At 71.5% G+C, this 54,431-nt stretch carries 59 protein-coding genes and 1 tRNA gene (2 of these 60 running past the window's edge); 22 read left to right on the forward strand and 38 right to left on the reverse strand.

The features are described 5' to 3' along the window. From AA23TX_RS27820 to AA23TX_RS27830, 3 genes are all read left to right on the forward strand, one after another. Window positions 1-200: the final stretch of a deoxyguanosinetriphosphate triphosphohydrolase gene (locus tag AA23TX_RS27820; protein ID WP_155545766.1), read on the forward strand. 1,075 nt of this gene lie to the left of the window's left edge; only the last 200 of its 1,275 coding nucleotides appear in the window; its start codon lies beyond the left edge, outside the window; the stop codon is at window positions 198-200. A gap of 284 nt (window positions 201-484) precedes the next feature. After that, window positions 485-1,576, forward strand: a complete 1,092-nt coding sequence (locus AA23TX_RS27825; protein ID WP_155545767.1) for a serpin family protein — start codon at window positions 485-487, stop codon at window positions 1,574-1,576. Continuing rightward, window positions 1,573-3,384 carry a glycosyl transferase gene (locus AA23TX_RS27830; RefSeq protein WP_230862729.1) on the forward strand — a complete coding sequence of 604 codons (1,812 nt, stop codon included), beginning with the start codon at window positions 1,573-1,575 and terminating at the stop codon, window positions 3,382-3,384. The genes AA23TX_RS27825 and AA23TX_RS27830 overlap by 4 nt, the downstream gene beginning before the upstream one ends. Before the next feature lie 27 nt (window positions 3,385-3,411). On the opposite strand, the gene AA23TX_RS27835 is transcribed toward AA23TX_RS27830, so the two are convergent. Next, window positions 3,412-4,098, reverse strand: coding sequence for an alpha/beta fold hydrolase (locus AA23TX_RS27835; RefSeq protein ID WP_155545768.1), 687 nt, complete (start codon window positions 4,096-4,098; stop codon window positions 3,412-3,414). Window positions 4,099-4,147: 49 nt separating this feature from the next. Between AA23TX_RS27835 and AA23TX_RS27840 the strand changes: the two genes are divergently transcribed. Further along, complete coding sequence (locus tag AA23TX_RS27840; protein ID WP_155545769.1) at window positions 4,148-4,687, forward strand: DinB family protein; 540 nt, start codon at window positions 4,148-4,150, stop codon at window positions 4,685-4,687. A gap of 2 nt (window positions 4,688-4,689) precedes the next feature. Here the strand turns inward: AA23TX_RS27840 and AA23TX_RS27845 are convergent, their stop codons facing one another. From AA23TX_RS27845 to AA23TX_RS27855, 3 genes are read right to left on the reverse strand one after another with little or no spacing between them, the layout of a single operon-like run. Then, the gene (locus AA23TX_RS27845) at window positions 4,690-5,088 is read right to left on the reverse strand and encodes a VOC family protein (RefSeq protein WP_155545770.1); all 399 of its coding nucleotides are present in this window, start codon (window positions 5,086-5,088) and stop codon (window positions 4,690-4,692) included. Continuing rightward, window positions 5,081-5,425 (reverse strand): VOC family protein, encoded by a 345-nt coding sequence (locus AA23TX_RS27850; protein ID WP_155545771.1) that lies wholly within the window; start codon window positions 5,423-5,425, stop codon window positions 5,081-5,083. The genes AA23TX_RS27845 and AA23TX_RS27850 overlap by 8 nt, the downstream gene beginning before the upstream one ends. Before the next feature lie 38 nt (window positions 5,426-5,463). Continuing rightward, window positions 5,464-6,063 carry a TetR/AcrR family transcriptional regulator gene (locus tag AA23TX_RS27855; protein WP_155545772.1) on the reverse strand — a complete coding sequence of 200 codons (600 nt, stop codon included), beginning with the start codon at window positions 6,061-6,063 and terminating at the stop codon, window positions 5,464-5,466. A gap of 103 nt (window positions 6,064-6,166) precedes the next feature. On the opposite strand from AA23TX_RS27855, the gene AA23TX_RS27860 reads away from it, so the two are divergent. After that, on the forward strand, window positions 6,167-6,850 hold the full coding sequence (locus tag AA23TX_RS27860) for a carboxymuconolactone decarboxylase family protein (protein WP_155545773.1): 684 nt from the start codon (window positions 6,167-6,169) through the stop codon (window positions 6,848-6,850). Here the strand turns inward: AA23TX_RS27860 and AA23TX_RS27865 are convergent. Further along, complete coding sequence (locus AA23TX_RS27865) at window positions 6,847-7,299, reverse strand: MarR family winged helix-turn-helix transcriptional regulator (RefSeq protein WP_155545774.1); 453 nt, start codon at window positions 7,297-7,299, stop codon at window positions 6,847-6,849. The two genes, AA23TX_RS27860 and AA23TX_RS27865, sit on opposite strands and share 4 nt — an antisense overlap. A gap of 24 nt (window positions 7,300-7,323) precedes the next feature. Here AA23TX_RS27865 and AA23TX_RS27870 point away from each other — a divergent pair, with 24 nt between their 5' ends. The 3 genes from AA23TX_RS27870 (at window position 7,324) to AA23TX_RS27880 (ending at window position 10,105) form a co-directional block, all read left to right on the forward strand. Next, window positions 7,324-8,682 (forward strand): MFS transporter, encoded by a 1,359-nt coding sequence (locus tag AA23TX_RS27870; RefSeq protein WP_155545775.1) that lies wholly within the window; start codon window positions 7,324-7,326, stop codon window positions 8,680-8,682. A 23-nt stretch (window positions 8,683-8,705) separates the two neighbouring features. After that, the gene (locus AA23TX_RS27875) at window positions 8,706-9,272 is read left to right on the forward strand and encodes a carboxymuconolactone decarboxylase family protein (protein ID WP_155545776.1); all 567 of its coding nucleotides are present in this window, start codon (window positions 8,706-8,708) and stop codon (window positions 9,270-9,272) included. A gap of 62 nt (window positions 9,273-9,334) precedes the next feature. Continuing rightward, a complete protein-coding gene (locus AA23TX_RS27880) occupies window positions 9,335-10,105 on the forward strand; it encodes a hypothetical protein (RefSeq protein WP_155545777.1) in 771 nt (256 codons plus the stop codon). Here the strand turns inward: AA23TX_RS27880 and AA23TX_RS27885 are convergent. Beyond that, entirely contained in the window at window positions 10,077-11,030 is a 954-nt protein-coding gene (locus tag AA23TX_RS27885) for a sigma-70 family RNA polymerase sigma factor (protein ID WP_155545778.1), read from the reverse strand. The genes AA23TX_RS27880 and AA23TX_RS27885 overlap by 29 nt on opposite strands. Window positions 11,031-11,071: 41 nt before the next feature. On the opposite strand from AA23TX_RS27885, the gene dnaG reads away from it, so the two are divergent. The 3 genes from dnaG to AA23TX_RS27900 are packed head-to-tail and all read left to right on the forward strand — an operon-like array spanning window position 11,072 to window position 14,313. Beyond that, window positions 11,072-12,979, forward strand: coding sequence for a DNA primase (dnaG, locus tag AA23TX_RS27890; RefSeq protein WP_500676495.1), 1,908 nt, complete (start codon window positions 11,072-11,074; stop codon window positions 12,977-12,979). A 2-nt stretch (window positions 12,980-12,981) separates the two neighbouring features. After that, window positions 12,982-13,503: a hypothetical protein gene (locus AA23TX_RS27895; RefSeq protein ID WP_196425555.1), complete on the forward strand. Its 522-nt coding sequence runs from the start codon at window positions 12,982-12,984 to the stop codon at window positions 13,501-13,503. Window positions 13,504-13,551: 48 nt separating this feature from the next. Beyond that, entirely contained in the window at window positions 13,552-14,313 is a 762-nt protein-coding gene (locus AA23TX_RS27900; RefSeq protein ID WP_155545780.1) for a trans-aconitate 2-methyltransferase, read from the forward strand. Here the strand turns inward: AA23TX_RS27900 and AA23TX_RS49680 are convergent. Beyond that, window positions 14,310-14,480 (reverse strand): hypothetical protein, encoded by a 171-nt coding sequence (locus AA23TX_RS49680; RefSeq protein ID WP_196425556.1) that lies wholly within the window; start codon window positions 14,478-14,480, stop codon window positions 14,310-14,312. The genes AA23TX_RS27900 and AA23TX_RS49680 overlap by 4 nt on opposite strands. Window positions 14,481-14,646: 166 nt before the next feature. On the opposite strand from AA23TX_RS49680, the gene AA23TX_RS27905 reads away from it, so the two are divergent. Then, a tRNA-Asn gene (locus tag AA23TX_RS27905) sits at window positions 14,647-14,719 on the forward strand. Between the two features lie 354 nt (window positions 14,720-15,073). Here the strand turns inward: AA23TX_RS27905 and AA23TX_RS27910 are convergent. From AA23TX_RS27910 to AA23TX_RS28005, 20 genes are all read right to left on the reverse strand, one after another. Continuing rightward, the gene (locus AA23TX_RS27910; RefSeq protein ID WP_155545781.1) at window positions 15,074-15,346 is read right to left on the reverse strand and encodes a Gfo/Idh/MocA family protein; all 273 of its coding nucleotides are present in this window, start codon (window positions 15,344-15,346) and stop codon (window positions 15,074-15,076) included. An 82-nt stretch (window positions 15,347-15,428) separates the two neighbouring features. Further along, window positions 15,429-15,845, reverse strand: a complete 417-nt coding sequence (locus AA23TX_RS27915) for an enediyne antibiotic chromoprotein (protein ID WP_155545782.1) — start codon at window positions 15,843-15,845, stop codon at window positions 15,429-15,431. 208 nt (window positions 15,846-16,053) lie between these two features. After that, complete coding sequence (locus AA23TX_RS27920; protein WP_155545783.1) at window positions 16,054-16,941, reverse strand: NmrA/HSCARG family protein; 888 nt, start codon at window positions 16,939-16,941, stop codon at window positions 16,054-16,056. Further along, window positions 16,938-18,104, reverse strand: a complete 1,167-nt coding sequence (locus AA23TX_RS27925; protein WP_155545784.1) for an LLM class flavin-dependent oxidoreductase — start codon at window positions 18,102-18,104, stop codon at window positions 16,938-16,940. Before AA23TX_RS27925 ends, AA23TX_RS27920 begins: the two co-directional genes overlap by 4 nt. Further along, complete coding sequence (locus AA23TX_RS27930) at window positions 18,101-19,165, reverse strand: methyltransferase (protein ID WP_155545785.1); 1,065 nt, start codon at window positions 19,163-19,165, stop codon at window positions 18,101-18,103. The genes AA23TX_RS27925 and AA23TX_RS27930 overlap by 4 nt, the downstream gene beginning before the upstream one ends. Before the next feature lie 33 nt (window positions 19,166-19,198). Further along, window positions 19,199-20,473, reverse strand: a complete 1,275-nt coding sequence (locus AA23TX_RS27935; protein WP_155545786.1) for a beta-ketoacyl-[acyl-carrier-protein] synthase family protein — start codon at window positions 20,471-20,473, stop codon at window positions 19,199-19,201. Window positions 20,474-20,499: 26 nt separating this feature from the next. Further along, window positions 20,500-20,823: an antibiotic biosynthesis monooxygenase family protein gene (locus AA23TX_RS27940; RefSeq protein WP_155545787.1), complete on the reverse strand. Its 324-nt coding sequence runs from the start codon at window positions 20,821-20,823 to the stop codon at window positions 20,500-20,502. Beyond that, entirely contained in the window at window positions 20,820-21,149 is a 330-nt protein-coding gene (locus tag AA23TX_RS27945) for an antibiotic biosynthesis monooxygenase family protein (protein ID WP_155545788.1), read from the reverse strand. The genes AA23TX_RS27940 and AA23TX_RS27945 overlap by 4 nt, the downstream gene beginning before the upstream one ends. Continuing rightward, window positions 21,149-21,907, reverse strand: a complete 759-nt coding sequence (locus tag AA23TX_RS27950) for an SDR family NAD(P)-dependent oxidoreductase (protein ID WP_155545789.1) — start codon at window positions 21,905-21,907, stop codon at window positions 21,149-21,151. The genes AA23TX_RS27945 and AA23TX_RS27950 overlap by 1 nt, the downstream gene beginning before the upstream one ends. Window positions 21,908-21,941: 34 nt before the next feature. Beyond that, window positions 21,942-22,391, reverse strand: a complete 450-nt coding sequence (locus tag AA23TX_RS27955) for an SRPBCC family protein (protein WP_155545790.1) — start codon at window positions 22,389-22,391, stop codon at window positions 21,942-21,944. Window positions 22,392-22,393: 2 nt separating this feature from the next. Beyond that, the gene (locus AA23TX_RS27960) at window positions 22,394-22,615 is read right to left on the reverse strand and encodes an acyl carrier protein (RefSeq protein WP_155545791.1); all 222 of its coding nucleotides are present in this window, start codon (window positions 22,613-22,615) and stop codon (window positions 22,394-22,396) included. Window positions 22,616-22,664: 49 nt separating this feature from the next. Beyond that, a complete protein-coding gene (locus AA23TX_RS27965; RefSeq protein ID WP_155545792.1) occupies window positions 22,665-23,888 on the reverse strand; it encodes a ketosynthase chain-length factor in 1,224 nt (407 codons plus the stop codon). Beyond that, on the reverse strand, window positions 23,885-24,319 hold the full coding sequence (locus tag AA23TX_RS27970; protein WP_230862730.1) for a cupin domain-containing protein: 435 nt from the start codon (window positions 24,317-24,319) through the stop codon (window positions 23,885-23,887). The genes AA23TX_RS27965 and AA23TX_RS27970 overlap by 4 nt, the downstream gene beginning before the upstream one ends. Next, complete coding sequence (locus tag AA23TX_RS27975; protein ID WP_155545793.1) at window positions 24,316-24,636, reverse strand: TcmI family type II polyketide cyclase; 321 nt, start codon at window positions 24,634-24,636, stop codon at window positions 24,316-24,318. Before AA23TX_RS27975 ends, AA23TX_RS27970 begins: the two co-directional genes overlap by 4 nt. Window positions 24,637-24,675: 39 nt before the next feature. Then, the gene (locus AA23TX_RS27980) at window positions 24,676-25,431 is read right to left on the reverse strand and encodes a SchA/CurD-like domain-containing protein (RefSeq protein WP_155545794.1); all 756 of its coding nucleotides are present in this window, start codon (window positions 25,429-25,431) and stop codon (window positions 24,676-24,678) included. Between the two features lie 30 nt (window positions 25,432-25,461). Next, complete coding sequence (locus AA23TX_RS27985; RefSeq protein ID WP_155545795.1) at window positions 25,462-25,692, reverse strand: hypothetical protein; 231 nt, start codon at window positions 25,690-25,692, stop codon at window positions 25,462-25,464. Between the two features lie 107 nt (window positions 25,693-25,799). Continuing rightward, complete coding sequence (locus AA23TX_RS27990) at window positions 25,800-26,666, reverse strand: NAD(P)-dependent oxidoreductase (protein WP_155545796.1); 867 nt, start codon at window positions 26,664-26,666, stop codon at window positions 25,800-25,802. After that, complete coding sequence (locus tag AA23TX_RS27995) at window positions 26,663-27,526, reverse strand: diaminopimelate epimerase (RefSeq protein ID WP_196425557.1); 864 nt, start codon at window positions 27,524-27,526, stop codon at window positions 26,663-26,665. Before AA23TX_RS27995 ends, AA23TX_RS27990 begins: the two co-directional genes overlap by 4 nt. After that, window positions 27,507-28,565: an amidohydrolase family protein gene (locus tag AA23TX_RS28000; RefSeq protein WP_155545798.1), complete on the reverse strand. Its 1,059-nt coding sequence runs from the start codon at window positions 28,563-28,565 to the stop codon at window positions 27,507-27,509. The genes AA23TX_RS27995 and AA23TX_RS28000 overlap by 20 nt, the downstream gene beginning before the upstream one ends. Next, entirely contained in the window at window positions 28,562-28,954 is a 393-nt protein-coding gene (locus AA23TX_RS28005; RefSeq protein WP_155545799.1) for a SchA/CurD-like domain-containing protein, read from the reverse strand. Before AA23TX_RS28005 ends, AA23TX_RS28000 begins: the two co-directional genes overlap by 4 nt. Before the next feature lie 254 nt (window positions 28,955-29,208). Between AA23TX_RS28005 and AA23TX_RS28010 the strand changes: the two genes are divergently transcribed. Genes AA23TX_RS28010 through AA23TX_RS28020 form a run of 3 tightly spaced genes read left to right on the forward strand, consistent with a single transcriptional unit; the run spans window position 29,209 to window position 32,950 of the window. Continuing rightward, window positions 29,209-30,969 (forward strand): non-ribosomal peptide synthetase, encoded by a 1,761-nt coding sequence (locus AA23TX_RS28010; protein WP_155545800.1) that lies wholly within the window; start codon window positions 29,209-29,211, stop codon window positions 30,967-30,969. After that, window positions 30,966-32,189: a cytochrome P450 gene (locus AA23TX_RS28015; RefSeq protein ID WP_155545801.1), complete on the forward strand. Its 1,224-nt coding sequence runs from the start codon at window positions 30,966-30,968 to the stop codon at window positions 32,187-32,189. The genes AA23TX_RS28010 and AA23TX_RS28015 overlap by 4 nt, the downstream gene beginning before the upstream one ends. Next, entirely contained in the window at window positions 32,186-32,950 is a 765-nt protein-coding gene (locus AA23TX_RS28020; protein ID WP_155545802.1) for an SDR family oxidoreductase, read from the forward strand. Before AA23TX_RS28015 ends, AA23TX_RS28020 begins: the two co-directional genes overlap by 4 nt. On the opposite strand, the gene AA23TX_RS28025 is transcribed toward AA23TX_RS28020, so the two are convergent. Next, window positions 32,926-33,417: a MarR family winged helix-turn-helix transcriptional regulator gene (locus AA23TX_RS28025; RefSeq protein WP_230862731.1), complete on the reverse strand. Its 492-nt coding sequence runs from the start codon at window positions 33,415-33,417 to the stop codon at window positions 32,926-32,928. The genes AA23TX_RS28020 and AA23TX_RS28025 overlap by 25 nt on opposite strands. 75 nt (window positions 33,418-33,492) lie before the next feature. Here AA23TX_RS28025 and AA23TX_RS28030 point away from each other — a divergent pair, with 75 nt between their 5' ends. The 3 genes from AA23TX_RS28030 to AA23TX_RS28040 all read left to right on the forward strand — a co-directional run bounded on the left by AA23TX_RS28030 (window position 33,493) and on the right by AA23TX_RS28040 (window position 36,811). Further along, window positions 33,493-34,866, forward strand: coding sequence for an MFS transporter (locus tag AA23TX_RS28030; RefSeq protein ID WP_155545803.1), 1,374 nt, complete (start codon window positions 33,493-33,495; stop codon window positions 34,864-34,866). Window positions 34,867-35,006: 140 nt separating this feature from the next. After that, window positions 35,007-35,492: a MarR family winged helix-turn-helix transcriptional regulator gene (locus tag AA23TX_RS28035; RefSeq protein WP_230862732.1), complete on the forward strand. Its 486-nt coding sequence runs from the start codon at window positions 35,007-35,009 to the stop codon at window positions 35,490-35,492. An 89-nt stretch (window positions 35,493-35,581) separates the two neighbouring features. Beyond that, window positions 35,582-36,811 (forward strand): cytochrome P450, encoded by a 1,230-nt coding sequence (locus AA23TX_RS28040; protein WP_196425558.1) that lies wholly within the window; start codon window positions 35,582-35,584, stop codon window positions 36,809-36,811. Between the two features lie 5 nt (window positions 36,812-36,816). Here AA23TX_RS28040 and AA23TX_RS28050 read toward each other — a convergent pair whose 3' ends face one another. Further along, window positions 36,817-38,643: an AMP-binding protein gene (locus AA23TX_RS28050; protein WP_230862733.1), complete on the reverse strand. Its 1,827-nt coding sequence runs from the start codon at window positions 38,641-38,643 to the stop codon at window positions 36,817-36,819. Further along, window positions 38,630-39,394 carry an SDR family NAD(P)-dependent oxidoreductase gene (locus AA23TX_RS49685; RefSeq protein WP_196425559.1) on the reverse strand — a complete coding sequence of 255 codons (765 nt, stop codon included), beginning with the start codon at window positions 39,392-39,394 and terminating at the stop codon, window positions 38,630-38,632. Before AA23TX_RS49685 ends, AA23TX_RS28050 begins: the two co-directional genes overlap by 14 nt. Window positions 39,395-39,647: 253 nt before the next feature. Here AA23TX_RS49685 and AA23TX_RS28060 point away from each other — a divergent pair, with 253 nt between their 5' ends. Next, a complete protein-coding gene (locus AA23TX_RS28060; RefSeq protein ID WP_196425560.1) occupies window positions 39,648-40,784 on the forward strand; it encodes a nucleotide disphospho-sugar-binding domain-containing protein in 1,137 nt (378 codons plus the stop codon). 49 nt (window positions 40,785-40,833) lie between these two features. Here AA23TX_RS28060 and AA23TX_RS28065 read toward each other — a convergent pair whose 3' ends face one another. The 5 genes from AA23TX_RS28065 to AA23TX_RS28085 are packed head-to-tail and all read right to left on the reverse strand — an operon-like array spanning window position 40,834 to window position 46,673. Then, complete coding sequence (locus AA23TX_RS28065) at window positions 40,834-41,592, reverse strand: NAD-dependent epimerase/dehydratase family protein (protein ID WP_155545807.1); 759 nt, start codon at window positions 41,590-41,592, stop codon at window positions 40,834-40,836. A 13-nt stretch (window positions 41,593-41,605) separates the two neighbouring features. Then, entirely contained in the window at window positions 41,606-42,964 is a 1,359-nt protein-coding gene (locus AA23TX_RS28070) for an NDP-hexose 2,3-dehydratase family protein (RefSeq protein ID WP_155545808.1), read from the reverse strand. A 12-nt stretch (window positions 42,965-42,976) separates the two neighbouring features. Next, complete coding sequence (locus AA23TX_RS28075; protein WP_155545809.1) at window positions 42,977-44,197, reverse strand: cytochrome P450 family protein; 1,221 nt, start codon at window positions 44,195-44,197, stop codon at window positions 42,977-42,979. After that, window positions 44,194-45,435, reverse strand: coding sequence for a cytochrome P450 (locus AA23TX_RS28080; RefSeq protein WP_155545810.1), 1,242 nt, complete (start codon window positions 45,433-45,435; stop codon window positions 44,194-44,196). The genes AA23TX_RS28075 and AA23TX_RS28080 overlap by 4 nt, the downstream gene beginning before the upstream one ends. Then, window positions 45,432-46,673, reverse strand: a complete 1,242-nt coding sequence (locus AA23TX_RS28085; RefSeq protein WP_196425561.1) for a cytochrome P450 — start codon at window positions 46,671-46,673, stop codon at window positions 45,432-45,434. The genes AA23TX_RS28080 and AA23TX_RS28085 overlap by 4 nt, the downstream gene beginning before the upstream one ends. A 774-nt stretch (window positions 46,674-47,447) precedes the next feature. Here AA23TX_RS28085 and AA23TX_RS28090 point away from each other — a divergent pair. Continuing rightward, entirely contained in the window at window positions 47,448-48,842 is a 1,395-nt protein-coding gene (locus AA23TX_RS28090; RefSeq protein ID WP_277875419.1) for a helix-turn-helix domain-containing protein, read from the forward strand. 128 nt (window positions 48,843-48,970) lie between these two features. Here AA23TX_RS28090 and AA23TX_RS28095 read toward each other — a convergent pair whose 3' ends face one another. Next, window positions 48,971-49,558 (reverse strand): DinB family protein, encoded by a 588-nt coding sequence (locus AA23TX_RS28095; RefSeq protein ID WP_230862734.1) that lies wholly within the window; start codon window positions 49,556-49,558, stop codon window positions 48,971-48,973. Between AA23TX_RS28095 and AA23TX_RS28100 the strand changes: the two genes are divergently transcribed. Further along, on the forward strand, window positions 49,544-49,873 hold the full coding sequence (locus AA23TX_RS28100) for an FAD-dependent monooxygenase (RefSeq protein WP_230862735.1): 330 nt from the start codon (window positions 49,544-49,546) through the stop codon (window positions 49,871-49,873). The two genes, AA23TX_RS28095 and AA23TX_RS28100, sit on opposite strands and share 15 nt — an antisense overlap. Window positions 49,874-49,996: 123 nt before the next feature. Here the strand turns inward: AA23TX_RS28100 and AA23TX_RS28105 are convergent, their stop codons facing one another. Further along, window positions 49,997-50,218, reverse strand: coding sequence for a hypothetical protein (locus AA23TX_RS28105; RefSeq protein WP_230862736.1), 222 nt, complete (start codon window positions 50,216-50,218; stop codon window positions 49,997-49,999). A 441-nt stretch (window positions 50,219-50,659) separates the two neighbouring features. Here AA23TX_RS28105 and AA23TX_RS28110 point away from each other — a divergent pair, with 441 nt between their 5' ends. Beyond that, window positions 50,660-52,216 (forward strand): alpha-L-arabinofuranosidase B, encoded by a 1,557-nt coding sequence (locus AA23TX_RS28110; RefSeq protein ID WP_155545813.1) that lies wholly within the window; start codon window positions 50,660-50,662, stop codon window positions 52,214-52,216. 162 nt (window positions 52,217-52,378) lie between these two features. On the opposite strand, the gene AA23TX_RS28115 is transcribed toward AA23TX_RS28110, so the two are convergent. Then, window positions 52,379-54,431, reverse strand: the 3' portion of a protein-coding gene (locus AA23TX_RS28115; RefSeq protein ID WP_155545814.1) for a DUF4132 domain-containing protein. Its footprint extends 974 nt past the window's final position; 2,053 of the gene's 3,027 nt are visible here — the last part of the coding sequence; its start codon lies beyond the right edge, outside the window — the gene reads right to left on this strand; its stop codon occupies window positions 52,379-52,381.

A 54,431-nucleotide genomic window follows, 5' to 3' on the forward strand; every position in this document is an offset into this window, starting at 1 on the left:
AGCGCGAGCTGCTGGTGGAGCTGGTCCACGCGCTGGCCCGCCGGGCACCGGAGTCCCTGGACCCGCTGTTCGTCCCGGCCTGGAACGCGGCCCGCGACGACGCGGGGCTGCTCCGGGTGGTGGTCGACCAGGTCGCCTCCCTCACGGACGCGCAGGCCCACACGTGGTACTCCTGGCACGTAACCCGCCACCACCGCTGACGGTCCCGCACGGGCATCACCCGTGTCTGCCGGGGCATCACGCGTGATCAGAGGGGCATCACCCGTGTCTGGAGTGGCATCACACGTGATGCCCGCCCAATCACACGTGATGCCCGCCCAATCACGGGTGATGCCCCTTCGGTCACGCGAGTCGACGGTGCGGACCTGGTCGGCCGGTGGTTCTGGCATGCCGCTGTGTGGGTTCGTGTGGGGGATTTGTCACCCTTGGGCGGAGTTCCGCGTGGCCGCCCGGCGGCCTCAACCGTTCCGGTACTCTCGCCCGCATGGCCACGGACAGCCACCTCCGGTTCGCCCTCGCCGTCCACGCGGCCCTCGGTGCCGAGGGCGGGAACTCCTGTTTCTCGCCGTATTCGGTGGCCAGCGCGCTGACCCTGGCCGCCTTGGCCGCGCGGGGGGAGACCCGCGAGGAGCTCGTCGCGCTGCTCGGGGATCCCGGTGAGCAGGCGACCCTGCTGAGAGAGGCCGCGGAGCTCGTCGAAGAGGGCCGGGGCGAGCAGGCCGAGGTCGCCGTCTCCAACACTCTGTGGGCCGATGATCGGCTCCCGCTCGAAGACTCCTTCAAGGCCGAGCTGGCCGGCTGGCCCGGCGCCGCCGTCGCGAGCGCTCCCTTCGAGAAGGAGCCCGAAGCCGCGCGCGCCCTGATCAACGACGACGTCGGGCGCACTACGCGAGGCCTCATCCCCCAGCTGCTTCCTCCCGGCTCGATCGACCGGGACGTCGCGGCCGTGCTGGTCAACGCCCTCTACCTGAAAGCCGCGTGGAAGCTGCCGTTCCGCGAGGCGAACACCTCCGACGCGCCGTTCCACGCGCCCTCCGGTACCCGGGACGTCCCGACCATGTGGCTCAGCGAGCGCGTCGGCTACGCCCGCGCCGCCGGCTGGCAGGCCGTGCAGCTGGTCGCGGCGGGCGGCCTGCAGGCCGTGGTGCTGCTGCCCGATGGTGCTCTCGCCGACGCCGAAGCGGCTCTCGACCAGGTAGCGCTGACGAGCCTGCTCGGCGAGGTGAAGTTCAAGCCCGTCGAGCTCGCGCTGCCGAAGATTTCGCTGGACATCCCCAGCTCGCTCACCGGCGTGCTGCGCGGCCTCGGCGTCCGCACGATGTTCACCGACGGCGCCGACCTGAGCGGGCTCTCCCCGGACCCGCGGCTGACCGTGTCCGAAGTGCTGCACCAGGCCGTGCTGCGGGTGGACGAACAGGGCTTCGAGGGGGCCGCGGCGACCGCGCTGACCATGCGCCTCACCTCGATGATCATCGACGACCCGGTCACCGTCACGGTCGACCGGCCGTTCCTGCTGCTGGTCCGGCACGCCGGCACCGGGGCCCTCCACTTCCTCGCCAGGGTGGTCGAACCGTGAGCTTGAAGTCCGAAGCCGTCCCCGATCTCGTTCCGCCCACCCCCGAACCACCCGAAGGCCCGAAGCGCTGGGCGTGGCAGGACTCCGCCATCACCGGCGGGTTCCTGCTGTTCACGATCCTGCTCTACAACGGGCTCTGGTTCGACCTCAAGCGCGGCTACCTCTGGAACGGCGCCGCCGACCAGAGCCAGTGGGAGTGGTACTCGACGGTCGTCGCGAAGGCCGTCCTGCACTTCCAGAACCCGTTCACGACGGACCTCCAGAACTACCCGTACGGCGTCAACATGGCGGCCAACGCGGCGATGTTCGGCCTGAACGTGCCCCTGGCCCCGATCACGCTGACCTTCGGCGCGACGCTGACGTGGGCGATCGTGCTCACCGCCGGGCTCGCCGGCACCGCGACCGGTTGGTACTGGGTGTTCTCCCGGCACCTGGTGCCGAACCGCACCGCGGCCGCGATCGGCGGCGCGTTCTGCGGTTTCGCCCCGCCGATGATCTCGCACGGCAACGCGCACCCGAACTTCGTCGTGCTGTTCGTGCTGCCGTTCATCGCGCTCAAGACGATCCAGATCGCCCACGGCGAACGCCCGGTGCGCAACGGGATCGTGCTCGGGCTGCTCGTCGCGTGGCAGATCCTGCTGGGCGAAGAGCCGCTGATGATCTTCGCGCTGACCTTCATCGTCTTCGCCGTCGCGTACCTGATTCCGCACCGCGCGGAGATCCGCGGCATGCTGGCGCCGCTGAGCAAGGGGATCGGCGTCGGCGCGGTCGTCGCGCTGCTGATCGCCGGTTTCCCGTTGTACTGGCAGTTCTTCGGCCCGCAGAGCTTCCACTCGCTGCTGCACGGTTCGGCGGGCAACGACACGGCCGCGTTCACGCGCTTCGCGACGCAGTCGATCGCCGGCGCGCCCGAGGCGGCGGCGGACGTGTCGATGAACCGCACCGAGGAGAACGCCTTCTTCGGCTGGCCGCTGATCGTGCTCATGGTCGTGCTCACGATCTGGCTGTGGCGTGACGTCGTTTCGCGCGCGCTCGCGATCACGATGTACGTGATGGCCCTCCTTTCGCTGGGTATCGAAATCACGGTGGCGCACGACGACACCGGCATCCCCGGCCCGTGGAAGTGGCTGGGCCAGCTGCCGCTGCTGGACTCGCTGCTCGAATCCCGGCTCGCGATGGGCTGCATCCCCGTGGTCGGCGCGCTCCTGGCGATCGCGACGCACCGCGTCTGGACGGCGGCGGCCGAGCAACCGGAGCCCCTCGACGGCAAACCCCCCTTCCCGCTGCGCATGATCTGGATCGGCGCGGTGGTGGCGGTGCTGCTGCCGATCGCGCCGACGGAGCTGGTGACCCACGAGCGCCCGCTCTCCCCTCCTTTCTTCGCCGACGGGATCTGGCGCCAGTACATCGCCCCGGGCGGCTCGCTCGTGCCGGTTCCGTTGCCGAGCACCGGTGAGGCCGAACCGCTGCACTGGCAGGTCGACGCGGGCCTCGGCTACCCGATGCCCGAGGGCTACTTCGTCGGCCCGACCTCCCCGGACGACCGCCGCGGCCGCTACGGCGCGGTGCCCTTGCCGACGTCGGACCTGTTCGCGGAGGTCGAGAAGACGGGGCAGGCCGCGGACGTCACGGAAGCCGACCGCACCCAGGCCCTGGCCGACCTGCGCGCCTGGAACGCGGACGTGCTCGTGGTCGGGCCGCGCCAGAACCAGGAAGCGCTGAAGTCCACTGTGGAGCTTCTGCTGCGCAAGCCGGCCGAGTTCGTCGGCGGGGTGTGGATCTGGGACGTGCGCCCGCTGACGCCGTGACCGGCGCCCGGGCGCACCCGGCGACGGTCAGGCCTTCGCGGCGTCCAGGAGGATCGCGATCAGCTCCTTCGGTTGCGAGAACATCGGCCAGTGGCCGGTGCTCATCTCCACCAGCTCCCAGCGGTCGCTCTCGAGCAGCTCCACGACATCCGGCGACGGCGTTTCCCCGTCGAGCAGGCACTTGACGTAGGTCGCCGGGAGCTCGCCCAGCGGACGGGCCAGCTCGGCCGGTTCGGTCAGCGACGCGGCCGGGTGCGGGGTCGAGCCCTCGACGATCCGGGCGACCTCGGCGTCCGAAAGTCCTTGCCCCGCATAGTCTTCCGCGGCCAGCGGTGGCCAGAAGCCGCGTTCGGTCAGGGCCGCGGCCTGCGCCTCGGACCAGGCCGAGGTGAACGACTCGCCGTCGGCCGGCACGTTCGAGTCCACGAACACCACGCGCTCGAGCCGGTCGCCGATCCGCTCGGCCGCCTGCCCGGCCGGGATGCCGGAGTAGCTGTGCCCGACCACCACGACGTCCCGCAAGTCGCCCCGCGAAACGACGTCGACGATGTCTTGCACGTGCCGTTGCTGTCCGGCGGGTACGTCGCGTTTTTCGGCGACCCCGGACAACGTCACCGCGTGCGCGCCGTGGCCCGCTTCGCGCAACCCCGGGACGACGTCGTCCCACGCCCACGAACCGAGCCAAGCGCCTGCCACCAGTACGAATTCAGCCATGCCGGAAACCTAGTGGAGGGGTCCGACAATTTCGGTAGAGTCGGCGCCCGTGACCTCAGTGGACGACCAGGGGCGGACCGAGCCGCCCGTCGACGGCGACGAAGCCGCGATCCTGCTCGGCTTCCTCGACTTCCACCGCGAAACCCTGGCCTGGAAATGCGCGGGGCTGGACGAAGCGGGCCTGCGCGCGACGCACCCGCCGGCCACACTGACCCTGGGCGGGCTGCTCAAGCACCTGGCGTACGTCGAGGACTACTGGTTTTCGTGCGTGCTGTTCGACCGCGAGCCGGCCGAGCCGTGGAACGCCGTCGACTGGCGCGAAAACCCGGACTGGGACTGGGATTCCGCGGCGCGGGACTCGCCCGGGCAGCTCCGCGGACTCTGGGAGGGAGCGGTCGCGAGGTCCCGTGAGCTGTACGCGGAGGCGCTCGCGAACGGCGACCTCTCGCAGCCGTCGAAGCACACGCGGCGGGACGGTACTTCGCCGAGCCTGCGCTGGATCCTGGTCCACATGATCGAGGAGTACTGCCGCCACAACGGCCACGCCGACCTCATCCGCGAGGCGATCGACGGCAGCACGGGCGAGTAGCCTCAGTTCGCCGGCCCGACGAAGAGGCAGAACGGGTGGCCCGCGGGGTCGGCGTAGACGCGCAGCGGCTCTTCCGGGTCGCCCGAGCGGTCCTCCAGCAACCGCGCGCCCAGGGCCAACGCGCGTTCGTGCTGCTCGTCCAGCTCGGCGACCGTCTCCACGGTCAGGTCCAGGTGCAGCATCTGCGGCCGCGGACCGGCGGGCCACGTCGGCGGCGGCAGCGAGGGGACCCGCTGGAACGCCAGCCGCGGGACGCCCGACGAGTCGAGCAGGACCGCCCAGTCGTCCGGATCGCCCGGGCGGAACGAAAAACCCAGCAGCCGCCGGTAGAAGTCCGCCAGCTCGCGGGCGTCGGTCGCGTCGAGGACGACCTGACGCAGCCGCGGGACGCGGTCAGCCACGGCGGTGGGCGATCTGGAAGACGTTGCCGAACGGGTCGCGGACCATCGCGCGCCGGTCGCCGTAGGGCGTGTTCGCCGGCCCCTCGAGGCTCGTCGCGCCGCAGTCCAGGGCCCGGCGGTAGGTCGCGTCCGCGTCCGCGACGTACACGTAGAGGAACGCCGGGAACAGCTCGCGCTCGCCTTCGGCGGACACCATGACCAGCGAGTCGCCGATGCGGATCTCGGCGGGGCGCCCGCCGTCGATCTCACCGGTGGCGCCGAACACCGAACGCAGGAACGCGACGGCGGCGACGAGGTCGCGCACCACCATCCGCGGGACCACCGTCTGGAGGCTCATACCCGCCCACCCAAGCCGGTTCCGGGCGTGATCACAAGTCAGAGCCGCAGGCCGACCAGCTTCACGAGGAACCGGTCGACCTGCTCGACGGCGGGCGGCCACGGCAGGTCGGGCTCGTTGATCCGCTGCGCCAGCATGCCGTTGACGGCGGTCCGCAGGTCGATCGCGACGATCGCCGCGTCGCCGTCCGGGGCCAGGCCCGCGTCCATGCACGCCCGGACCGCGTCGACGGTGCGCGCGACCATGACCTCCTTGAACGGCATGCCGAGCCGCCGGTGGACCTTGCTCTCGTGCAGCACCTTGTAGAGCCCGGGGTGCTCGCGCGCCCACGCCGCCTGCGTCAGGATCCGGGCGCGCAACGCGGCCGCCGGGTCCGGGGCTTCCGCGGCCGCGGCGTCCCCGGTGCCGACCAGCTCCTCGTGGCACCGCCGCATCGCGGCCAGCACGAGCGCGTCGCGGTCCGGGAAGTGCAGGTAGACCGACGTCGCCGCGATCGACACCTCCCGCGCGACGGCCCGCAGGGACAGCGCTTCGTCGTCCGCCAGCTCGTCGAGCATCCGCGCGGCGGCCGTGACGATCTCTTCGCGCAGCAGTTCGCCCTGGCCGCGGGCGTTGGGACGGCGGCGGTTCTCGGTCATGGTCCGCCCAGTGTAGCTGGACACCCATTGCGCTACAGGTGTAGCGTCACTCGCACTACAGCTGTAGCGCTACGAATGTTCACCACATTGAGGGAGCACGACCTTGACCACCACCGCACCACCGACGAGCCTCGAGCGGCTGGCCACACTGGACCCGGCGTTCGCCCAGCTGGTCGGCGCCACCGCGAAGTACGTCCGGGCGATCCCGGAGCTGACCGACCGGGAAAAGACGTTCCTGTGTGTCACGGCAGACGTCTGCCAAGCGAGCCTGGGCCTGGCGTTCGCCGCCCACGTGCGAGCGGGGCTCGCCGCCGGAGTGTCCACATCGGACATCCGGGAGTTGCTGCGGTTCGTCTCCTACGACTGCGGCTACCACGCGGCGACCGCGGGCATCGAGCGGATCGCCGAGCTGGAGCGCGAGCTGGGCATCGACCCGGAGCGGACGGTCCCGGACCCGGTTCCGGACGGGCCCAGCCCGCTGCCGGAGGAGGTGCGGGCGCGGCTGAACGAGCTGGACGAGCACTTCGCCGGTTACTTCGACCTGCAGTCGCGGATGCGTGCCGGGCACGGGCCCGGCACGCTGAGCGAACGCGAGCGCGGCCTGGTCAGCCTCAGTGTCGACGTGCACTACCAGACGCTGGCCGAGACATTTCGCATCCACGTCGGGCGCGCGCTCCGCGGCGGCGCGTCGCCGGAAGACGTGCGCGCGGCCCTGAGGTTCAACGCCCAGTTCGGCGTCACGCGGGCGTGGCACGCATGGGAGGCGCTGAACGAGATCCTGAACTAGCCGAGGACTTCGCCCGCGAGCCGCGTCAGATATCCCGCGAAGCGTTCGCGGTCCTCGCGCGGCCAGTGGCCCACCAGTGCCTCGAACGCCTGACGCTGGTGGGCCTGCGAAGCCGCGAGGAACTCCATCGCCGCCTCGGTGAGCGTCAGCACCGCGCGGCGGGCGTCGCGGGCCGACGTCGAGCGCACCACGAAGCCGTCTCGGCCCGCTTCGGCGACCATCCGGCTGGCCACCGAGCGGTCGATGCCCAGCTGGTGGGCCACGTCGGCGACCGTCACCTCCTCCGCCGCGGCGCCGTCGACGGCCTGGATGACCAGGAGGTTCGGCACCGTCCACGCCGCCGGGGCGCCGTCGGCGAACCGCTCGACGACGTCCGGGGCCCACTGGCGCGCCCAGTGCCGGACCAGCCGGAAGAGCGCGGGACCGCCGTCCGAGGTTGATGCGTGCATAAGGCACGTTATAACGTGTGCTTTATGCACGCATCTCGGAACCTCGCCTTCGCCGGCCTGCTGCTCGGCATGGCCATGGCTCAGCTCGACGGCCTGATCGTCACGGCGGCGCTGCCCTCGATCGGCGCCGAGCTGCACGCCCGCACCGGCCTCGTCGCGGTGACCGCCGCCGGCCTGCTCACGCTCACCGTCGCGACGCCGCTGCACGGCCGGCTCGGCGACCTTCACGGCCGCCGGATCTCGTTCGCCGCCTCGGTTCTCGTGTTCGCCGCGGCCTCGGCGTGGTGCGCCGCCGCGCCCGACCTCGGCTCGCTGATCGCCGCCCGTGCCCTGCAGGGGCTCGGCGGGAGCGGCCTGGTCGTCACGGCGATGAGCGCGCTCGGCGAGCTGTTCGAGCGCGACGAGCTGCTGCGCCGCCAAGGCTGGCAGACGGCGGTGTTCGCGGCCGCCACCCTGGGCGGGCCGCCGCTGGGCGGGCTGCTCGCCGCGGGCCCGGGCTGGCGCTGGATCTTCCTGGTCAACCTCCCGCTGTGCGTCCCCGCGCTGGTGCTCGGCCTGCGCGGGCTGCCCGCGAAACCGAGTCGCACCAAGGAAAAGTTCGACGTCGGAAGCAGCGCACTGCTCGTGGCCGCGGGGTCGGCGGTCGTCGCGCTCGGCACGGTCGACGACCTCGCCCGAAGTCCACTGTGGACGCCGATCCTGGCCGGAGTCGCCGGGGGAGCCGGGTTCCTGTTCGTGCGACGGCAGCGTCGCACCCAGAGCCCGCTGATCTCGCCGAAGGTCTTCGCGGACGCCGTCCTGGCGCGCGCGGTGGTGGTCAACGGCCTCGCCGGCGCCGCGCTCTACGGCACCTTCACCTACGTCGCGCTGGTCGCCGCGCTCGACGCGGGCGCGGCCGGGACCGGCCTGCTGCTCGTCGCGATGACCGCCGGGCAGCTCGCACTGTCCGCGTCCTTCGCCGCGCTGGCCCGCCGGCGCCCGGACATGACGGCGTGGGGCCGGTCCGGCTGCCTGCTCGGCACGGCCGGGCTCGCCGCGATCGCCGTCGCGGCCGCCCTGGACGGCCCGCCGTGGCTGCTCGCACCGGGGCTGTTCGCGATCGGCGCGGCCTTCGCCGTCTGCACGTCGGCTTACACCGTCCTGGGCCAGACGCGGGCGAAGCGCGACCTGATGGGCGTCACGCTGGGCTCGCTGACCTTCGCCCGGCAGGCCGGCGGGCTCGCCGGCGCCGCCGTGTTCGGCTGGCTCGCGCTGGCCACGACCGGCGGGCTCGGCGCCCCCGGCCTCACCGTCGTCTTCGCGTCCGCGGCCGCGATCATGCTCGTGGCCTGGTTCACGGCCCCCGCTGTCACGTCTTCGGAAGCCGTCTCGTCCTCCTCGTGACCGCGAAACGAAGGAGTACACCGATGCCCCGCATCCCAGCCAAGAAGACGTCCGAAGCCGGCCCGTTCCTCAAGCTGGTCTACCGGATCGCCGGGCGGCGCTACGGCGCGGTGCCCGAGCCGATGGCCGTCGCCGCGCACCACCCCGGCCTGCTGCGGGCCAACGCCGTGCACGAGCTGATGGTCGAGCGAGCCTCGAAGAAGGTGCCGGCGAACGTGCGCGAACTCGCCGTCTACCGCGTCGCGACCCGGATCGGCTGCTCGTGGTGCGTCGACTTCGGCACGATGCTGCAGAAGCACGACGGCCTCGACATCGAGCGCCTCAAGAAGATCGACGACTACGCGACCTCGCCCGCGTTCAGCCACCAGGAGCGCCTCGCGATCGCCTACGCCGACGCGATGTCCGGCGAGCGGGTCACCGTCACCGACGAGCAGGTCGCCGAGCTCGAGCGCGAGTTCGGCCGCGAGGGCGTCGTCGAGCTGACCTACCAGGTCGCGCTCGAGAACTCGCGCGCCCGGATGAACAGCGCACTCGGCATCGTCGACCAGGGCTTCACCTCGGGCGACGCCTGCCGCGTCCCGCTCCCGTAGGACCTCGGGAATCGGACCCCGGTCGGACGCGGAACCGGGGCCCGCCGCGGGACCGTTCCGGCATGCACCTCGTCGCCAGTGAACGGATCAAGCTCTTCAGCATCGCCACGCCCTGGGTGTGCGGTGTCTTCGCGCTCGTCGCGCTGGCCGGCCCGGCCGCGATCACCGCGCTGACCGCGTCCGAGTCGCGATTGCCGCCGACGGTCGCGAGCACGCAGTTCGGCTACCAGCTCGGGCTGGTCGCCGTCCTGGTGGCGGCCGCGCTCGCCGTGACCAGCGAGTACCACTCCGGCACGATCCACGGCACCTTCCAGGGCGTGCCGAGCCGGACGCCGGTGCTGGTCGCGAAGGCCGTGGTCGCCGCCGGGTACGCGTTCTTGCTCGGCGAAGCCGCCGCGTTCACGGCTTGGCTGCTCGCGCGGGTCCTCGCCCCGGACGCCGACCTGGCGCTGGACAGCGTCGCGGACTGGAGGATCGTCGCCGGCACAGGGCCGGTGTTCGCGCTGGGCGCTGTCTGCGGGGTCGGCGTAGGCCTGCTCGTGCGGCACACCGCCGGTGCGGTCGCGCTGCTCGTCGCCTACCCGCTGATGGCGGAGAACGTCGTCCAGCTGATCCCGCGCGCGGGGCAGGCGATCCACCGGTGGCTGCCGCTGAACGCCGTCACGAAGTTCCTCAGCGGCCGCGGGGAGGCCAACGCCGGCCGCGACGGCGGGAACGCGGCTGTCCTGTCGGACACGCCGCTGAGCCCGGGCTGGGCCTTGGCCTACTTCGGCGCCTTCGCGGTCCTCCTGCTGGCGGCCGGGATCATTCTGGCGCGGCGGCGGGACGCGTGATCCGGGTGAGCTTGTCCGGGTTGACGATGTCGTAGATGGCGACGATCTTCCCGTCGCGGACGCTGACCGACTGCACGTGCTCGTCGAGCGCGAGGAAGCCCTCGCGGCCCGGCATCGGCGCCAGGTACATCCCGAGGTCGCCGTTGACCAGTACCGGCGCGCCGCGCTCGACCATCCCGGGCGCGTACTTGCGCGTGAGGCCGAGGAGGAACCGGGCGATCTTGTCCGGGCCCAGGATGAGCTGGCGGGTGGTGCGGCCCTTGCCGTTCGAGTCGCCGACGAGCACGACGTCGGGGGCGAGCAGCTCGGTCATCGCCCGGATGTCGCCCTGCTGCAGCGCGGTGACGAACTTCTCGAGGATCCGCGCCTGGTCGTCGAGCGGCACGCGCGGTGCCGGGTCGGCGTCGGCCAGCGCCTTGCGGCCCCGGGACGCGTGCTGGCGCGCGGCCTCGACCGTGACGCCGAGCGCGTCGGCGATCTCCGAGAACGGCACCGAGAAGGCGTCGTGCAGCACGAACGCGACGCGCTGCTCCGGCGTCAGCTTGTCGAGCACGACGAGCGCGGCCATCCGGAGGCCGTCGTCGCGAACCGCGACGTCCAGGGGGTCCTCGCTCACCGGCTGCCCGAACGGCGTGACGACGGGCTCCGGCAGCCACTGCCCGACGTACCGCTCGCGCTGCGCGGCGGCCGACTTGAGCCGGTCGAGGCAGATCCGGCCGACCACCGTGGTGAGCCAGCCCCGCAGCTCGCGGATGGCCGCGCGGCCGGCGTCGTCCAGCCCGGCCAGGCGCAGCCAGGACTCCTGGACCGCGTCCTCGGCGTCGGCGCGCGTGCCGGTCAGCCGGTAGGCGACGCCGATCAGGTGACCGCGGTGCGCGGCGAACTCCGCGGCGAGGGTGTCCTGGGCGGTGGGCGTGGAGGCCATGCCCCGAGTGTGCCGCAAACGGCGAGACTAGAGTGGGTGGCGTGGCAGGACGGATTCGGGAGAGCGACATCGCGGAAGTGCGCGATCGGAACCGGATCGACGAGGTCGTCGGGGAGTACGTGGCGCTTCGCCGCGCCGGCGGGGGCAGCCTGAAGGGCCTCTGCCCGTTCCACAACGAGAAGACCCCGTCGTTCAACGTCCGCCCGACGCACGGCACTTTCCACTGCTTCGGCTGTGGCGAGGGCGGCGACGTGATCAAGTTCATCCAGAAGATCGACCTGATCACCTTCGTGGAGGCCGTCGAGCGGCTGGCCGACCGGGTCGGCATCCGGCTCACCTACGAGGGTGGCGGCGCGACGATCCAGCGTGACCGCGGCAGCCGCAGCCGGCTGATCGAGGCGCACCGCGCGGCCCAGGAGTTCTACGCCGAGCAGCTGGTCACCGACGAGGCGCGCGCCGCGCGGGACTTCCTGTCCGAGCGCGGGTTCGACGCCGCCGCGGCGAAGACGTTCGGCTGCGGCTACGCCCCGGGCGGCTGGGACAAGCTGACGAAGCACCTGCTCACGCGCGGTTTCGAGGTCAAGGAGCTGCTGACCGCGGGGCTGTCCAAGGAGGGCCAGCGCGGCCCGATGGACCGCTTCCACCGGCGCCTGGTCTGGCCGATCCGCGACGTCGGCAACGAGGTCGTCGGCTTCGGCGCGCGACGCCTGTTCGACGACGACCGGATCTCGGCGAAGTACCTCAACACCGCCGAGTCGCCGATCTACAAGAAGTCCCAGGTCATGTTCGGCCTGGACCTGGCCAAGCGCGAGATCGCGAAGCGGCACCAGGTCGTCGTGGTCGAGGGCTACACCGACGTGATGGCGATGCACGCGGCGGGCGTGCCGACCGCGGTCGCGTCGTCGGGCACGGCGTTCGGCGAAGACCACATGAAGGTGCTTCGCCGGCTGATGATGGACGACGACGCCTTCCGCGGCGAAGTCATCTTCACCTTCGACGGCGACGAAGCGGGTCAGAAGGCCGCGCTGAAAGCGTTCGAAGGTGACCAGACGTTCGCCGGCCAGACCTACATCGCGGTCGCGCCGGACGGCATGGACCCCTGCGAGCTGCGCCTGGCCAAGGGCGACAGCGCGGTGAAGGACCTGGTCGCGCGGCGGACCCCGCTGTTCGAGTTCGTCATCCGGAGCACGCTCAAGAACTACGACCTCGACTCGGTCGACGGCCAGGTCTCGGCCCTGCAGAAGACCGTGCCGATGGTGGCGGCGATCAAGGACCGCGCGGCCCGCGACGGCTACGCGTCGAAGCTGGCCTGGTGGGTCGGCTGGCAGGACGTCGCCCAGGTGGTCAACCGGGTCCGCGGCAGCGCGGGCGCCACCGACAAGCGCGGGGGCGCGCCCCTGAAGCAGCCGGCCCGCGTCGGCGCCCCGGCGGAGGCACCGCCGGCACAGGACGTCGCCCGCCCGGCGCCGAAAGACCCGCGGTTCGCCGTCCAGCGCGAGGCTTTGAAGGCCGCGCTGCAGCAGCCCGCGATCGCCGGGCCGGAGTACGACGCGCTGCCGCTGGAGGCGTTCACGCACCCGGTGTACGTCGCGGTGCACGAGGCCGTGCTCAAGGCGGGCGGCGCGGGTTCGGGCCTGACCGGACCGGCGCTGCTGGACGCGGCCGCCCCGCACTGTCCGGAAGGGACGGTCCGGCGCGTGCTGTCCGAGCTGGCCGTGGAACCGTTGCAGGCCAAGGACGAAGTCGACTCGCGGTACATCTCGTCGATCCTCGCCCGGCTGCAGGAGGGGCTCGTCGGGCGGCAGATCGCGGAGATCAAGGGGAAGCTGCAGCGGCTCTCGCCGGTCGAAGCGCCGGACGACTACCGCGCGCTGTTCGGCGACCTCGTCGCGCTGGAGCAGTACAAGAAGTCGCTGGGCGAGCAGGCGGCCGCCGGCGCGTGGGGCTGAGCATGGGTTTCCTGCGCCGGCTGCTGGGTGACCGCACGCCAGACGGGTTCGCCGGTGTTCTGGAGCCGGGCGAGGACGTCGTCGACAGCGCCCCGGTCGAGGGCGGCGGTCACCTGGTCGTGACGCAGCTCGGGCTGTGGGTCCCGGCCGAAGGCGCGGCGCGGCGCGTCGGCTGGCACCTCGTGGGCAAGGCGGCCTGGGCGGACGGCGTGTTCACGCTGACGGAGTCGTCCGAGGTGGGCGCGGCGGGATCGGCGGTCCTGCTGGCCGACCTGCCGCCGGTGCGCTTCCGGCTGCCGGCGCCGGGCAAGGTGCCGCGCGAGACCTACCAGCGCGTCGAGGGTTCGATCCGCTCGCGGCACCGGCAGGAGATCGGGTCCGGCGGAGCGTGGTTCGTGCAGCGCAAGGTGCCCGGCCGCGACGGCAGCGTCCTGCAGGTCCGGCCCGACCCGGGCACCGACGCCGAGCTGGTGGCGGCCATCGCCGAGCAGGCCGCCGCGAAGCTGGTCAACCCCATCGACTAGCAGTACGCTCGTACTCAGTACAAGCGTACTGTTTGTTGGGAGGCGGCTGTGTGGGATCCCGAGAAGTACCTCGACTACGCCGACCTGCGGGCCCGGCCGTTCTACGACCTGGTCTCGCGCATCGGCGCGGCCGCCCCGCGCCGGGTGGTCGACCTGGGGTGCGGCCCCGGAAACCTGACGGTGTCCTTGCGCTCGCGGTGGCCGTCGGCGGTGCTGGAGTGCAGCGATAGTTCACCCGAAATGGTGACCGCGGCCCGCGCCCGCGGCCTCGACGCTTCCCTGCTCGACGTCCGCGACTGGAAGCCGGCCCCGGACACCGACGTCGTCGTGTCGAACGCCGTCCTGCAGTGGGTGCCGGACCACTCCGCGTTGCTTCGCCGCTGGGCTTCTTCGCTGCCCTCGGGGGCGTTCCTGGCGATCCAGGTGCCGGGCAACTTCACCGCGCCCTCGCACGCGCTGACGCGGGAGCTGGCGGCGTCCCCGGCCTGGTCGTCCCGGCTGGCCGAGGTGGTGCTCCGCGAAGACGACGCGGTCTCGAGCCCCCTGGAGTACGCGAACCTCCTGGCCGACGAGGGCTGCGGCGTCGACGCCTGGGAGACGACGTACGTGCAGCCGCTGCGGGGGCCGTCCCCGGTGCTGGAGTGGATAGCCGGGACGGCCCTGCGCCCGATCCGCGCGGCCCTGTCCGACGCGGAGTGGGAGCAGTTCCGCGCGGAACTGGCCCCCCGCCTGGCTTCGGCGTACCCGACCAGGGCCGACGGAACCACGTGGTTCGAGTTCCGCAGGGTGTTCGTCGTGGCCCAGGTCTAGCGGCGCACCTTCTCACTGATCTTGGCCCGCGCAACCCCGGCGGCACCTTGGACCATGGGGTGGTCGACGACCCGGCGGTAGGTGCGCACGAGCTGCTCGTACCGCCCCCGGCCTGCCTTGGCGCCCAGCACGTACCCCAGGCTTGCCCCCAGCAGGAACTTCTTCATCCGCGTCCACGCCTTCCGTCAGTAGGTCGTCCGACTGTCCATTGTCCAGGAAAACGGCCCGCAGGGGGCGGTTGCGCCAAGTGGGGGGTGGGTGCGGAGGGTGTGCGGGCATGGGCTAAAGTTCTTCTTGTCGGTCGGAGAGACCGGCACCGGAAGTGAGCAACATTCCCCTGTAGCTCAACTGGCAGAGCATTCGGCTGTTAACCGGAGGGTTCTTGGTTCGAGTCCAAGCGGGGGAGCAAAGCCCAGGTCGCAGACCTGGGCTTTTTTGCGTCCGCGGTCGGGCGATTCGGTGTCGATTTCGGCAGCCGTCCGACCGGCGGACTGCCCGGCTGCCGACGCTGTTCCGGTGACGCTGTCGGCTGGCTCGCTATGCCGGCCTCGCGTCCGCGAGTGTTATCGACTTCGGAAAGTCCGGGTCTTGGTGCAGGCTGCTGATCGCGGACTGACTTCCGGTTCCGGATCCGGCAGCAGTACCGCCCGCTCGCGGATCCGGTCCACCAGAGCCGCCTGCGCGACGATCGCTCGGCCTTCCAGTCTGACGGCACGCCGTCCCGTACGCGGGACACGAAGCGTCCTACCATTGCCGCAAACTACCCGTGGCGCAGCGTCGCTCCGGCGACTCTGCTGTCCTCGCCGAGGAAGTCCAGTGCCGTGCGGACCGGGTGCACGCCGATGTCGAGTAGCGCGCCTCCAGCGACCTCCGGGTCGTAGCGCGTGTCGCCCGGTGCGGGCGCGGGGATCGTGAACTCCGCCGTCAGTGAGCGGACTGTGCCGATGGTTCCCGCGGCGACTGCTTCGCTCACCGCCGTGTGCTGGGAGTGGCAGCTCGCGCAGCCCAGGACGGCGAAGCGGAGCCGGCTCATGCTCGATCCGTTCCGGCGAAGGGAAGCGGCCGGTCGGCCGCTGGGGGTGGTGCCGACCGGCCGCGAGACGGGGTTGGCCGGCTCAGCCGAAGGAGATCACTGCCGAGGCGACTTCGCTGTAGGACTCGTTCGCTGCGCCCACGAAGCAGCCGTTGGCGACCGTCGTGCAGTCCACCGGGCCCGACGCCGTCGTCAGGACCTTGTGCACCACGAACGACGTCGACACCGCTCCCGTGGCGTCGGTGGTCGTCGTCTGGCTGCCGGTGTCGCACACCGGGCCCGTGGCGCCGCCGGCGCACTCCCAGATCGTCACCGTCTCGTTCGCCGTGTAGCCGGTGGCCGACACCGCCACCGACGCTCCGTCGGCCAGGCCCTCGGCCGGTGACACCGTCACGTTCGGTGCTTCCGGTGCCGCGTCGGCCGCCGTGCTGCCCGCGATGACGACGGCGAACGCCGCCGCAGTTGCCGCGAAGAACCGCACCGTGGTGATTTTGGACATGCAGGAACACTCCGAATCATCAAGGGGAAAGTGCAGGTCAGGAACCACACGGCCGGGGTGGCCGTGATCGTTTGACCGTGTTCCCGATACTAGGAGAGAAGTTCACAACATGGCAAGAAAGAAGTATCAACTGCTTGTTTTCTGCCGGTGCCGAGCACGGACCAGGCCGGGGGCGGAGGCGTCCCGGCCTGGTCCGTGGTCCTGGCGATCACGCCGTCGGCACGGCCTTGATCGGCTTGGCGCCGATGTGCCGCCAGTCCTGCGGCCTCGCCCACTCCTCGAACGTGTGCCAGCCGACGTCGGGGAAGTCGGCGCGGAGGGCGGCGATGTCGGCGGCGAACCCGACGCGGTCGATGTACCGGAACATCGCGCTGAGGTCCGGGCCGAGGAACGGCGCGTCCGGCGAAATCGCCGCGTAGCGAACGGGTTCGCCGATGACCTGTTCCAGGATCGCGGCGGCGGACGCGCCGGTCAGGTCGTCGCCGGCGATGTCGAACCGCTCGCCGAGCACGTCGTCCCGGTGTTCCACCGCGTGGCGCACGAAGCCCGCGATGTCGGCCACGGCGATCTGCTGCAGCGCCCGCGCGGCGGGCATCGGCGTCGGCAGGAGCCAGCCGTCGTCGGTCCGCCGCAGTCCGAAGAAACGGTTCTCCATGAAGAACGCCGGCGCGACGATCGTGTGCGGCACGCGGTTCTCCCGCAGGTACCGCTCGATCGCCGCCTTGCTGTCGAAGTGCGGGACGCCGGTGTCGCGGTCGGCGCTCGCCGCCGACGTGTAGACGATGTGCCCGACCCCCGCGCGCCGCACCCCGTCGATCGCGCCGATCCCCGCGGTGACTTCGAAGTCCGTTCCCGCGTCGAAGGAATCCGAGAGCAGGAACGCCGCGTCGGCGCCGTGCGCGGCCTCTTCGATCGACGCGGCGACGGCGAGGTCGCCGGGCACCACTTGGGCGCCGAGACCGGCCAGTTCGACCGCGGCGGCCGAATCGGGCTTGCGGGTCAGCGCGCGGACGACGTGCCCGCGCCCGAGCAGTTCCCGGGCGACCGCGCCACCCTGCTGGCCGGTCGCGCCCACCACGAGGACGTCGAGACTCATACCGGAACCTCCTGGGTCACGGGCGACACCCGGCCGGCTCGCCGGGTGCGCAGGCTTCGGCTGAGCCACACCAGGCCCGCCATGCTGTAGACCGCGTCGGCGGGCGCCACCAATGCGGACGCCGCGACCAGCACCGGGTGCCGCAGCCCCGCGTCCACCAGCCCGCCGATCCGGTCCCGGACCTGCTTCGGCGTACCGGCGACCACCCGGCTCGCGACGAGCTCGTCGGGCGCCGCGCGGATCGCGGCCTCCACCTGGGCCCGGCCGTAGCGGTGCGGCAACAGGTCCATCGCCCCGCGGAAGTCCGGGCCGAGCGGGTGCTCGGCCCCGAACGCGCGCCACGCGCCCGCGTCGGCGAGCAGTGCGAGGTACCGCACGGACTTGGCGCGCAGCAGCCGCCGCACGTGCCGCTCGTCCCGGCCGAGCACCACGGTCAGCACCTGCGCCGCCTGGATCGCTTCGGGGTCGCGTCCGGCCCGCTTCGCCGCGCCCTGGACCTCGCGCAGCCGCCGCCCGTACTCGTCCGGGTCGACCGGCTCCCACGGGTACCAGCCGTCGGCGTACCGGCCGGTCAGCTCGAGCATTCGCGGGCCGTGCGCGGCCAGCCAGATCTCGGGCCGGCGCCCCTTCGGCGCCCGCAGGTCAAGCACCGCCTGGTCCAGCCGGAAGAACTCGCCCTCGAAGTCGAACGGCTCGGTGGCGTCGAAGCACTTCCGGATGATCTGCACGGCCTCGGCCAGCCGGGCCACCGGCCGGTCGTAGGCGACGCCGTAGGGGTCGAGGTTCTCCCGTTCGCCGGCGCCGAGGCCGAGGATCGGCGGCTTGCGCGTGAAGTGGGACAAGGTCAGGAACGTCTGCGCGAGGCTCACCGGGTGGCGGCGGTGCGGATCGGTCACGCCGACCGCGAGCCGGACATTGCCCGCCTTGGCCGCCAGGTGCCCGAGGGCCGTGGCGAAGTCGAACGCCTCGTCCGGGGTGGGTGAACCCTTGGCCAGGAACGTGAAGCCGGTGTCCCAGACCGAGCGGGGGAACGGGCTCACCAGGTGGTCGACCGTCCACAGTGAACCCATGCCCGCCAGCTTCGCCAGGTTGAGGTGGCCGACCCCCGCCGCGACCGGTGCGCTGGTGGCCCAGACGATCCCGGGCGACACGGAGCGGCTCATCGCGGCTTCGCCTCCAGGACCCAGTTGGGCGGCGTGGCGCGGGTCGTGGTGGCCAGCTCGAACCCGCTGCGGTGGAACAGCGCCCGCCACTCGGCCTCGGTCCGCTCCCGGCCACCGAGGTTGACGAGCATCTCGATGTCCATCAGCTTGCTGAAGTCGAACGTGTTGAGCTCGGGCACGGTGGCCTCGAACAGGATCACGCGCGCGTCCGCGTTGTCGCCGATGCGCCGCCGGATGTTGCCGAGGATGGTGACGCACTCGTCGTCGGTCCAGTCGTGCAGGACGCTCTTCAGGACGTAGGCGTCCGCCACCGGGACGTCGGCGAAGAAGTCGCCGGGGGTGCGCGTGACCCGGTCCTGGACGCCGTTGCGCTCGAGCACCGGGTCCGCGCCGGCGAGCACCTCGGGCCGGTCGAAGAGGATGCCCTTGACGCCGGAGTGAGCGCGCAGCACCGCGGACAGCATGTGCCCGTGCCCGCCGCCGATGTCGGCGATGACGCCGAACCGGCCGAAGTCGCCGAGCCCGCTCAGCTCGTCGGCGGCCGCTTCGCTGAAGGCCGTCATCGCGCCGTTGAAGACCTCCGCCAGGTGCGGGTGCGCGGCGTAGAAGTCGAACGACTGCATGCCGTGCACCTTCCGGAACGCCTGGTCACCGGTGCGCACCGTGTCCACCATCGAGGCGTAGGACTGCAGGCGGCAGGCGTGGCCGACGTGCCGCGCGAAGTTGCGCAGGCTGCCGGGCGTGTCGCTGCGTAGGCAGTCGGCGTCCGGGGTCAGCTCGAACCGGCCGTCGGGCCGCTCGGCGAACACCCCGAGCGAGGCCGCCGCGCGCAGCACGCGGTACAGCGCGTCCGGGTCGGTCTCGGTCGCCGTGGCGATCTCGGCCACCGTGCGGGGGCCGTCGACCAGGTGGTCGGCGACCCCGATCTCGGCCAGCACGTTGATCGAGTGCGAAAGCCACTGCGCGGTGACGAGCATGATCACGCGCACGCGGGGCGGCAGCACGGCCAGGTTCGGGAAGCCCGCCCCGGCGGTCGGCGGGGCGATCACTTCACTGGTCACGAGGTGTCCTCTCATCGGATGGGCTGGGGTGGGTCAGGCCGTCGGCCGGGTCAGCACCGCGGCGGACTGGAAGCCGCCGAAGCCGCTGCCGACGCTGAGCACGACGTCCATGGGGTGTTCGCGGGCGTGCACCGGGACGTAGTCGAGGTCGCACTCGGGGTCCGGGGTGCTCAGGTTGGCGGTCGGCGGGACCACCTGGTGCTGCAGCGCCAGCGCGCAGGCGGCGAGCTCGATCGAGCCGATGGCGCCGAGGGAGTGGCCGACCATGGACTTGATGGAGCTCACCGGCACCGCGCGGGCGTGTTCGCCCAGGCTCCGCTTGAACGCCGCGGTTTCGTGGCGGTCGTTCTGCTTGGTGCCCGACCCGTGCGCATTGATGTAGTCCACTTCGGACGGATCGAGGCGGGCCTGCTCGAGCGCCCGGTCGATCGCCTCCCCCATCTCCCGGCCGTCCGGCCGGAGCCCGGTCATGTGGAAGGCGTTGCTGCGCGCCGCGTACCCGGCGAACTCGGCGTAGATGTGCGCGCCGCGGGCCCGCGCGGCGGACAGCTCTTCGAGGAGCAGGACGGCCGCGCCCTCCCCGATGACGAACCCGTCGCGCTCGCGGTCGAACGGGCGGGACGCGTGCCGGGGGTCGGCGTTGTTCGCCGACGTCGCCCGGATCGCGTCGAAGCACGCGACGGTGATCGGCGAGATCGGCGCGTCGGTGGCGCCGGCCAGGACCACGTCGGCCGACCCCTCCCGGATCAGCGCCGCGCCGTGGGCGACGGCGTCGATGCCGGACGTGCAGCCGGTGGAGATGACCGCCGCGGGCCCTTCGGCGTTCGCCGCCCAGGCGACCTCGGTGGCCAGTGTGCTGGGCACCATGAAGCTGTACAGGTGCGGCACGACGTAGTCCTCGTCGACCTCCCAGTGCTTGCCGTGGTCGCTGAGCACGACGTACTCCCGCTCCAGCGCGGTCGTCGCGCCGACGGCACTGCCGACGCTGACGCCGACGCGCTCGGGCGGGATCGCCCCGAAGTCGAGGCCGCTGTCGGCGATCGCCTCCCGGGTGCTCGTGACGACGAACTGCGCCGCCCGGTCCAGCCGGCGGATCTCGCGTTCGCTCAGCCCGTTCGCCACGGGCGAGAAGTCGACCTGCGCCGAGATCTGCGACCGGAAACCGCTGGGGTCGAACAACGTGATGCGGTCGGTGGCGGTTCGCCCCTTCGACAGCAGGTCCCAGAACTCCTTCTTCCGGATCCCGCCCGGGGCGACGACGCCGATGCCGGTGACGGCGACCCGGCGGCCCTGTGCTGGCGGTGCCATGAGCTTCCTCTCCGAGAACGGTGGTCCTAGGACTCGCCGAACTCGTCGGCGCGGTGTTCGGACACGACCTGGTAGATCGCGAACGGCTTGGCGCGGGTGCCGTCCTGGTGGTCCCGCAGCGGGGCGGTCGACGCGCGGTGGTCCGGGCCGCGCTCCCAGGCGTCGAACTCCTCGAGGCTGGCCCACTCGCTGAGCACCGCCAGCTCCGCCGGGTCGTGCGGCGAGCGCAGCAGCTCGTTGCCGAGCAGGCCCGGCGTCCCGGCCAGGGTCCCGCTGACCCGGTGGTACGCCCGCTCGATCGGCTCGCTGTCGTCACCCCGCAGGTAGAGCAGCACGCGCACCCGGCTCATCGGGACGCGCCGGCGGCCTGCAGCGCGTGCACCACCGTCGTCGTCTCCATCGACCCGCCCGTGCGGAACGGGTGCAGCTTCACCCGGTGCTCCAGGTGCTCGGCGCTGCGTTCGAACTCGCGGAACTCCGGCTCGCTCGTCCAGTCGCTGAGGACGAAGTACACCGGCGCGCCGACCTGCGTGCTGCGCAGCAGCCACTGCCCGAGGTTGGCGGGGTGCCCGGTGATCACGTCGGCGATGTCGAGCCAGGTCTTCTCGAACTCCGCCTCGACACCCTCCTTGATCTCGAACCGGAGGATCACCCGGAAGTTCTCCTGCGCCCCCATCACATGCCCCCGTCGACGGTGATGACCGCGCCGTTGACGAACCCGGCGGCGTCGCTCGCCAGGAAGGCGACGACCGCGCCGACGTCGGCCGGGTCGCCGAGCCGGCCCAGCGGGATCCGCTTGCGGTAGCCCTCCAAGCGCTCTTCGACGGCCGCGCGTTCGTGGTCGGTGGCCCGTTCGGCCATCTCGGTCGCGATGATCCCCGGGGCGACCAGGTTGACGCGCACGCCCTGCGCGCCCAGCTCCTTCGCCAGCGACTTGGTGAGACCGGTGAGCCCGGCCTTCGCGGCCGTGTAGTGGGCGCGCAGCGGAACGCCGATCTCGGCGACCTTCGAGCCGATGTTGATGATGGTGGAGCCCGGCCGCAGGTGCGTCATCGCGCGCTGCGCCAGCAGGTACGCGGCGGTCAGGTTCGTGTCGAGCACCCGGTTCCAGTCCGCCACCTCGAGCTTGACGAACGGGATGTGGCTGATCGCGCCCGCGTTGTGCACGAGGACGTCGAGCCCGCCGAGGCGCTCGCCGCACACCTCGATCAGCCGGTCGATCTCGGTCTCCTGGGCGATGTCGGCCCGCACCACGTGGTGGTTGCCGTCCCGTTCGGACAGTTCGGCTTCGAGGGCCTTCGCCGCGTCGGTGTCGCTCTGGTAGCAGGTGACGACGTCGGCGCCGCCGTCCGCCATGGCGAGCACCACGCCGCGGCCGATGCCGCGGGTCCCGCCGGTGACGAGAACGCGTTTCCTGGCAAGGGTCTTTGTCATGCTCTTCCTCCCTGGGTGAGTCGGGGTGGGTGGGTCAGTCGCCGGCCGCTTCGACCTTGTCCTTGATCAGCTTCAGCTGGCCGGCGGAGTTGGTGTTCAGCCGGTCGGTCATGCCCGCGTCGTCCAGCGGCGCGCCCGGCTTCATCTCGAAGTCCTGCACCCAGCGCATGCGGACGCGGCCGCCGAGGTCTTCGTACTCCCAGAACAGGGACATGTACTTGAAGACACCGGTGTCGACGCGGTGCGCGCGCACGGTCCGGGTGGCCGGGTCGGGGGTCCGCTCGGACACCCAGCTCCAGGTCTTGCCGTTCTCGTCCGGGTGCAGCGAAAGCCGGAACTGCACGGTGTCGCCGCGCTGCTCCAGGATGACGGCTTCGGCGTACTCGCTGAACAGCCGCGGCCAGCCGGCGACGTCGTTGGTCATCCGCCACACCCGGTCGAACGGGGCGTCGATCACGATCTCGTTGTCGGTGTGTCCGGCCACGCCTAGACCACCTCCACGAGGTTGCTGTTGACGTAGGCGACCAGGTCGTCGGGCCGCAGGAGCAGGGTCGCGGAGTCCTCGGGGAAGGAGATCCCCAGCTCCTGCTTGACGCGCGCCTGGATCTCCAGCATCGCCAGCGAGTCGAAGCCGAGGTCGGTGAACTCGGTGGCGCCGATGTCCCCGCCGAGGTCGACCCCGTCGTCGGCGCCGCCCGTGGCGTCCATGATCCGTCTCAGACTGTCCAAAGTGAACACTGCCTGTCTCCCTTCTCGGTCAACCGATTCCGCACTGGCGCACGACCATCGCGGAGTTGAAGCCGCCGTGACCGCGGGCGAGCACCAGCGCGATCCGCACCCGCGCTTCCCGGGGCTCGTCCAGCACCAGGTCGAGGTGGTAGTCGGCGCCCGGCCGGCGGACGCCGACGGTCGGCGGGACCACCGAGTCCCGGATCGCCAGCAACGCGAACGCGACGTCGAGCGCCGCACCGCCCGCGAGCAGCCGGCCGGTCATCGTCTTGGGCGCGGTCACCGGAACGCCTTCCGGCCCGAAGACCGCGGCGATCGCGGCGGCCTCGTCGCGGTCGAGCGCCGGGGTCCCCGCGGCGTCCGCGAAGACGACGTCGACCTCGCCGGGGGCCACCCCCGCGTCTTCCAGCGCTTCCAGCGCCGCTCGGCGGAGCCCGGGCGGCCGCGGCGAACCCGGTGGCGGGTCGAAGGTCGCGGCGTACCCGGCGATCTCGCCGTACCGGTGCGGCGCGCCCCGGTCGACCGCGGCCGCGTTGTCCTCCACGACGGCGATGGCCCCGCCTTCACCGACGACGTGCCCGCACGCGTCGGCGTCGAACGGCAGGTACGCGCGGTCGGGGTCGGCGCGCGTCGACATCCGCCCGGTGGCGGTCTGCGCGACCAGCCCGTACGGGCACAGCGAGGCGTCGGTGCCGCCGGTGACGATCACCGGCGTGCCGGCCCGGAGCAGGCGTCGGGCCTGGCCGATGGCGTCGAGCCCGCCGGCCTGTTCGGTGGCGACCACCCCGCACGGTCCGCGCATCCCGTGCCGGATCGAGACCTGGCCGGTGGTGGCGGCGTAGAACCACGCGATCGACTGGTACGCCCCGACGAACTCGGGGCCCTTCTCCCACAGGCGCTGGATCTCCCGCTGGCCGAACTCGTTGCCGCCGGACGAGCTCGCGGTGACCACCGCCATCTCGTACTCGCCGAGCGCCGCGGGGTCGACGGCCGCGTCGGCGAGCGCGTTCTCGGCGCACACCAGGCCGTGCTGGGTCCACTTGTCGGTCTGCACGATCAGCCCGCGCGGAACGCGGTCGACGGCGTGGAAGCCGGCCAGCTCCCCGGCCACGGTGACCGAGTACCGGGACGCGTCGAACCCGGAGATCGGCCGGATGCCGGTCTTCCCGGCCAGGGTGGCGGCCCAGCACTCCTCGACGCCCATCCCGTTGGGCGCGAGGACGCCGAGACCGGTCACCACGGCGGTGGTCACCGGCGCTCCGCGGCCGCGACCGGCCCGCCGACGTCCATGCCGGCTTCGGTGGGGTCGGCCGGCGCTTCGGTGTCCACGTGCCCGAGTTCGGGTCGCGGGGCGAGCGGGCACAGGTGGAACACCGCGAACGCGGCTTCGGTGCCGCGGTTCTCCAGCCGGTGGCGCACGTCCTTGGGCACCAGGAAGGCTTCGTCCGCGCCCAGTTCGACCGGCTCGTCGTCCACCGTCAGCACGAGCGTGCCGCGGACGACGTAGAGGTACTCCTCGGAGTACGGGTGGTAGTGCTCCGTCACGGACTCGCCCGGCAGCAGCGTGACGCCGCCCATGAACCCGGTGGTCGACCGCACCGTCTTCGGGCTGAGCAGGACCCGCAGGTCACCTCCCCGCCGCCGGTTGGCGGGCACGTCGCCGAGCGCGATCTTCTGCGTCACGTGGCACTCCAGCTGTAGAAGGTCTCGGCCATGGCGTCCTTCGGTTCGCGCCAGCCGGGGTCGTACGGGCTGATGAACTCCCCGAGCCGCTCGTTGATGTCCTTGTAGAGCGGGTGGGACCGGGCCTTGTACAGGTCCCCGGTGATGTCCTCGTCGGCTTCGACGAGGTGGAAGTAGAGCCCGTGGAAGCGGAAGAGGGTCCGGCGGCTCACGCCGATCAGGTGCGGCAGCTCGGACGCGTCCGAATCGGCGAAGATCCGGGCGACGTCCGCGCTGTCGTCCGCACCCATGCGGGCCACGATCAGTGTTCTCTGCACGCGCACCTCCGAAGGTGGTCTCGTTGTCGGACAGGGGTTTCAGACGCGCGCGGGCAGGATTTCGCCCGCGGGGGAGTCGTGCATCGCCAGCTGGGACAGGCAGCGCATCGCGAGCCGGCCGACGACGTCCGGGTAGGACTCTTCGGTCGGCCGCAGCGTCCCGCCGGACAGCGCGGCCAGCAGCCGGGTTTCGTGCGCGAAGGCCGTCGCGTCCCGGGCCACCGCGCGGGCGACGTCCCGCAGGTCACCGGTGTGCTGCCACAGCCGCACGACGGACTCGCCGTTGCGGTACCAGCGTTCGGCGAGCAGCGCGGGGCCGTCCGGGTGCCCGGGCTCCGCCCAGATCGGCACTCGGCTCTCCAGCGCGAAGTCCGCGTGGGCGGGACCCGGGTGCCGGAACCGCATCACCGTGATGCGCGCGAGCCGGTCCGGCGTCGTCGACCCGCCGCAGTCGGCCATCAGGCTGTTTTCGAAGTACCGGAGGAAACCCTGCTCGGTCTGGGTGTCCCGCGGTTCGGCGAGGAACGGGCTCAGCCGCTGCTCGGCGAACTTCACCGTGGTCTGCCGGGACATGTGCCGGGCGACGTCGTCGAGCTCGCCCTGGTACTGGATGATCCGGACCATGCTGTCGTCCCCGATGAACAACCCGGTGGCGGGGATCAGGCCGACCTCGTTCCCGTCCGCGTCGTAGACGACCGGCGAGCCGGTTCGCTTGAACCCCGTGGCCGAGAAGATCTCGGCGATCTCGGCCTCGGTGTCCGGGCGGATGTTGTAACTGATGGCGGCAAACGACACTTTCCTACCTTTCTCACTCGGTGCACCCGGTCAGGTCAGATTCCGCGTGATGCCGGCCCACGCGCTCAGCTCGACGTCGGTCAGCGGCGCGGGTTCCGGCGGGGAACCGGCCGGCGCCCCGTCCTGTCCGTCCGGGACCGGCAGGACGACGAACACGTGGAAGGCGGCGCCCACCGAGCCCAGCGCCGCCAGCGCGTACCGGCCGAGCGCGCGCAGGCGGCGGCGTGACTGTCCACTCTGGACGAAACGGCGGTCCGGCATTCGGCCCCCACCTCCCTTTCCCTCCGGTGCCTCCAGCCAACCTCGGGTGGCTGCGCGCGACCACGTGCTTGTGCCTGCAGGAATGCCGGAACTTCACCCACACCTGCTCAGGTGAGGACGACGGCCGCGTCCTTCTCGCCGTCTCCCCGCTCGGTCACCGCGGCGAACCGGCGCGCGGCGTGTGTCACCAAGTCGGCGTCGAGGCCGTGCTCACGCGCGGTCTGCCCGGCGAGCCGGAGGTCCTTGGCCATCAGGTCGGTCCGGAACGCCGCCGGCACCAGCCGGTCGTCGCGTACGAGCGCGGCCCGGAAGCTCAGCACCGGCGAGCTGAAGCCGCTGCCCGCGATCGCCTCGAGGAGCCGATCGCGGTCGACCCCGTCCGCGGCACCGATGTCGAGCGCTTCGGCCAGGCCAGCCAGTTGCACGCCGAGCAGGGCGTTGAACGCCAGCTTCGCGCTCGCGCCCGACCCGGTGGCGCCGATGTGCCAGGTGTGCTTGCCGATCGCACCGAGCAGGTCCGCCACCTTGGCGACGTCGGCTTCGTCGCCCGCGGCGAGCACGCGCACCTCGCCGGATCGCGCCTGGAACGGGTTGCCGATCAGGCAGGCTTCCACCCGGGACACCCCGGCTTCGGCGAGCCGTGCCGTGCATTCGCGGGAGAACTCCGGTGAGACGGTGGAGGCGTCGACGACCACCGCGCCCGGCTTGAGGCCGTGCACGGCGCCGTCGTCGCCGAACAGCACCTCGTCGACGGCCTCCGGCCCGCTGAGGCTGACCAGGACCGTGCCGGCGTCGGCGACGGCGGCCGCGGGCGTCGCCGCGAACCGCGCGCCGCGCTCGGTCAGCGGGCTCGCCTTCGCCTCGGTCCGGTTGAACACCGAGACCGGCCGGCCCGCGTCGAGCAGCCGGTGGGCGAGCCCCGACCCCATCGCGCCGAGGCCCAGGCACGCGATCGTGGTGTCCGGTCCGGTCATGACGGCTCCTTGTCGAGAGAGGTGATCCAGGTGGCGTCGAGGGTCCCCAGCGCGGCGACGCTGGCCGCGCCGGTGAACACGGTCTTGCCGTGGCCGCGGAGGGTGACCGACAGGGGCCCGGCGTCGGTGTCGACGACCGTCGTTCCCCAGGCGCCTTCCGCCCGCTGGCGGGCGGCCGCGGCGGCGCACACGGCCGTGCCGCACGAACGCATCTCGCCCGTGCCCGGTTCGTACACGCGGGTGCGCAGCCGACCGTCGGCCAGCACGTTGACCCAGGTGATGTCGAGGTCGGCGTCGCCGAACCCGGGGCCGGCCAGCACCGGCTCGGCCGACAGGTCGAGCGCCTCGACCGGCGTCGTCACGAAGCAGACGAGGTGCAGGTTGCCGAGCGAGATGACGCTGCCCGGGTACTCGCGCCCGCCCAGCCGGACCGACGACGAGCCGAGGAACTCCGGCGGCAGCAGCTCGATCGACGTCGTGCCGCGGTCGTCGATGACGGTCCGCTTCGCACCGACGCTGGTCCCGATCCACACCTCGCCCGGCGCGATCAGGCCGGCGTCGAGCAGGTAGCGCGCGATCAGCCCGAGCCCCGGCCCGCACATCGGCGCGACCGTGCCGTCCGGGTTGCGGCAGTCCATGAACCACTCGGCGTCGCCGGCCAGCGCCGGATCGGCGAACTCGGTGCGCACCAGGCGGAGCACGCCGTCGCCGCCGAGGCCGCGGTACCGGTCGCACAGGCCGCGCACGGCGTTCCCGGTCAGCCGGACGTCGTCGTCGGGATCGATCAGCAGCACGAAGTCGTTGCCACCGCAGAAGCCCTTCGCGTACCGCGGTCCCTGGTCAACCGCCGGCGGGGACACGGCGCTCCTCGGCGGACGCACGGGCCTCGAGGAAGTCCGTGAGGTCGAACAGCCGCAGCGCGTTCCCGGCGAGGATGTCCTCGGCCTCGGCTTCGCCGATCGGGAGGTCGCGCACGGCCTGGATCTTGTCCTCGAACTTGACCGGGATCGGCGGCGCGTCGGTGCCGAAGACGATGTGCCGGGCCCCGAGCAGGCGCAGGTTCGCCTCGTGCAGGCTGGGGTGGTCGAAGGTGGTGTCGACGTACAGGCGGCCCGCCAGCTCGCTGGGGCGCAGCGACGACGCGGTCCGGTGCAGCTCCGGCACCGGCGCGCCCGCGGCGTCGTCTTCTCCGCGGTTCTGGGTCGTGCGGTCGTCCCAGTGCCGGGGCCGGACCGCCCAGTCGATGCGGTCGGCGAACAGGCTGAAGGCGCCGCCGGAGTTCGCCGAGATGAAGTTGAGCGACGGGTGGCGTTCCAGCCGGCCGGACAGCACGAGGGCGGCGAGCCCGAGGGTCGCATCGCACGGCCGGCCGAAGATCTCCAGCAGGCCGTAGTTCGCGATGTCCCGGCAGCTCGCGGGCATCGGGCCGGCGTGCAGCAGGATCGGCACGCCGGCCTCTTCGGCCATGGCGAAGAAGTCGTCGGCGCGCGGGGAGTCGAGGTACTCGGCGTCCGCGCTGAAGTTCGCGATGAGCCCGACGAAACCGGGTTCGCGCAGGGTTTCCGCCGCGGCGGCGACGCTCCTCTCGTCGCCGAACACGTCGCAGTAGACGTAGGCGCGCAGGTTCCGCCACCACGTCTGCACGGTCTCGCCGAGCCAGTCGTGCAGCGCGCGCAGCTGGTCGAACGGCTGCTGGTAGCCGAACGGCTGCCGGTACCCGGCGAACCGGTCCGCGGGCGCCATGGTCCGCGCGCCGCTCGGGCTGCCGACGATGGTCAGCTCGATGCCGGCGGCCGCCTTGGCCTCGATCATGCCTTCCACGTCGACCAGGCTGCGGGGCATCGGGGCGCGCTCGGCCGCTTCCGCCGAGATGATGTGCCCGTGGACGTCGATGATCATCGTGCGATCGCTCCCGTCGGGTCCTGGGCGGGCTTGCGGAAGTACAGGCAGCGCATCGCGGAGTCCGCGAAGAACGTCCGGAACCCCTCGGGGGTGCTGAGGTCGGCGGGCTTCTCGAGGTACTGCTGCAGCGCGCGGTCGATCTCCGCGTGCGTCGACTCCATGGACTTCTGGCGCAGCAGTTCGGGCAGCGGGCCTTCGAACTCCATGACGCGCACGACGAGGTTGTCGCGCAGGAAAACGGCGGTCGCCAGCATGCGGCCGACCACGTTTCCGTCGTCGTCGGTTATTTGGAGCGAGTCCGGCGGGGGATAGCGGAGGAGCAAGTTCTCGACTTCGTTCCTGCATTCCCGGCGAAACGTCCAGGCTATCGCCGCAACCTGCGTCATCTGATCACCTCTTGGAGTTCCCGCGAGTTCTCGCAGCGGATCGGATCCGTGCCCCACTCAGGCAAGGATGGGCACGGCACACCCGGCTGGCCAGGAAATCGGGGCAACTGCCGCCGAAACTGCCGATCGGCGCCACTACTTCCGCCAGAACCACATGGCCGGGCTCTCCACCTGGTGTTTAGCTTTGGCGCGTGACGGTATCGAAAGACGAGGCGAGCACTGCCCACGACTTTCGTCGAGCGGCAGTCGGGCAAATGGCGAACGACGGCGTGCACCGCACCTTGCACGAATTGTGGGAGCACGCGGTGCGGGGGCACCGGCACCGCACCGCGCTGATCGCCGGCGGCGAAGTCCTTTCCTACGACGAGGTGAACACCCGGGCCAACCGGCTGGCGCGGCTGCTGGCCGACCACGGTGCCGGACCCGAGCGCGTGGTGGCGCTGGCGATGCCGCGGTCCGCGGCGATGGTGACGAGCGTGCTGGCCGTGGCGAAGGCCGGCGCGGCCTTCCTGCCCGCCGACCTCGCGTACCCGGCCGAGCGGGTCGCGCACATGCTGGCCGACGCCGCGCCGGTGGTGGTGTGCACGACGCGCGCCGGAGCTGCGGCATTGCCCGAAACGGGCGTGCCGCTGGTGGTCCTCGACGACGAAGGACCGGCTGGGGGGCTGGAGAAGCGCCCCGGCACGGACCTGACCGGCGGCGAGCGCACCGGCGGGGTGTCGGCGGCGAACCTGGCCTACGTCATCTACACCTCCGGCTCGACGGGCCGGCCCAAGGGGGTCGCGGTGACCCACGCCGGGCTGGCCGGGCTGGCGAGCGCGAAGGTCGCGGCGATGCGGGTCACCGAGGACAGCCGGGTCCTGCAGTTCGCGTCCCCGAGCTTCGACGCGTTCCTGACCGAGCTCCTGTCCGCGTTCACGGCCGGGGCCGCGCTGGTCGTCCCGTCGGCACCGACGCTGGCCGGCGAGGTGCTCAAGGCGGCGCTGCTGGACGGGCGCGTCACGCACGCGGTCCTGCCGCCGACCGCGGTCGCGACGCTGGCGCCCGAGGACTTCCCCGAACTGCGGACGCTCGTCGTCGCCGGCGAGGCGTGCCCGCCGGACCTCGTCGCGCGGTGGGCGCCGCACGTGCGGCTGCTCAACGCCTACGGGCCGACCGAGGGCACGGTGTGCGCCACCATGACCGGGCCGCTCTCGCCGGCCGAGCCGGTGACCATCGGCACCCCGATCGCCGGGGTCTCGGTGCACGTCCTCGACGCCGAGCTGCGGCCGGTGCCGGCCGGCGAGATCGGCGAGCTGTACCTCGGCGGCGCCGGGCTGGCGCGGGGCTACCTCGGCCGGCCGACGCTGACCGCCGAGCGGTTCGTCGCCGACCCGTTCTCGACGGCGGGCGCTCGCCTGTACCGCACCGGCGACCTCGGCTCGTGCCGCGCGGACGGCGCCATCGTGTTCCACGGCCGCGTCGACGACCAGGTCAAGCTCCGCGGGTTCCGCATCGAGCTCGGCGAGGTCGAAGCGGTGCTCACCCGGCACCCGAAGGTCGCCCGGGCCGCCGCGGTGGTCCGGGCCGACGAGGCCGGCGGCGGGCAGCTGGTCGTGCACGTGGTCCCGGCGAACGGGAGCACGCCCTCGCCGGACGAGCTGCGCGCGCACGCGAGGAAGTACCTGCCCGACCACATGGTCCCGGCCGCCTACCCGGCGCTGGCGGACCTGCCACTGTCGCCGAACGGGAAGGTCGACCGGACCGCGCTCCTCGAACGGGAGGTCCGGCCGCGCGCGGGCGGCCGGCCGCCCGAGACCTCCGCGGAGAAGGCGATCTACTCGATCTTCCTCGAGCTGTTCGAGGGCGCGCCGATCGACGTCGGCAGCAACTTCTTCGAACTCGGCGGGACCAGCATCCTCGCCATCGACGTGATCCTGCGTGCGCAGGAGGCCGGCCTGGAGCTCTCGCCGCGCAGCGTCATCGACAACCCGACCATCGAAGCGCTGGCCGCCGCCGCCCGGAGCGAAGCATGACGACCCGACCGATCGCCGACCCCGGCGCGCTCGAAGACCTCGACCTGGCCTCGCCGACGTTGCACGCCGAGTACGAATTGGGCGAGGTGTGGCGGCACCTGCGCGCCCACCACCCGGTCCACTGGCAGCCGCCGCGCGGGTCGCAACGCGGGTTCTGGGTGATCACCCGGTACGCCGACGTCAACCAGGTGTACCAGGACAAAGCGCATTTCGGGACCGAGAACGGCAACGCACTGGCCACGTTGCTGCACGGCGGGGACTCGGCGTCGGGGTCGATGCTGGCGGTGACCGACGGCGAGCGCCACGACAAGGTCCGCGGCGTGCTGAAGAGGGGCTTCTCCAAGCGGATGCTCGACCTCATCGGGCATTCGCTGCAGGAGACCGTGGACGGACTGCTGCGCGGCGCCCTCGAAAAGGGGGAGTGCGACGCGGCTCGGGACGTGTCGTCCAACGTCCCGCTCGGGGCGATCTGCGACCTGCTGGAGATCCCCGGAGACGACCGCAAGTACCTGCTCGACCTGACCGCGCACGCGTGGAGCTCGGACTACGCCGACGAGCCGCCCGAGGAGAGCTGGGTCGCCAAGAACGAGATCCTGCTGTACTTCAGCCGGCTGGCCAAGGCCCGCCGGGGCGCGACCGGCGACGACATGGTCACGCTGCTCGCCAACTGCCACATCGACGGGATGCCACTCAACCAGGCCGAACTCATGGCGAACTGCTACGGCCTGATGATCGGCGGCGACGAGACCGGCCGGCACGCGATCACCGGCACGATCCTGGCCCTGATCGAAAACCCCGGCCAGTGGCGGGCGCTCAAGAACGGCGACGTCGACCTGGCCACCGCGACCGAGGAAGCCCTGCGCTGGACGGTGCCGTCCCTGCACGGCGGCCGGACGGCGACCGCGGACGTCGTGGTCGGCGGCCGGGAGATCGCAGCCGGGGACGTGGTCAGCGTGTGGATCTCGTCGGCCAACCGGGACGGAACCGTGTTCGCCGACCCGGACCGGTTCGACCTCGCCCGGACCCCGAACCAGCACTTCACCTTCGCGTACGGGTCGCACTACTGCCTCGGGCACTACCTGGGACGGATGGAGGTCCGCGCGGTGCTCGACGGCCTGCGCCGGCTGGTGTCCGAAGTGGAGCAGACCGGTGAAGAGAAGTGGATCTACTCCAGCATCCTGCACGGGATGAGCTCGCTGCCGGTCAAGTTCACGGCATGAGCGCGCCGGAGTGCGCCGGGGCCGCCGCGGCGGTGGCCATCGTCACCGGTGCGGCGCGCGGCATCGGTGCGGTCACCGCGAAACTGCTCGCGGCCCGGGGTGTTTCGGTCGTCGCCGTCGACCGCGACGAGGGCGAGCTGGCCGGTACGGTGGCCGCGCTCGGCGGCACCGGCACCGGCATCGGCTGCGACGTCACCTCTTCTGATCAGGTGACGAGCATGGCGCGCCGGGCGGTGGGGGAGTTCGGGTACGTCGACGTCCTGGTGAACTGCGCCGGCGTCACCCGCGACCGGCTGCTGCTCACGATGACCGACGACGAGTGGGACGCCACAGTGGACGTCAACCTCGGCGGCACGATCCGCTGCTCGCGCATCGTCGGCGAGCACATGAAGCGGCGGCGCTCCGGGCACATCGTCAACTTCAGCTCCGTCGCCGCCGACGGCAACGCGGGCCAGGCGAACTACGCGACCGCGAAGGCCGCCATCACCGGCTTCACCCGGGCGCTCGCCGCGGAGTTCGGCCCGTTCGGCGTGACCGTCAACGCCGTCGCGCCGGGCTTCGTCGCGACGGCGATGGTGGACGACCTGGCCGACCGCCTCAACGTCGACCGGCAGGCGTTCCTCGACCGGGCCGGGGCGGCGACGGCGCTGGGCCGCGTCGCCTCGGCGGCGGACATCGCGGGCGTCGTGGCGTTCCTCGCTGGCCCGCGGTCGGGCTACGTCACCGGGCAGACCGTCTACGCGACCGGTGGTGACCGGTGATCGCCGGGTTCGGGTAGCCGGCCGGCGACATGGTCGCGCAGCCGGTCGAGCACGTCGAGCAGGGTGGCGCGTTCGGCGTCGCCGAGGATGCCGAAGGTCAGCTCGGCGTGCGCTTCGTGCAGGGCTTGGATCTCGCCGAGGTGCTCGTGGCCCTTGGCGGTGATCTCGAGCAGCGTCGAGCGGCGGTCGCCGGGATCGTGGCGCCGCTCGAGCAGGCCTTCCTCCTCCAGGCCGTCGACCAGGGACGTGATCGACCGGCCGGTGACCCCGAGGCGGTCCTTGAGGTCGCCCATCCGCGGGGTGCCGGCCTCGTCGACGGCGAGCATCAGCAACACGCGCGACGGGGACCAGCCCCGCTGCTGGTAGGGCTGCCCGGCGAACCGCCGCAGCGCGTGCGTGGTGCGCATGAGCGCGTCACCCAGCTGCGCCCCGGTCGGCGGGCCCGCCGGTGGTTTGTCGCTTGACACCCCCCGAGCATACCGGTAATCCTGACAAGCACAAATAACTCAGTCCGGATTGAAACTAATTTCAGGAGAGCGGGCATGGAAGCAACGGGGACGAGCACGGGCCCGCCGGGGACCGTCTCTCCGGGAAAGAAGAAGACGTGGTTCAGCCGCAACTACAAGTTGCAGATGGCCGGCGCGATCATCTCGGCACTGGGCACGTCCGCCGCGCCGGTCGCGATGGCGTTCGCGATCCTCGACACGGGCGGCTCGGGCACCGCGGTCGGCCTGGTGTCCGCGGCGGGCACGGTGCCCGCGGTGCTGTTCTTCGTGATCGGCGGGGTGGTGGCCGACCGGCTGCCGCGCCACCTGGTCATCGTCGCCACGAACCTGGTCAGCACGGTCGCCCAGGGGCTGTTCGCCCTGGTGGTGTTCCTGGATTCGATCAAGCTCTGGGAGCTGATCGCGTTCTCCGCCGCCAACGGGCTCGCGATGGCCTTCCGCATGCCGGCCACCGAAGGCCTGCTGATGCGCAGCGTCGGCCGGGAGAACGCCAGCAAGGCGTTCGCCATCTTCCGGACCGGCCTCAACGGCGCCCAGGTCGCCGGCGCCGCGCTCGGCGGCGTGCTGGTGTCCGCTTTCGGCCCGGGCTGGGTGCTCGCGATCGACTCGGCCACGTTCGCCTTGACGTCGTTGCTGGCCTTCGCGATGGTGGCCGAAGGGACGCTGCGCAAGCGGGAAGGCATGATCACCGAGCTGCGCGAAGGCTGGACCGAGTTCTCCAGCCGGAAGTGGCTGTGGAGCGTGACCGTGCAGTTCGGCGTCGTCAACGCCCTCGGCGTCGGGGCGTTCACGGTGCTCGGCGCGGTGGCCTCCGACCGTCAGCTCAACGGGGCGAGTGACTGGGGTTTCATCCTTTCCGCCGACGCGGTCGGCATGATCCTCGGCGGGTTGCTGATGGTGAAGCTGCGGCCGCAGCGGCTGCTGGTTTCCGGCGTCTCCGGCGCCGTGATGCTCGCCTTGCCGCTGGCGGCGTTCGCGGCCGGCGCGCCGCTGCTGGTGATCTGCGCGGCCTCGCTGCTCGGTGGTGTCGGTGTGGAGATCTTCACCGTCAACTGGATGACCACGCTGCGGCAGGAGATCCCGCACGAGAAGTTCTCGCGCATCGCCGCGTACGAGGCGCTCTGCTCGTTCGGCCTCACCCCGCTGGGCGCGGCCGGCGCGGGCCCGGCCGCGGACCGGTTCGGTCTCGGCCGGACGCTGTGGTTCGCGAGCGGGGCCATCGTCGTCACCACCGCCATGGTCCTCGCCTCGTCCGAGGTGCGGAAGGTCAAGCGCGCCCCGGACGACGGCACCCGCGGGCCCGGTGGGCCGTTCGGCGGTCCCGGCGGTCCCGGCGGTCCCGGCGGTCCTGGTGGACCAGGGGGACCCGGCGGTCCCGGCGGTCCTGGTGGGCCGCCCGGGCCCCGCTGACCGCCGTGCTGCCCGGTGCGACCCCAGGGCACCGGGCAGCACGCGGCTCTCCGACCGGCGGCGCGAGTGCATTCCGGTGCACCAGTCACAACCCGGATAGCTTTACTTTCGTCTATCCGGATTGCGTGTAGCCTGGGCGCGTGTCGAGCGAAAAGACGCCGGGATCTTCCCGGCCGGAGGGGCCGCCGACCGGGGCGCAGCTGGCCGATGCGCTGATGCGCACCACGCACGCGTTGCGCCGGTTCGCCGGGCAGCCGTATCAGCAGCGGGGCTGGTCCACATCCCGGGTTCTGCTGATGCTGGCCGTCGACGAGGCCGGCACCCCGCGGATGGGTGACCTCAAGGACCGGCTCGGCGTCACCGGCCGGTCGATCACGTCCCTCGTGGACGGCCTGGAGGACGAAGGGCTGCTCAAGCGGTGTGACGATCCCGGTGACCGTCGGTCGATCCGGCTCGAGATCACCGCCAAGGGCCACGAGCACCTGAGCGAGATCAAGGCGCTGCACGACGCCCACGCGGAGCTGACGTTCGGCATCCTCAGCGACGCCGAACGCACCACGCTGGTCGACGTGCTCGACCGGCTGCGCGACCACGTCGCCGGCCGGTTGCCCGAACCCGACCGGTAAAACGAACCGACAATTCCATACCGGCAGAAAACCCGCACTAATCACCATTCCCGTTGCTCGTGAGAATGAATCGTGCTCATGATGTCGGCATGGTTGATTCGATCGCGATCACGGCCGATCTTTCCGATCCGGAATTCCTGCAAAACCCCTATCCCGCCCTGGCCCGGCTCCGGCGCGAAACCCCGGTCGCGCGTGTCCGGACCGCGTTCGGGTTCGACGCCTGGCTGCTGACGGAGTACGAACTCGTCCGGGAGTCGCTCGCCGACCCGCGGCTGGTCCGCAACGTGCCGGGGGAGGTGGACCCGATCCGGCAGGGGATCCCCGGCGGCGGAGCCGCGGTGGCCGGCCGCGACTTCGTCCCGCCCAGCGTCCTCGACACCGTCGACCCGCCGGAGCACACGCGGCTGCGCGCGCTCGTCCAGCCGGCCTTCACCAGCCACCGGGTCGACGGGCTCGTCGGCCGGATCGAGACCGTGGTCGCGCCCCTGGTCGACGAACTCGCCGGGACGCCGGAGTGGGACGTCATCCCGCGGATCGCCTACCGCCTTCCCCTGGCGGTGATCGGGGACCTGCTCGGTGCACCGCGGGGCGACGACCTGGAACTGATGCGGATCACCGCCGGCTTGCTCGCGGAGGACACCGACGAGGACAGCTTCATGGCGCACCGCGTCGCGCTGCACTCGCTGCGCGACTACCTGGTCGCGCTCATCGCCGAGAAGCGCCGGCAACCCGGTCCGGACCTGACCAGCACCCTCGCCGAAGCCGTGCCGGCGTCGGACGAGGTGGCCGGGTACGAACTGGTTTCGCTGCTGGTCAACATCGTCGTGGCCGGCTACGTGACCACGGGCAACATGATCGGCAGCGGGGTGGCCGCCCTGCTGACGCACCCCGATCAACTGGCCCTGCTCCGCGAGGACCGCGGGCACATCCCCTCGGCGGTCGAAGAGTTCGGGCGCATCGAGGCACCGTTCACCTCGGTACTGGCCTTCGCCGCGGAGGACCTGGCGTACGGCGAGGTCGCGATCGAGCGCGGTGACGCCGTGATCGCCTCGCTGACCGCGGCGAACCGCGACCCCGCCCGGTTCGCCGACCCCGACCGGTTCGACATCACGCGCACCGACCACGGACAGCTCGCCTACAGCCGCGGCATCCACCGCTGCCTCGGCAGCCACCTCGCGCGCGTGGAGCTCGCGGTCTTCCTCAAGCTGCTCCTCGACCGCTTCCCGGTGCTGGAGCTGGACTGCGCCCCGGAAGACCTGCGGTGGCGGGCCATCGGCGAGATCCGCGGGCTGCGGGCCGTGCCGGTCCGCACGGCCTGAGCGGGCTATCCCTCCCTGGTGTGGATCGGCGTCCGGGCCCGCAGGCCGGTCCAGTTCCGCTCGACGTAGCCGAGGGCGGACTGCCGGTCGGCCGGCCCGGACGCGATCCGCCAGCCGGCCGGCACTTCGGCGAAGGCCGGCCACAGCGAGTGCTCGTTCGCAGCGTTGGCCAGGACGAGGTAGGTGCCGTCCTGGTCTTCGAACGGGTTGGTTCCCACGAAGTTCCCTTTCCCCATCGGAGATGTTCCCGGCTGGGCGTCGACCAGGCCCTCGTCCTCCACTGCGACGAGGGCATCGGCCCGGCGCACCGCGACGCGGTCGACCTTTCCCGCGGTGCTGACCGGGAACCGGCGCCAGCGCACGAACTTGACCGGCGCGTGCGTCGGCGTCATGCGCCGGGACACGTGGTCTCGCAAGGCAGCGAAGCCCGGTGGGCCGTCCGCGGCCAGCACGACCCCGGCGTGCAGCTCCTCCCCGAGGTCCGCGCGGCGGTGGCCGTACACGCACGCGTCGACGACCCCGGGGTGGCCCACGAGCACCTTCTCGACCTCCGTCGGCGCGATCTTGGTGTCGTGCACCTTGACCACGTCGTTCATCCGGCCGAACAACCGCAGGTAGCCGGCGTCGTCGAAACTGCCGTAGTCCCCGGTGCGCACCCAGCCGTCGCGCAGCACCGCCTCCGTCAGCTCCGGATCGGCGGCGTAGCCTCGCATGCCGTAAGGGCTGCGGACGGTCACCTCACCGACGTCGCCCACCGGTACCTCCCGGCCGGTCTCCGGATCGCGGATGACGACGGCGATGTCGGGCCGCGGCCGGCCGACGGTCGTCCGCAGCGTGGGGTCGCCGTGGCCGTCGGCGGGCAGCATGGCGATCGGGCCGGCCTCCGTCGTCCCGTAGGCGTAGTGCAGCACGCCCGGGAAGACGGCGAGCGCCTGCTCGACGCGTTCCGGGGACGCCGGGCAGCCGCCGTAGAGCAGTCCCCGCAGGGACGACAGGTCCGCCGAGCGCACGGCGGGGTGGCCCGCCAGCTCGTAGAGGAGCGGCACGCCGATGAACGTGTCCGTGATCCGGTACTTTTCGATGTCCCGCAGGAACGGTTCCGGCTCGAACCGTTCGCGCAGCAGCACGCTGCCGCCGGAGGCGATCGCCACGTCGGCCAGGACGCCGCCGGTGTGGCTGGCCGCGCTCACCACGAGGAAGTGCTTCGGTTCGTCCGCGCCGGCGAGCACGAGGTCGTTCCACGCGGCGAAGGGCTTGTACACGCCTTTGGGGCGGCCCGTGCTGCCGCTGGTGTAGATCACCGTGGAGCAGTCGGGAGCCTGGGGCTCGAACTCCATCCGGTAGCGGCCGAGCGGCCGGCCGTCCACCGTCACCGTGTCGCGGATCGGCCGGCCCACCCCGCACAGGTGCGGCTGTTCCGGCAGCAGCGCGGCGATCTTCCCGACCCGCTCGGCGTTCGCGTCGTCGAACACCACGAACGACGCGCCGGTCTCCCGGATCATCCGGGCCCGGGTCGCGACCGGGAGCTCGTGCGTCACCGTCCCGTGGTTGGCGCCGCTGATGTGCACGACGACGGCGCCGAGCAGGTGCGTGGCGTACCGCGCCACCAGCATCCACGGGCTGTTCACCGCGGTCAGGATCGCGACCGTGTCCCCGGGACCGGCGCCGGCTTCGTGCAGCGCCGACGCGACCCGCAGGACCGCGAAGCGCAGTTCGGCGGCGGTGAACGTCTCGTCGCGCCAGCGGAGGACCGGCCGGTAGCCGTCCCCGGCCAGTTCTCCCAGGATGCGCGCGACGTAGTGCCCGGGGGCCGCCGGCTCAGTGGCTGACATGGCTGTCCCACTTCCCGTTGGAGGTCTGGAGCTGCTGCCGGTCGAGGCCCCGGGGCGGGCGCGACCAGCCCGCAACGTAGGTGCCCTGGCCGGTGATCGCCCTCGCCCGGTCGTCGACCAGGAACTCCGCCACGTGCGCGACGCCCGCCGAGTAGGGTTCGGCGCTGTCGCCGGCCGGGCTCAGGCGCGGTCGGGGGTTCGTGGCGCATGCCTGCGGCGCGATGTAGTTCGCGGTGATGCCGAACGCCGCCAGCTCGACCGCGAGGGTCCGGGTGAACCCGATCAGGCCGGACAGCACGGTCTGCGCGTCGCGCCACTCGCCGTCCCCGGTGCCCGTGGCCAGGCCGACGTTGATGATCCGGCCCCACTTCCGGCGGGCCATGTGCGCCGTGGTGGCCCGGCAGCAGACGAACAGCGAACGCAGCCGGCGCCGGACCGTGCCGATGTGGTGCTCGAGCGACGGCGACAGCTCGGCCGGTACGCCGAGCGGGACGCCGGTGACGAGGACGGCCGGGCTGCCGAGTTCGGACCCGGCTGCGCGTACCGCGCTCTCGAACGAAGTGCTGTCGGCGCAATCGGCTTCGAGGGCGACGCACTGCCGGCCGGCCTGCGCGATCTGCCGGGCCGTCTCTTCGAATCCGGTGAGGTCGGTGTCGATCAGCGCGACGTCGAATCCGCCGCGGGCGAGCCGGACCGCGGCCGCCGGGCCGACGTCGTCGTTCGCGCCCGCGATGACGGCGACGCGGGTCACCGGGCTTCCGGCTGCTGCAAGGTGCGTCGCATGGCGATTCTTTCTGGTCGTTCGAATGCCGAACCGTGCTTTCCGGCCAAGGCTAAGCAATGCACGGCGAATCGGGCCATGCGGTTCCGGTGGAAAGAAGAAATTCCGCCACCGGCAGTTTCCCGGCAGATGCCCCGATTCACTGGCCGGGAAAGTCCGGCGGTCCGCATCCTGGGGAAAGTGGTGTTCGAAAACCGGCTGCGCCGAACAGAGGAGTCCACCGTTGCGAGTACTGTTCACCACCCTGTCCGGCGTCGGCCACCTGTTCCCGATGGTGCCGCTCGCGCAGGCGTTGCGGGACGCGGGCCACACCGTGCTCGTCGCCGGTGACGACGAGTTCGCCCCGGCGGTGCGGGCAGCAGGCCTGCCGGCCACCGCCGTGCTGCCCCCGAGTGACCTGTCCACGCTGCTGAAACCGCCGACAGGTGTCACCTTCGGCCGGTTCGACCCGCGACGGGCGGCCGAAGGCAGCGGACGGCGGTGCGGGGAGGCGGCCGTGCGGGCGCTGCCGGCGGTCCGGCGGCTGGTGGCGGAGTGGCGTCCGGATCTGGTCGTTTCCGAGCCCATGGAGCTGGCCGGCCCGGCCGCCGCGACCGAGGCCGGCGTGCCCTGGGTGCGGCACCACTGGGGGCTGTTCCCGCCGGAAGGCATCCTGGCCGCCGCGACCGCGTCGATGGCGGCCGCCGGGCTGCCACCGCTGGCCGAGCCCGTGCGGACGCTCGACATCTGCCCGGCCGGCCTGCAGTTCCCGGCGGAGGTGCCGGTGACCCCGATGCGGTACGTCCCGTACCACCGGCCGGCCGACGTTCCCGCCTGGTTGACCGGCGGCGCGCCGGCCCGGCCGCGGGTGTGCCTGACCATGGGCACCATGCTGCCCCGGCGCGACCCGGAGGTCGCCCCGCTCTGGCGGCGGCTGCTGGACGAATTCCTCGGGCACGGCCACGAAGTGGTCATCGCCATCGACCCGAAGGACCGGTCGGTGCTGGGCGAGCTGCCCGACGGCGTGCGAGCGGACTGGGTACCGCTGGCGGTCCTCCTGCCGACGTGCACGGCGGTCGTGCACCACGGCGGGATGGGCAGCTCGTTGACGGCCGCGACGTGCGGCGTGCCCCAGCTGATCGTCCCGCACTTCGGCGACCAGTTCCGCAACGCGGGGCGGATCACCGAGGTCGGCGCGGCCCTCACCCTGCCCCGGGCCACGGAGGACCCGGCGGAGATCGCCGCGGCCGCCGCCGGAGTCACCGCCGCGGAGACGCTCAGGGAGGTTTCGCGGCGGCTGGCGGCGGAAAACGCGCTCCGGCCCAGCCCGGCCGAGGTGGCCGCGCAGCTGGCCGAACCCGCGACGACGCCGACGGCGTGAACCGAGCCGCCGGGCGGTGGAGGAATCCCGCACCGCCCGGCAGCGCCGTTCACCGGGGGAGTGCGGGTTCGCCGGCTGGAACGTACCGATCGAGCAATGTGGACAGATACCCCGGCCCGAAACCGAACGTGCCCACTTCGGGCACCAGCCGCCGCAAGCGGTCCAAACTGACCACCGGGGTGCTCGCCGGCCGGTGTACCACCCGCTTGACGGCCGTCGTGCCGAGCCGGGTCTCGATGCCGGCGATGATGCTCTCGACCGGGACCGGCACCCCGGACGCCACGTTCACCACGGTGTCGCGCACTCCGGCGCGCAGCAGGCCGTCCAGCGCGGCGAGGACGTGGCGGACGTCCACCAGGTCCCGGGAGACACCGCGGCGCACGAGTACCGAACCGGACCGGACCTGGGCGATCAACGCCGGCAGCAACTGGTGCTCACGCTGGCCCGAGCCGACGAGGTTGCTCAGCCGCAAGGTCAGCCAGCCGGCCCCGCTGGCCGCCAGCACCGTTTCCAGCGCCAGCTTGTGGCGGCCGTACGCCGAGGTGGGGAACACCGGCCCGGTCTCGGTGCCCGGTGAGGGCGTCCCGTACAGAACCGGCGACGCCGTCGAAAAGAACAACGCCAGCCGGCCGCGGTCCCGGCACTCGAGTGCGACGCGGTACAGCAGCTCGGCTTCGCGGTCGAATTCGGCCGCCGAGTCCACGATCGTGCTCGACACGCCGGCCGCGATCGCCGTCACGCCCGGGTGCCGGTCGCCGAAGTGCGCACGCACGTGCGTGGCCAGGAAACCGCCGCCGATCACCTGCATCGCGGCCGGCCGCTCACATCAGCGCCCGCAGCGCCGCGACCAGCGTCCGGGCCTGGACGTTGAGGTAGTGGCGGTGCTGCAGCAGCACGGTCAGCTGGCTCAGCGTCAGCCACTGGAACTGGCCGTCCGGCCGGACCGAGAACCCGTCGTCGACCTCGAGGATCACGTACCGGCTCCGAGCGTCGTAGAACCGGCCGCCCTCCTCGGAAAACTCGACGTCGAACCAGGTCCGCTCCGGCCGCCGGGCGCGCACCAGGTCCACATACGGCGGCAGGTGGCCGTAGTTCTCCGGGACGCACTGCACCGTGGGCGCCAGCTCGACGACGTCGAGGTAACCGGGCTCGACCCGGGCGTTGATCAGGGCGTGCACCACCCCCTCGAACCGCTTGACCAGCAGCGCGACGATGCCGGCCCCGTGCGGTTCGAGCAGCGGCTGCTGCCACGAGCCGACCTCCCGGCAGCCGGCCTGGACGTCCACCGCCACGACGCTGAAGAACCGGCCCGACTCGTGGGCGATGGCGGTGTCCGTCCGGTGCCAGTGCTCGATCTCGCGCAGCGGCACCGGTTCGGTGACCAGCTCGTGCTCGGTGTGCATCCGGGTGATCCAGCTGAGCACCTCCGCCGTGGTGTGCAGGCTGCCCGCGGTGTCGGGCGCGGCCGGCAGGCAGGACAGCACGGTCCTGGCGTCCATGTTGACCACGTTGTCCAGGTGCAGCAGGCGGTGCAGCTGCCCGAGGGTGAGCCACTGGAAGTCCTCGCCGGCCTCGACCTCGGGACCGACCTCCACGACCATGTTCCGGTTGCGCTTGCGGTAGAACCAGGCGCCCTGCTCGGACTGCAGGACGTCGGCGATGACCTGCCGCGGGTCGGCCGGGGCGAAGTGTTCCAGGTAGGGCACCACCCGGCCGCCGTGCACCCGGGTGTAGTTGCTGCGGGTCGCCTGGACCGTCGGCGCGACCTGCAGCCCGTTCGGGTTGCCCGGCTCCGCCTTGGCCTGCATCAGGCAATGGAACACGCCGTCGATCTCGCGCACGGCGATGCCCAGGATGCCGATCTCGGGCTGGTGGATGATCGGCTGGGACCACTCGCGCACCGGCCCGAAGTCGCTGCGCACCCGCAGGCCCTCGACCGAGAAGAACCGGCCGCTGGCGTGCGCGAGGTTGCCGGTGCCCGGGTCGAAATCCCAGCTGCCCAGCTCGGCGAAGGGGATCCGCCGCACCTCCTGGACGTGGTGCGGCCGCCGGCTTTCCAGCCACGCCAGCACTTCCCGGTGGGTCAGCATCCCGTCGATCGTCGCGGCGGACTCGGCGATGCGCTCGGGCAGCGACGCGTCGGTGTGGCGCAGCAGCCCGGTGGGCGTGGCCGTGGGCATTCGGTTCCTCCGTTACGCCAGCAGGACCGGCAGTTCGGCGAGCCCGCGGAACGCGGGGATCTCGACCCCGAGCCACGGCACCTGCGCGGCGGGCACCGCGAGCCGGGTCCCCGGGAAGCGCGTGAACAGCGTCGACAGCGCGATCTGCGCTTCCATCCGGGCCAGCGGCGCGCCCAGGCAGTAGTGCGCCCCGTGGCCGAAGCCGAGGTGACCGCTGGTGTTGCGGCCGAAGTCGACCGTGTCCGGATCGGGGAAGCGGGCCGGGTCCCGGTTGGCCGCGGCGATCGCGATCTGGACGAGCGCGCCCTGCGGGATCACCTCGTCGCCGATGCGGATTTCCTCGGTGGCGTAACGGAAAGTCGCGTTCTCGGCGGGGCCGTCGAAGCGCAGCAGCTCCTCGACCGCGTCCGTGAGCAGCTCCGGCCGCGCCCGCAGCTCGGCCAGCCGGTCCGGGCGCTGCAGCAGGTGGAAGATCGAGTTGCCGATCAGGTTGCCGGTGGTTTCGTGGCCGGCGAACAGCAGCAGCCAGGCCGACGACACGAGCTCGCGTTCGTCGAGGCGGTCGTCGTCGCGGGCACTCACCAGCGAGCCGATCAGGTCGTCGCCCCGCTCGACGCGCTTGCGGGCGATGAGGTCCACCAGGAACTCGTGCAGCTTGCCTTCGGCGGCCTGCTGGGCGGTGGTGGACTCCTCGTCGAACCCGGTGTGCGCCACCGTCGCCGACCACCGCTGCACGTCCGCCCGCTCGGCTTCCGGCACCCCCAGCAGCTCGCAGATCACCGTGATCGGCAGGGGGAAGCTGAACGCGTTCATCAGGTCGACCGGTTCCCCCAGGGGGATGCCGTCGAGCAGCTCGTCGGTGATCGCCTGCACCCGCGGCCGGAGCGCGTCGACCCGGCGCGGGGTGAAGGCCAGGCTGACCAGCCGGCGCAGCCGGGTGTGCTTGGCCCCGTCGGAGTTGATCATGTTGTCGTCGAGGTGCACCGAGCTGTCGCCGAAGATGGCGACGTAGGCGTCCCAGGCGCCGTACATGTCCTTGCTGAGCCGGGGATCGGCGAGTGCGGCGCGGGCGTCTTCGTAGCGGGTGACCACGTAGGCCGGGAACCCGTGGGGTGCCGTCACCGGGCACGCCGCGCCCGACTCGCGCAACCGGGCGTAGGTCGGGTACGGGTCACGGCGGAAGTCCGCCGTGAACATCTCCGAAACGGGGCTGCTGCCCGCGATCTCCGTCATCCGAGGGCTCCCTTCGCGTCGAACCGGACCGGCAGCTCGTAGACCGAGCGCAGCAGCAACCCCGACCGCCAGCGCAGCTCGGCGGGCTCGACGGCCAGCCGCAGGCCGGGCAGCCGGCGGACCACGGCCGCCAGTCCCGCGGTGCTCACCAGCTGGCCCACCTTCTGGCCGAGGCAGTTGTGCGTGCCGATGCCGAAAGCGATGTTGAGCTCGCCCTGGCGGGTCACGTCGAGCTGTTCGGGCTCGTCGTAGTGCCGGGGATCCCGGTGCGCGGCGGTGATCACCGGGCACACGACGGCGCCCTTCGGGATCACGGCGTCGCCGTACTCCAGGTCCTTGGCGGCGAACCGGAACGTCGCCGTCTGGGTCCCGCTGTCGTAGCGCAGCAGCTCGTTGACGGCGTTGTCCATCAGCTCCGGCCGGGCCCGCAGCAGCTCCAGCTGGTCGGGGTGGGTGAGCAGCGAGTGCAGCGCGGTCCCCAGGAAGGCGGTGACCGAGTCGACGCCGGACAGGACCATCGTGACGACCATGGCCAGCAGTTCCGGCTCGGTCATCTCCTCCCGGTCGTGGGCGCGGACGAGATCGCTGATCACGTCGTCGCCCAGCTGTTCGCGGCGCAGCCGGATCACCTCGAGCACGAGGTCGCGGATCTCGTACTTGATCCGGTCGAAGTCTTCCGAGTGGTGCTGGTAGCTGGGGCTGGTCAGGTTGCGGCCGAGCTCGCGCAACCGGGCCCAGTCGGCCGGCGGCAGCACGTGCACCCCGACCAGCTCGCCGATGATCCCGTCGGCCAGCGGCGAGGCGTACCCCTCGATCAGTTCTGCCTCGCCGTCGGCGGCGAACTTGTCGATCAGCTCGTCGGCGAGCCGGTCCGCCGGCTCCTGCAGCGAGCGCGCCTGCCGCGGCGTCATGTTCTTCGCGATCACGCGGCGCAGCCGGGTGTGCTCGGGCGGGTCGAGCATGGACAGGTTGCGGTGGAACGGTTTCAGCTCCGGGTCCATCAGCTGGTGCGCCGCGAGCGAACCCTCGGTGACCGAGCTGCGGTCCTTGACCAGGTCGGGATCGATCAGCGCCGCGCGCACGTCGTCGTAGCGCGTGAGGAACCAGAGCCGGTTCAGGCCGCCCGGGTAGAACCGCTGGGAAACACCGTCCTCCTCCCGCATGTGCTCGTAGGTGGCGTGTGGGCAGGCCACGAACTCGGGACTGAAGAGCTCGGGCACCGCGTCCTGCTGGGTCATCGGCTTTCCTCGTCGGTGAAGGTGACGGGCAGTTCGCGGACGGCGCGCAGCAGGATGCCGGGCCGCCAGTCGAGGGTGTCGGGAGGCGCGGCGAGCACCAGATCGGGGAGCCCGCGCAGCACGGTCTCGAGCGTGATCCGCGTCAGCATCCGGCCGAGTTCCGCGCCGAGGCAGTTGTGGATGCCGTGCCCGAGCGCGACGTGGTGCTTGGCGTCCCGCGTGATGTCCAGCCGATCGGGGTCGGGGAACTGCCCGGGGTCGCGGTTGGCCGCGGCCAGGGTCAGCGCGACGACCGCGCCGCGGGGGATGACCGTGCCGCCGAGCTCGACGTCTTCGCTGGTGAACCGGAACGACGCGGTCTGCATGGCGCCGTCGAACCGCAGCAGCTCCTCGACCGCCTTGTCCATCAGCTCGGGGCGGGACCGCAGCAGCTCCAGCTGACCGGGGTCGAGCAGCAGTGCGAGCAGGGCGTTGCCGAGGAAGGCGGCCGTCGTGTCCATGCCGCCGAGCACGAGGGTGACCACCAGGCCGAAGAGCTGGTCGGCGGACAGTTCGCCGCGATCGGTGGCCGCGATCAACGCGCTGAACACGTCGGGCCCCGGGTGCTCGCGGCGCCGCGCGATCAGGACCTCGACCATCGCCTTGATCTCGAACTTGATTTCGTCGTAGTCGACGGTCGTCGCGCTGTTGTCCGGGGTGGTCAGCCGGTTGCCGAGCACCCGCAGCCGGTTCCAGTCGAACCCGGGCCAGTCGTCCTCGGGCCGGGAGCCGAGCATGCCGCCGATGATGTGGTAGCACAGCGGAACGGCGAGCTGGCCGACGAGCTCCGCTTTCCCGTCCGGCCGGAACCCGGCGACGAGCTGGTCGGCGTAGGCCGCTGCCTTGTCCGCCATCGCCCGGATGCGGCGTGGGGTGAACTCCTTGGCCACCAGCCGGCGCAACGTGGTGTGCTCCGGCGGGTCCAGCATGATCAACGTCCGGTGGAACGCGGCCAGCTCGGGGTTTCCCCGCCCCTTGGCCAGCCCGCCCGCCGACACCGATTCGCGGCTCTTGCGGAAGCGTGGGTCGCGGAACGCCGCGCGGACGTCTTCGTAGCGGGAGACGAACCACACCTGCATACGCTCGCCGGCGTACCGCTTGCAGACCACCGGTTCGTTTTCGCGGAGTGCCTGGTACGTGGGATACGGATTTGCGGTGAACTCTTCGCTGAACAATGCGGGAGCGTCTGTTTCGGGCATGGTCACCTCGAGTGGCCTGACGGGAAAGAAACACGAACTCGACGTCACCGACGACCCTATTGGCTCCCCACGTGCCGGACACCTGAGAGAACGGCAGCAGTGTTCCGGCGGTTTCAGTGCACGTTCGCGCCGCCGCTCCTTCCGGTCCGGCACGGCGGTTCCGCGGGCCTCTCGGGTGAACTTGGATAAAACGGACTTACGCGACATCAGTACCTTGACAACATGTCAGACGCATTGATAGACAAACTCATATCTTCCGAACGAGACCCTCCGAGGGTGCGCCATATGGAGATCGACAGTCGGCCTCGGTCATCCGACGCCACCCAGCTGTGTGCGCGCCCGGAGCAACCCGGTGAGCGGGATGGGTCCGCGGATTCCCCTTCCTGTGCCGCCGGGTTCCGGCTCGCGGCCGGCCGCGAGCTGCGCGGCCGTTCGCCGACGACCGCTTGATCCTCGCTCTCTCCGGACCGTCCGGGCACCCTTGATGCCGAGGTCCGGTGACCAGAGAATTCCACGACGTGATCTCCGGGCAGGGAGATCCCGGTACTGTGGTACAAGTTGACAACTGGGGGTTGGTAACCGAGGTGAAATTCAGCGCGAACTGAATTGATTGGACCGCGCGCTCCGTCGGGTGTCGGAGTGGGCGCAATAGGTGATCGCGTGCTGGGGCGTTGCCGGGAGGCGCGGACTGGGGGCGCGTGGTCGCCGATCAAGGGTACTCGCGGTTCGGTCTGCTGTTTGCGATGGGCCGGCGGGAAATTCTTTGGGGGCCTTGTGTTCGAATCAAACGAATCATTCAGAGTTGAATTGCGGAGATTGCGCATCAAGTCCGGCGTCACGCAGGAAGAATTGGCGGAGGCGTCGGGTATCAGCGTGCGGGCGATCAGCGACCTCGAGCGGGGCCGGACCCGTCGTCCGCAACGCAAGACGGTGGAGCTGCTGGCCAGCGGGATGCGCCTGGACGAGCACGACACGGCTCGGCTCGTCCACGTGGCCCGGAAGTCCACGTTGCAGGTGTCGCTGCCGCACGCCGTGGCCGGCGCGAGCGGGTGCGGCCACGACGAGGCCCGTTTCGAGCCGGGGGAACCGGGCCGGATCTGCGAGCTGCCGCCGCGGCTGCCGGGACCGCACACCACGCTGCCGGACTACCCGGTGCTCGACGACTTCCTGCAATCCGTGGCCGCGGCCGAGACGTTGGCCCCCGCCAACGGCAACACCGCGTTCATTGTCGGGTCGCCGTGGGTGGGCAAGACGACGGCCGCGGTGCACGCGGCCTACAAGTGGCGGCACCTGTTCCCGGACGGTCAGCTCTTCATCGACCTGAGTCCCGACGGCCAGTCGGCGATGCGGCCGCTCGACGTCGTGCGGCGGTTGTCCCGCTCGGTCGGCGCGCCGGTGGCGGAGGGCGCGGACCTCGAATCGGCCGCCGCCGCGCTGCGCAGTTTCCTGGCCAGCCGCCGGCTGCTCATCGTTCTCGACAAGGTGGTCAGCGAAGCCCAGGTTCGCGAGGTGCTGCCGGGCGTCAGTGCGAGCGCGGTGCTCGCGGTGTGCCGGCGCCGGTTCCCGGCGCAGGCGGGCACGCCGACGGTCTCGGTCGAGCCGCTGTCGGTCGGCCTGTCGGTGGCCCTGCTGGCGGCGGCGCTCGGCGAGCAGCGGATCAGGGACGAGTACGACGCGGCGATCGGGCTGGCCACCCTGTGCGGCGGGCTCCCGCTCGCGCTGCAGTGGGTCAGTGGCCGGTTGCTGCGGAATCCACATTGGACGCTGCACCGGATGTTCACGGCGCTGATCAACCCGCAGACGAGGAAGGATCTGATCGGTTCCTGCCGGCGGGACCTCAGCGGCCGGTTCTACGCCCTGTACGAAGAGTTGTCCCCGGAAACGCAGCGCGCGTTGTGCGCGCTGTCGCACATTCACGCCGACGAGTTCACCTTGGACATGGCGGCCGCGGTGCTCGGCACCTCGGTCGACGACGCCGAGCGGATGATCGAGTACCTCATGGAGTGGCAGATCATCTCGGTCCACTACGACTCGGCACGTGCGGCCGCGTTCCGGATAAACCAGTTCGTCCGTACGTTCGCGGTGAGCGTGTCGGAGACGAGCGACCCGCTGGCCGACCTCGAGAACGTCCGCCAGCGGGCGACGACAGTCCTGGGCATCCAGGTGTGACCGCCGGCCGAGGATGCCGGACCGCATGGCTGGGGGACAGCCATGCGGTCCGGCGTCACCGACCTGGCCACCCGCTACGCCAAGCTGCCACTGACGTGCGCGTCCGCTCCCGCGTCGGCACTCGGCGGCTACCGCGGTTCGGACACACCTGCCTCGAGCACTGCGAGGTCGCGCACCGCGTAACGGTGGTGCTCGGCTTCTTCCTTGAGCACCACCTTGAGGCAGCGGCGCACGACGTACTCCTGGTCGGGATACATGTCCGCCGGCTTGCGATCGCACACCCGGTCCAGTTCGGCCGCGGTGAGGCCGTCGATGACACACCGCATCGTGGCCATGCGGGCCTTTCGTGGTGCCAGCACCTCGTCGAGGGTCGGGGTGGCGTCGAGGGTCAGGCCGAGCTTCGCCGCCTCCTCGGGCGGCGTCCCGCCGGCGGGGAAGCCCAGCGGGTGGTAGGGCGCTTCCTCTTCGAGCACGGCGTTGCCGAGCCAGGCATCGGAGGCGAACAGCAGATGCCGTTGTGTCTCGACGAAGGACCACTCACCGTCGACTCTTTCGTGCAGTTTGGCCTCGGGCAACAGCTTTGCCCGGTCGAACGTCGCGCTCCACAGGGTTTCGACGGCGTCGCAAGCGGCCTGGTAGTCCTCGGGGGACGTCGCATCCCGTGCCGGCGCCCGTGCGGGGTGCCGGCGGATCCTCCGGCCGTGCTGGCCGTGCACTCGTACGGCTTCGCGGCCCGGATCACCCGGGGTCCGGAGGCGAGCCGGCTCTACCTGCAGTGCCCGCTGACCGACACGGCCGACCAGTGGCCGGACGAGCGCGTCTGGGATGAGCTCGGCACCCGGTTCGGCGAACCCGTCGCGCCGGGGCCGATCACGAGCAAGCAGGTCGTGCCGCTGCGCGGGGTCGTGTTCAGCCCTGTGCGCCACGGCCGGCTCTTCCTCCTCGGCGACGCCGCGCACCTCATTTCCCCGATGGGCGCGGAGGGGATGAGCCTCGCCCTCCACGACGCCAGGCGGCCGCGGTGTGGATGACCGAGACGATGCACGACTCCGGCGATGCTTCGTACGAAGGGGAATTCCGCAAGCGGATCGCGCGGAAGAACCTGGAAACCATGCTGGAGCCGGCGGAGCGCGTTTCCGGCTGACCGGACGGGGTCAGCGCAGCCAGCGCAGCGCCGCGTCGGCGCAGTCCTCGGGGGTGCGGTCGAAGGCGATGGCCGCAACCGGTGCCGCCTGGTGCACCAGGTTGAGCACCGTTTCGAAGAACTCGAGCAGCGGTTCGTGCGTTCGGATCCCGGCCCCGATCACCACGCAGGCGTAGTCCGCCCGGGTCAGCGCCGCCTCGATCGTCCCCTCGGGGTCCGCGTCGAGGTCCACGAGGCACCAGTCGGGCGTCGAGGCCGTCCCGGCGCCTCCGCGCTGACGCCGATCGTGCCACACGGCCGGGTGCGAACCGGTGCAGGTTCCGCCGACTGACTCTTGACGCCCAGCCGGTGAGCGCCCACAATTCAAACGTACGACAGAATGTTAGCGCTAACATTAGGTCTGGTTTCGACGACGAAGTCGGAGAAGATGCCAATGAAGCCGCATTGCCGGACCGCCTCCCGATATCGGGCTGAGCGGCGGAACCCGCGTGAACGGGCGCACGTCGGCGCTCACCGCGTTCCGAGATAGCAGTTCCCGCACCGGATCCACCCGTGCTCGCCGTGCGCGCACGGGTGTCGAAGCTGTGTCCTTTGTGCTCACTCGCGCCAGCGCGCCGCTTCCGCTGCCGATCGGACATCCGCCGGCCGGCACCCCACGCAACGGAGGAATAAAATGACTCCACGGCCGAAGAATCGCCGTCGGCGGACGATTTCCCGGATCGCCGCCGCGGTTCTCGCCCTCGCCGGAGGGCTGGTCGCCACCACCGGTACGTCGCAAGCCGCCACCCAGGGGCCGTGCGACCTCTACGCGAACGGCGGCACACCTTGCGTCGCCGCGCACAGCACCACCCGCGCCCTCTACGGTGCCTACAACGGCGCGCTCTACCAAGTCAGGCGGGCGTCGGACAACAGCACCCGCGACATCGGCCCGCTCGCCGCCGGTGGCGTCGCGAACGCCGCCGCCCAGGACTCCTTCTGCGCCGGGACCACCTGTCTCATCACCGTCATCTACGACCAGACCGGCCGGAACAACCGCCTCACCCAGGCGCCTCCCGGCGGGTTCAACGGCCCGGCCGCCGGCGGCTACGACAACCTCGCCAACGCGACCGCGGCGCCGATCACCGTCGGCGGCCACAAGGCCTACGGCGTCTACGTCGCGCCCGGCACCGGCTACCGCAACAACAACACGAACGGCGTCGCGACCGGTGACCAGCCGGAGGGCATGTACTCCGTCTTCGACGGCACGCACTACAACGGCGGCTGCTGCTTCGACTACGGCAACGCCGAACGCAACAGCCGGGACAACGGCAACGGCACGATGGAGGCCATCTACTTCGGCAACATCAAGGTCTGGGGCTACGGCACGGGGAACGGCCCGTGGATCATGGCCGACCTCGAGAACGGCCTGTTCTCCGGGGTCAACCCCGGCTACAACGCCAACGACCCGTCCATCAGCCACCGGTTCCTGACGGCGATCGTCAAGGGCGAGCCGAACCACTGGGCGATCCGAGGCGGCAACGCGCAGTCGGGCGGCGTGTCGACGTTCTACAACGGGAGCCGGCCCAACGCGTCGGGGTACAACCCGATGAAGAAGGAAGGCGCGATCATCCTGGGCATCGGCGGCGACAACAGCGTCGGCGCCCGCGGCACCTTCTACGAGGGCGTGATGACGTCCGGCTACCCGTCGGACGCCACCGAGAACGCGGTGCAGGCCAACATCACCGCGGCGGGCTACAGCGTCGGCAGCGCGAGCAGCGGATTGACGCCCGGCTCGACCGTCTCCCTGCGCGCGACCACGGCGTGCTGCACCGACCGGTACATCCACCACACGGGCACCACGGTGGACACCGCGGTCGTCGGCAGCTCGAGCTCCGCGACCGAAAAGGGCAATGCGTCCTGGATCGTGCGGGCCGGGCTGGGCAACGGATCGTGCGTGTCTTTCGAATCCAAGAACACCGCCGGCCAGTACCTGCGGCACCAGAACTTCCAGCTGTACCTCAACGCGAACGACGGGAGCTCGCTGTTCGCCCAGGACGCGACGTTCTGTCCCGAAGCGGGCCGCAACAGCCAGGGCACGTCGCTGAGGTCGGCGAACTACGCCGACCGCTACGTCCGGCACTACGCGAACGTCGTCTACATCGCCAGCAACGGCGGTTCGAACACGTTCGACAACGCCACCTCGTACAACGACGACGTGAGCTGGCTGGTCAGCGCGCCCTGGTCCCCGTAGCCGGGCCGGGTACCGGGGCCACGCGCGGTGCGTGGCCCCGGCCGCCCGTCACCGCGTGAAGGTGAACCAGTTCATGTCGACGAAGTCCGCCGAGCCGCCGCCGAACGTCAGTTAGACGTCGTGGACGCCGGTCCCCGCCGCGTCGACCATGATCGTCGGCCACTAGTCGAGACAACGCAGGGACCGGATCAGTTCCGAGCGGGTGACGACGGGCAGGTCACTGAAGACGCCCAGCTCGCCCGCGGCTGACTCGAAGGTGATCTCGGTGATCGTCTGCTCGGGCTCCGCTTTCGGGTCCGCGACCGCCGACGTTCCCGGGTCGATGGTCAGCGCCACACGCCCCTCTGGGCCGAACGGCCGGAACAGCTGGTGGCGCACTGCTCTGTGGCCGCTCGGTGCCCACTGCCAGCCTCGGCGGACGAGACCGAACAGCTTCGCGGCCGCCACCGTTCGCTGCCAGTAGACAGATGGGTCCTCGCCGGTGAACACCTCGCGTCCGGCCTGGATGAACGGCTGCTCGCCGCGCTGAGCAAGCCACGTGGCCCACGGTGTGAAGTCGTCGACCGCCGGGTGGGCGAGCCGGACCCACGTGCCGTCGCCGATCAGCCCACCATCCGGGTCGACCGGGTCGCCGAGGGCGTCGACGGCCGCGGTCCGGTCGTCGAGTGCCCACAACAACCCGCGCGCGAACCGGCCCAGCAGCGGATGCGCCACGATCCGGGACCGGAAGTCGCCGCCGGACCATCGGCGCTGCACGACCATCGCTTCCTCCAGGCGCGCGATCTGGTCGGCGATCATCGGCTTTGCCTTGCGGCGCAAGCTGTTCCACGCCGACACCGCCGCCTTCTCCTCGTCGTTGGCCGCCTTGGGCAATGCGCTGAGCCTGGCTCCGGACGGATCCCGCAGCACGAGTTCGCGGGTGTCGACGAGGTCGACGGCATACGACACGTTCCGGTACTCGACCTGATCACCGTCCAGCCCGAGATCCGGCGCCAGCAGGTCGTCGAGCTGTTCGGGCAGCAGCCCGCGGTCCGCGGCGACGCGGTCGAGCGCGGCGGCGGCGTGGCTGCGCAGCGGCCCGGACTTCGCATTGCGCGCCAGCGCCGACAGGTGGCCGAGAGCTCGCTCGGTGTTCATCACGGCCAGAACGTCGGCGCCGCGCTTCGCCCGTGGCGCCGCCCCTTCCGACGGCCACGCCCGGACGCGCGGGGCCAGCCGGTCCGCGACGGTGTCGTCGCCGAAGTACCCGAGGGCGTTCATGGCCCACACGTCCTTCGACGGCCTGTCCTCGGCCTCCCAGAGCCGGTACAGCGACCAGACGAACGCCGACAGGCTCGCCGGGTCACAGCGGTCGGCGATCACCCGCAGGCCCTCGTAGGGCGCGTCGAGCTGGGACATCGCGATCATGCGCAGGAGCGCGGCGGTCGGCTCGGCCGGCAACGCGTACTCGCCACCGGCCAGCAGAACCTGCGGTAGAAGACCGGGGTCCGCCCATTTCGGCACGGCCGGGATCTTCGCGGGCACGAAGTCGAGCGGGTCGCGGCTGAGCAACGTCTCCACGGCCTCGACGCAGCCGAGGTCTTTCGCTGCGGCCCGTACGTCGTCCGCGTCGAGACGGCTGAGGGCCAGCGCGGCGGTCGCCGCCTCCGCACGCGCCGCGCCGAGAGCGACCGGGATGAGCAGTGCGGCGGCGCCGGCACCGTGGCGGGTGAACCATTCCCGCGCGACCGGGCGGAACTGGCGTGACCGGGTCAGCCAGGCCGCCATCAATTCGGCGACCTCGACGGCGAGATAAGGCATCAGCAGTGGGGCACCGACAACCGGCTTCTTGCGGGCCAGCCGCAAGAACGGTGCCAGCGCGGCGAGTTCGTACTTGGCGACCACCACTTGCGGCTTCTCGAGGTAGAACGAGGCCGATTCGGCCTGCCATCGAGCGAGCAGCGGACGGACGATGCCGTCCGGCGCTCTGATGTAGAACTCCGGCGGTGCAACGCCTTTCTCAGCGAGCGGGAGATGCACGCGCATTTCCTCGGACCGGAACGCTTGCCAGTCGTAGGCCCAGCGTTCCTGTTCACCGTCCTGCCAGACGATTCGAGGCTCGACCGCGTCCGGGACGGTCGTGACCCGGGCCGGCGGTTCACGACGCCACGGCGGCGACGCGAGCAGCGGCGGGACGGCCTCGGGTGGCGCCTCCGGCCGACGGGTGAACAGCCTG

Origin of the sequence: Amycolatopsis camponoti, from assembly GCF_902497555.1 — a bacterium.
Classification (GTDB): Bacteria; Actinomycetota; Actinomycetes; order Mycobacteriales; family Pseudonocardiaceae; genus Amycolatopsis; species Amycolatopsis camponoti.

Bases quoted from the DNA above. Each gene is read 5' to 3' on its own strand.
- AA23TX_RS28000 (WP_155545798.1), bottom strand. From the start codon at position 28,565: ATGATCATCGACGTCCACGGGCACATCATCTCGGCGGAAGCGGCCGAG.
- AA23TX_RS28085 (WP_196425561.1), bottom strand. From the start codon at position 46,673: ATGCCCGAAACAGACGCTCCCGCATTGTTCAGCGAAGAGTTCACCGCA.
- AA23TX_RS28065 (WP_155545807.1), bottom strand. From the start codon at position 41,592: ATGCAGGTGATCGGCGGCGGTTTCCTGGCCACGCACGTGCGTGCGCAC.
- AA23TX_RS27885 (WP_155545778.1), bottom strand. From the start codon at position 11,030: ATGGCCTCCACGCCCACCGCCCAGGACACCCTCGCCGCGGAGTTCGCC.
- AA23TX_RS28110 (WP_155545813.1), top strand. From the start codon at position 50,660: ATGACTCCACGGCCGAAGAATCGCCGTCGGCGGACGATTTCCCGGATC.
- AA23TX_RS27915 (WP_155545782.1), bottom strand. From the start codon at position 15,845: ATGTCCAAAATCACCACGGTGCGGTTCTTCGCGGCAACTGCGGCGGCG.
- AA23TX_RS27895 (WP_196425555.1), top strand. From the start codon at position 12,982: ATGGGTTTCCTGCGCCGGCTGCTGGGTGACCGCACGCCAGACGGGTTC.
- AA23TX_RS27910 (WP_155545781.1), bottom strand. From the start codon at position 15,346: ATGAGCCGGCTCCGCTTCGCCGTCCTGGGCTGCGCGAGCTGCCACTCC.
- AA23TX_RS27865 (WP_155545774.1), bottom strand. From the start codon at position 7,299: ATGCACGCATCAACCTCGGACGGCGGTCCCGCGCTCTTCCGGCTGGTC.
- AA23TX_RS27985 (WP_155545795.1), bottom strand. From the start codon at position 25,692: ATGCCGGACCGCCGTTTCGTCCAGAGTGGACAGTCACGCCGCCGCCTG.
- AA23TX_RS49680 (WP_196425556.1), bottom strand. From the start codon at position 14,480: ATGAAGAAGTTCCTGCTGGGGGCAAGCCTGGGGTACGTGCTGGGCGCC.
- AA23TX_RS28030 (WP_155545803.1), top strand. From the start codon at position 33,493: ATGGAAGCAACGGGGACGAGCACGGGCCCGCCGGGGACCGTCTCTCCG.
- AA23TX_RS28010 (WP_155545800.1), top strand. From the start codon at position 29,209: ATGGCGAACGACGGCGTGCACCGCACCTTGCACGAATTGTGGGAGCAC.
- AA23TX_RS27925 (WP_155545784.1), bottom strand. From the start codon at position 18,104: ATGAGCCGCTCCGTGTCGCCCGGGATCGTCTGGGCCACCAGCGCACCG.
- AA23TX_RS28015 (WP_155545801.1), top strand. From the start codon at position 30,966: ATGACGACCCGACCGATCGCCGACCCCGGCGCGCTCGAAGACCTCGAC.
- AA23TX_RS27850 (WP_155545771.1), bottom strand. From the start codon at position 5,425: ATGAGCCTCCAGACGGTGGTCCCGCGGATGGTGGTGCGCGACCTCGTC.
- AA23TX_RS28070 (WP_155545808.1), bottom strand. From the start codon at position 42,964: ATGCCCACGGCCACGCCCACCGGGCTGCTGCGCCACACCGACGCGTCG.
- AA23TX_RS27880 (WP_155545777.1), top strand. From the start codon at position 9,335: ATGCACCTCGTCGCCAGTGAACGGATCAAGCTCTTCAGCATCGCCACG.
- AA23TX_RS27990 (WP_155545796.1), bottom strand. From the start codon at position 26,666: ATGACCGGACCGGACACCACGATCGCGTGCCTGGGCCTCGGCGCGATG.
- AA23TX_RS27825 (WP_155545767.1), top strand. From the start codon at position 485: ATGGCCACGGACAGCCACCTCCGGTTCGCCCTCGCCGTCCACGCGGCC.
- AA23TX_RS28020 (WP_155545802.1), top strand. From the start codon at position 32,186: ATGAGCGCGCCGGAGTGCGCCGGGGCCGCCGCGGCGGTGGCCATCGTC.
- AA23TX_RS27945 (WP_155545788.1), bottom strand. From the start codon at position 21,149: ATGGGGGCGCAGGAGAACTTCCGGGTGATCCTCCGGTTCGAGATCAAG.
- AA23TX_RS27870 (WP_155545775.1), top strand. From the start codon at position 7,324: ATGCACGCATCTCGGAACCTCGCCTTCGCCGGCCTGCTGCTCGGCATG.
- AA23TX_RS28005 (WP_155545799.1), bottom strand. From the start codon at position 28,954: ATGACGCAGGTTGCGGCGATAGCCTGGACGTTTCGCCGGGAATGCAGG.
- AA23TX_RS28050 (WP_230862733.1), bottom strand. From the start codon at position 38,643: ATGTCAGCCACTGAGCCGGCGGCCCCCGGGCACTACGTCGCGCGCATC.
- AA23TX_RS27920 (WP_155545783.1), bottom strand. From the start codon at position 16,941: ATGAGTCTCGACGTCCTCGTGGTGGGCGCGACCGGCCAGCAGGGTGGC.
- AA23TX_RS27935 (WP_155545786.1), bottom strand. From the start codon at position 20,473: ATGGCACCGCCAGCACAGGGCCGCCGGGTCGCCGTCACCGGCATCGGC.
- AA23TX_RS27960 (WP_155545791.1), bottom strand. From the start codon at position 22,615: ATGGACGCCACGGGCGGCGCCGACGACGGGGTCGACCTCGGCGGGGAC.
- AA23TX_RS28080 (WP_155545810.1), bottom strand. From the start codon at position 45,435: ATGACCCAGCAGGACGCGGTGCCCGAGCTCTTCAGTCCCGAGTTCGTG.
- AA23TX_RS27835 (WP_155545768.1), bottom strand. From the start codon at position 4,098: ATGGCTGAATTCGTACTGGTGGCAGGCGCTTGGCTCGGTTCGTGGGCG.
- AA23TX_RS27855 (WP_155545772.1), bottom strand. From the start codon at position 6,063: ATGACCGAGAACCGCCGCCGTCCCAACGCCCGCGGCCAGGGCGAACTG.
- AA23TX_RS28075 (WP_155545809.1), bottom strand. From the start codon at position 44,197: ATGACGGAGATCGCGGGCAGCAGCCCCGTTTCGGAGATGTTCACGGCG.
- AA23TX_RS27875 (WP_155545776.1), top strand. From the start codon at position 8,706: ATGCCCCGCATCCCAGCCAAGAAGACGTCCGAAGCCGGCCCGTTCCTC.
- AA23TX_RS27950 (WP_155545789.1), bottom strand. From the start codon at position 21,907: ATGACAAAGACCCTTGCCAGGAAACGCGTTCTCGTCACCGGCGGGACC.
- AA23TX_RS28040 (WP_196425558.1), top strand. From the start codon at position 35,582: ATGGTTGATTCGATCGCGATCACGGCCGATCTTTCCGATCCGGAATTC.
- AA23TX_RS27940 (WP_155545787.1), bottom strand. From the start codon at position 20,823: ATGAGCCGGGTGCGCGTGCTGCTCTACCTGCGGGGTGACGACAGCGAG.